Annotated in this window: 51 protein-coding genes (1 of these 51 running past the window's edge); 26 read left to right on the plus strand and 25 right to left on the minus strand. The window is 55.7% G+C overall.

Annotated features, from left to right (window positions below):
• On the plus strand, positions 1 to 249 hold a 249-nt coding region (locus tag ACN0UH_RS17700; protein WP_417663294.1), incomplete at its 5' end, for an integrase core domain-containing protein.
• Between the two features lie 155 nt (positions 250 to 404).
• Entirely contained in the window at positions 405 to 1,709 is a 1,305-nt protein-coding gene (locus tag ACN0UH_RS17705; RefSeq protein WP_417663295.1) for an MFS transporter, read from the plus strand.
• Here ACN0UH_RS17705 and ACN0UH_RS17710 read toward each other — a convergent pair.
• Positions 1,702 to 1,911 carry a hypothetical protein gene (locus ACN0UH_RS17710; RefSeq protein WP_417663296.1) on the minus strand — a complete coding sequence of 70 codons (210 nt, stop codon included), beginning with the start codon at positions 1,909 to 1,911 and terminating at the stop codon, positions 1,702 to 1,704. The genes ACN0UH_RS17705 and ACN0UH_RS17710 overlap by 8 nt on opposite strands.
• A 473-nt stretch (positions 1,912 to 2,384) precedes the next feature.
• Between ACN0UH_RS17710 and ACN0UH_RS17715 the strand changes: the two genes are divergently transcribed.
• From ACN0UH_RS17715 to ACN0UH_RS17730, 4 genes are all read left to right on the plus strand, one after another.
• Positions 2,385 to 3,425, plus strand: a complete 1,041-nt coding sequence (locus ACN0UH_RS17715; protein WP_417663297.1) for a GlxA family transcriptional regulator — start codon at positions 2,385 to 2,387, stop codon at positions 3,423 to 3,425.
• A gap of 501 nt (positions 3,426 to 3,926) precedes the next feature.
• Positions 3,927 to 4,490: a (2Fe-2S)-binding protein gene (locus tag ACN0UH_RS17720; protein ID WP_417663344.1), complete on the plus strand. Its 564-nt coding sequence runs from the start codon at positions 3,927 to 3,929 to the stop codon at positions 4,488 to 4,490.
• The gene (locus ACN0UH_RS17725) at positions 4,490 to 5,485 is read left to right on the plus strand and encodes an FAD binding domain-containing protein (protein WP_417663298.1); all 996 of its coding nucleotides are present in this window, start codon (positions 4,490 to 4,492) and stop codon (positions 5,483 to 5,485) included. The genes ACN0UH_RS17720 and ACN0UH_RS17725 overlap by 1 nt, the downstream gene beginning before the upstream one ends.
• Positions 5,482 to 7,722: a xanthine dehydrogenase family protein molybdopterin-binding subunit gene (locus tag ACN0UH_RS17730; RefSeq protein ID WP_417663299.1), complete on the plus strand. Its 2,241-nt coding sequence runs from the start codon at positions 5,482 to 5,484 to the stop codon at positions 7,720 to 7,722. Before ACN0UH_RS17725 ends, ACN0UH_RS17730 begins: the two co-directional genes overlap by 4 nt.
• Before the next feature lie 90 nt (positions 7,723 to 7,812).
• Here ACN0UH_RS17730 and ACN0UH_RS17735 read toward each other — a convergent pair whose 3' ends face one another.
• Positions 7,813 to 8,556 carry a MauE/DoxX family redox-associated membrane protein gene (locus ACN0UH_RS17735; RefSeq protein ID WP_417663300.1) on the minus strand — a complete coding sequence of 248 codons (744 nt, stop codon included), beginning with the start codon at positions 8,554 to 8,556 and terminating at the stop codon, positions 7,813 to 7,815.
• A gap of 192 nt (positions 8,557 to 8,748) precedes the next feature.
• On the minus strand, positions 8,749 to 9,663 hold the full coding sequence (locus ACN0UH_RS17740) for a LysR family transcriptional regulator (protein ID WP_417663301.1): 915 nt from the start codon (positions 9,661 to 9,663) through the stop codon (positions 8,749 to 8,751).
• Between the two features lie 169 nt (positions 9,664 to 9,832).
• Here ACN0UH_RS17740 and ACN0UH_RS17745 point away from each other — a divergent pair, with 169 nt between their 5' ends.
• Positions 9,833 to 11,191: a solute carrier family 23 protein gene (locus tag ACN0UH_RS17745; protein ID WP_417663302.1), complete on the plus strand. Its 1,359-nt coding sequence runs from the start codon at positions 9,833 to 9,835 to the stop codon at positions 11,189 to 11,191.
• The gene (locus ACN0UH_RS17750) at positions 11,166 to 11,855 is read left to right on the plus strand and encodes a response regulator (protein ID WP_339515233.1); all 690 of its coding nucleotides are present in this window, start codon (positions 11,166 to 11,168) and stop codon (positions 11,853 to 11,855) included. Before ACN0UH_RS17745 ends, ACN0UH_RS17750 begins: the two co-directional genes overlap by 26 nt.
• 28 nt (positions 11,856 to 11,883) lie before the next feature.
• Here the strand turns inward: ACN0UH_RS17750 and ACN0UH_RS17755 are convergent, their stop codons facing one another.
• From ACN0UH_RS17755 to ACN0UH_RS17765, 3 genes are all read right to left on the minus strand, one after another.
• Positions 11,884 to 13,065, minus strand: coding sequence for a M20 aminoacylase family protein (locus tag ACN0UH_RS17755; protein WP_417663303.1), 1,182 nt, complete (start codon positions 13,063 to 13,065; stop codon positions 11,884 to 11,886).
• A complete protein-coding gene (locus tag ACN0UH_RS17760) occupies positions 13,065 to 14,357 on the minus strand; it encodes an MFS transporter (RefSeq protein WP_417663304.1) in 1,293 nt (430 codons plus the stop codon). Before ACN0UH_RS17760 ends, ACN0UH_RS17755 begins: the two co-directional genes overlap by 1 nt.
• A gap of 320 nt (positions 14,358 to 14,677) precedes the next feature.
• Positions 14,678 to 15,583 (minus strand): LysR family transcriptional regulator, encoded by a 906-nt coding sequence (locus tag ACN0UH_RS17765; protein ID WP_339515227.1) that lies wholly within the window; start codon positions 15,581 to 15,583, stop codon positions 14,678 to 14,680.
• Positions 15,584 to 15,977: 394 nt separating this feature from the next.
• On the opposite strand from ACN0UH_RS17765, the gene ACN0UH_RS17770 reads away from it, so the two are divergent.
• The 8 genes from ACN0UH_RS17770 to ACN0UH_RS17805 all read left to right on the plus strand — a co-directional run bounded on the left by ACN0UH_RS17770 (position 15,978) and on the right by ACN0UH_RS17805 (position 23,679).
• Positions 15,978 to 16,874, plus strand: a complete 897-nt coding sequence (locus ACN0UH_RS17770) for a LysR family transcriptional regulator (protein ID WP_417663305.1) — start codon at positions 15,978 to 15,980, stop codon at positions 16,872 to 16,874.
• A gap of 3 nt (positions 16,875 to 16,877) precedes the next feature.
• Complete coding sequence (locus tag ACN0UH_RS17775) at positions 16,878 to 17,780, plus strand: LysR family transcriptional regulator (RefSeq protein ID WP_417663306.1); 903 nt, start codon at positions 16,878 to 16,880, stop codon at positions 17,778 to 17,780.
• Between the two features lie 163 nt (positions 17,781 to 17,943).
• Positions 17,944 to 18,573 (plus strand): glutathione S-transferase, encoded by a 630-nt coding sequence (locus tag ACN0UH_RS17780; RefSeq protein ID WP_339515221.1) that lies wholly within the window; start codon positions 17,944 to 17,946, stop codon positions 18,571 to 18,573.
• A 51-nt stretch (positions 18,574 to 18,624) separates the two neighbouring features.
• On the plus strand, positions 18,625 to 20,679 hold the full coding sequence (locus tag ACN0UH_RS17785; protein WP_417663307.1) for a pyridoxamine 5'-phosphate oxidase family protein: 2,055 nt from the start codon (positions 18,625 to 18,627) through the stop codon (positions 20,677 to 20,679).
• Positions 20,680 to 20,730: 51 nt separating this feature from the next.
• Complete coding sequence (locus ACN0UH_RS17790; RefSeq protein ID WP_417663308.1) at positions 20,731 to 21,207, plus strand: DUF1348 family protein; 477 nt, start codon at positions 20,731 to 20,733, stop codon at positions 21,205 to 21,207.
• Between the two features lie 150 nt (positions 21,208 to 21,357).
• On the plus strand, positions 21,358 to 21,936 hold the full coding sequence (locus tag ACN0UH_RS17795; protein WP_339515216.1) for a lecithin retinol acyltransferase family protein: 579 nt from the start codon (positions 21,358 to 21,360) through the stop codon (positions 21,934 to 21,936).
• Between the two features lie 160 nt (positions 21,937 to 22,096).
• A complete protein-coding gene (locus ACN0UH_RS17800) occupies positions 22,097 to 23,083 on the plus strand; it encodes an alpha/beta hydrolase (protein WP_417663345.1) in 987 nt (328 codons plus the stop codon).
• A gap of 212 nt (positions 23,084 to 23,295) precedes the next feature.
• Positions 23,296 to 23,679: a hypothetical protein gene (locus ACN0UH_RS17805; RefSeq protein WP_417663309.1), complete on the plus strand. Its 384-nt coding sequence runs from the start codon at positions 23,296 to 23,298 to the stop codon at positions 23,677 to 23,679.
• Positions 23,680 to 23,727: 48 nt separating this feature from the next.
• Here ACN0UH_RS17805 and ACN0UH_RS17810 read toward each other — a convergent pair whose 3' ends face one another.
• The 4 genes from ACN0UH_RS17810 to ACN0UH_RS17825 form a co-directional block, all read right to left on the minus strand.
• Positions 23,728 to 24,477, minus strand: coding sequence for an SDR family NAD(P)-dependent oxidoreductase (locus ACN0UH_RS17810; protein WP_417663310.1), 750 nt, complete (start codon positions 24,475 to 24,477; stop codon positions 23,728 to 23,730).
• A complete protein-coding gene (locus ACN0UH_RS17815) occupies positions 24,431 to 24,904 on the minus strand; it encodes a MerR family transcriptional regulator (RefSeq protein WP_417663311.1) in 474 nt (157 codons plus the stop codon). The genes ACN0UH_RS17810 and ACN0UH_RS17815 overlap by 47 nt, the downstream gene beginning before the upstream one ends.
• A gap of 97 nt (positions 24,905 to 25,001) precedes the next feature.
• A complete protein-coding gene (locus ACN0UH_RS17820; protein WP_417663346.1) occupies positions 25,002 to 30,506 on the minus strand; it encodes an AAA family ATPase in 5,505 nt (1,834 codons plus the stop codon).
• 158 nt (positions 30,507 to 30,664) lie between these two features.
• Entirely contained in the window at positions 30,665 to 31,339 is a 675-nt protein-coding gene (locus ACN0UH_RS17825) for a response regulator transcription factor (protein ID WP_417663312.1), read from the minus strand.
• 423 nt (positions 31,340 to 31,762) lie between these two features.
• Between ACN0UH_RS17825 and ACN0UH_RS17830 the strand changes: the two genes are divergently transcribed.
• Positions 31,763 to 33,520, plus strand: a complete 1,758-nt coding sequence (locus ACN0UH_RS17830; protein ID WP_339515204.1) for a PAS domain S-box protein — start codon at positions 31,763 to 31,765, stop codon at positions 33,518 to 33,520.
• An 11-nt stretch (positions 33,521 to 33,531) separates the two neighbouring features.
• On the opposite strand, the gene ACN0UH_RS17835 is transcribed toward ACN0UH_RS17830, so the two are convergent.
• Complete coding sequence (locus ACN0UH_RS17835) at positions 33,532 to 34,467, minus strand: LysR substrate-binding domain-containing protein (protein ID WP_417663313.1); 936 nt, start codon at positions 34,465 to 34,467, stop codon at positions 33,532 to 33,534.
• A gap of 385 nt (positions 34,468 to 34,852) precedes the next feature.
• On the opposite strand from ACN0UH_RS17835, the gene ACN0UH_RS17840 reads away from it, so the two are divergent.
• The 5 genes from ACN0UH_RS17840 to ACN0UH_RS17860 all read left to right on the plus strand — a co-directional run bounded on the left by ACN0UH_RS17840 (position 34,853) and on the right by ACN0UH_RS17860 (position 39,011).
• A complete protein-coding gene (locus tag ACN0UH_RS17840; protein WP_417663314.1) occupies positions 34,853 to 35,242 on the plus strand; it encodes a response regulator transcription factor in 390 nt (129 codons plus the stop codon).
• A gap of 230 nt (positions 35,243 to 35,472) precedes the next feature.
• Positions 35,473 to 36,675 (plus strand): NAD(P)/FAD-dependent oxidoreductase, encoded by a 1,203-nt coding sequence (locus tag ACN0UH_RS17845; protein ID WP_417663315.1) that lies wholly within the window; start codon positions 35,473 to 35,475, stop codon positions 36,673 to 36,675.
• 63 nt (positions 36,676 to 36,738) lie between these two features.
• Positions 36,739 to 37,005, plus strand: a complete 267-nt coding sequence (locus ACN0UH_RS17850; protein ID WP_417663316.1) for a transmembrane sensor/regulator PpyR — start codon at positions 36,739 to 36,741, stop codon at positions 37,003 to 37,005.
• A gap of 152 nt (positions 37,006 to 37,157) precedes the next feature.
• The gene (locus ACN0UH_RS17855; RefSeq protein ID WP_417663347.1) at positions 37,158 to 37,994 is read left to right on the plus strand and encodes an alpha/beta fold hydrolase; all 837 of its coding nucleotides are present in this window, start codon (positions 37,158 to 37,160) and stop codon (positions 37,992 to 37,994) included.
• Positions 37,995 to 38,087: 93 nt separating this feature from the next.
• Positions 38,088 to 39,011, plus strand: a complete 924-nt coding sequence (locus tag ACN0UH_RS17860; protein WP_417663317.1) for an MBL fold metallo-hydrolase — start codon at positions 38,088 to 38,090, stop codon at positions 39,009 to 39,011.
• A 120-nt stretch (positions 39,012 to 39,131) separates the two neighbouring features.
• On the opposite strand, the gene ACN0UH_RS17865 is transcribed toward ACN0UH_RS17860, so the two are convergent.
• The 5 genes from ACN0UH_RS17865 to ACN0UH_RS17885 form a co-directional block, all read right to left on the minus strand.
• Positions 39,132 to 39,938 carry an energy transducer TonB gene (locus tag ACN0UH_RS17865; protein ID WP_417663318.1) on the minus strand — a complete coding sequence of 269 codons (807 nt, stop codon included), beginning with the start codon at positions 39,936 to 39,938 and terminating at the stop codon, positions 39,132 to 39,134.
• An 8-nt stretch (positions 39,939 to 39,946) separates the two neighbouring features.
• Complete coding sequence (gene tolR, locus ACN0UH_RS17870) at positions 39,947 to 40,390, minus strand: protein TolR (protein ID WP_087515083.1); 444 nt, start codon at positions 40,388 to 40,390, stop codon at positions 39,947 to 39,949.
• Positions 40,391 to 40,400: 10 nt separating this feature from the next.
• Positions 40,401 to 41,108: a protein TolQ gene (tolQ, locus tag ACN0UH_RS17875; RefSeq protein WP_417663319.1), complete on the minus strand. Its 708-nt coding sequence runs from the start codon at positions 41,106 to 41,108 to the stop codon at positions 40,401 to 40,403.
• Positions 41,109 to 41,241: 133 nt separating this feature from the next.
• Positions 41,242 to 43,167, minus strand: coding sequence for a phytase (locus ACN0UH_RS17880; RefSeq protein ID WP_417663320.1), 1,926 nt, complete (start codon positions 43,165 to 43,167; stop codon positions 41,242 to 41,244).
• Positions 43,168 to 43,273: 106 nt separating this feature from the next.
• Positions 43,274 to 45,799 carry a TonB-dependent receptor gene (locus ACN0UH_RS17885; protein WP_417663321.1) on the minus strand — a complete coding sequence of 842 codons (2,526 nt, stop codon included), beginning with the start codon at positions 45,797 to 45,799 and terminating at the stop codon, positions 43,274 to 43,276.
• On the opposite strand from ACN0UH_RS17885, the gene ACN0UH_RS17890 reads away from it, so the two are divergent.
• From ACN0UH_RS17890 to ACN0UH_RS17900, 3 genes are all read left to right on the plus strand, one after another.
• Positions 45,794 to 45,943 carry a hypothetical protein gene (locus ACN0UH_RS17890; RefSeq protein ID WP_417663322.1) on the plus strand — a complete coding sequence of 50 codons (150 nt, stop codon included), beginning with the start codon at positions 45,794 to 45,796 and terminating at the stop codon, positions 45,941 to 45,943. The genes ACN0UH_RS17885 and ACN0UH_RS17890 overlap by 6 nt on opposite strands.
• Positions 45,944 to 46,125: 182 nt before the next feature.
• A complete protein-coding gene (locus tag ACN0UH_RS17895; protein ID WP_417663323.1) occupies positions 46,126 to 47,043 on the plus strand; it encodes a GGDEF domain-containing protein in 918 nt (305 codons plus the stop codon).
• A gap of 9 nt (positions 47,044 to 47,052) precedes the next feature.
• The gene (locus tag ACN0UH_RS17900; RefSeq protein ID WP_417663324.1) at positions 47,053 to 48,090 is read left to right on the plus strand and encodes an AraC family transcriptional regulator ligand-binding domain-containing protein; all 1,038 of its coding nucleotides are present in this window, start codon (positions 47,053 to 47,055) and stop codon (positions 48,088 to 48,090) included.
• Positions 48,091 to 48,178: 88 nt separating this feature from the next.
• Here ACN0UH_RS17900 and ACN0UH_RS17905 read toward each other — a convergent pair whose 3' ends face one another.
• The 9 genes from ACN0UH_RS17905 to ACN0UH_RS17945 form a co-directional block, all read right to left on the minus strand.
• Positions 48,179 to 48,925: a fumarylacetoacetate hydrolase family protein gene (locus ACN0UH_RS17905; protein ID WP_417663325.1), complete on the minus strand. Its 747-nt coding sequence runs from the start codon at positions 48,923 to 48,925 to the stop codon at positions 48,179 to 48,181.
• Positions 48,922 to 50,358 (minus strand): dihydropyrimidinase, encoded by a 1,437-nt coding sequence (gene hydA / locus ACN0UH_RS17910; RefSeq protein ID WP_417663326.1) that lies wholly within the window; start codon positions 50,356 to 50,358, stop codon positions 48,922 to 48,924. The genes ACN0UH_RS17905 and hydA overlap by 4 nt, the downstream gene beginning before the upstream one ends.
• A 115-nt stretch (positions 50,359 to 50,473) precedes the next feature.
• On the minus strand, positions 50,474 to 51,385 hold the full coding sequence (locus ACN0UH_RS17915; protein WP_417663327.1) for an allantoinase PuuE: 912 nt from the start codon (positions 51,383 to 51,385) through the stop codon (positions 50,474 to 50,476).
• Positions 51,386 to 51,431: 46 nt separating this feature from the next.
• Positions 51,432 to 52,292, minus strand: coding sequence for a MurR/RpiR family transcriptional regulator (locus ACN0UH_RS17920; RefSeq protein ID WP_417663328.1), 861 nt, complete (start codon positions 52,290 to 52,292; stop codon positions 51,432 to 51,434).
• Positions 52,293 to 52,313: 21 nt separating this feature from the next.
• Positions 52,314 to 53,561: a cysteine desulfurase-like protein gene (locus ACN0UH_RS17925; protein ID WP_417663329.1), complete on the minus strand. Its 1,248-nt coding sequence runs from the start codon at positions 53,559 to 53,561 to the stop codon at positions 52,314 to 52,316.
• Between the two features lie 19 nt (positions 53,562 to 53,580).
• Complete coding sequence (locus tag ACN0UH_RS17930) at positions 53,581 to 54,315, minus strand: amino acid ABC transporter ATP-binding protein (protein WP_417663330.1); 735 nt, start codon at positions 54,313 to 54,315, stop codon at positions 53,581 to 53,583.
• Positions 54,312 to 54,989: an amino acid ABC transporter permease gene (locus tag ACN0UH_RS17935; protein ID WP_417663331.1), complete on the minus strand. Its 678-nt coding sequence runs from the start codon at positions 54,987 to 54,989 to the stop codon at positions 54,312 to 54,314. Before ACN0UH_RS17935 ends, ACN0UH_RS17930 begins: the two co-directional genes overlap by 4 nt.
• A 33-nt stretch (positions 54,990 to 55,022) precedes the next feature.
• On the minus strand, positions 55,023 to 55,799 hold the full coding sequence (locus tag ACN0UH_RS17940; RefSeq protein ID WP_417663332.1) for a transporter substrate-binding domain-containing protein: 777 nt from the start codon (positions 55,797 to 55,799) through the stop codon (positions 55,023 to 55,025).
• Positions 55,800 to 56,066: 267 nt separating this feature from the next.
• On the minus strand, positions 56,067 to 57,017 hold the full coding sequence (locus tag ACN0UH_RS17945) for a LysR substrate-binding domain-containing protein (RefSeq protein ID WP_417663333.1): 951 nt from the start codon (positions 57,015 to 57,017) through the stop codon (positions 56,067 to 56,069).
• A gap of 125 nt (positions 57,018 to 57,142) precedes the next feature.
• Between ACN0UH_RS17945 and araD1 the strand changes: the two genes are divergently transcribed.
• Positions 57,143 to 57,671 carry the 5' portion of an AraD1 family protein gene (gene araD1 / locus ACN0UH_RS17950; RefSeq protein WP_417663334.1) on the plus strand. 467 nt of this gene lie beyond the right edge of the window, so the window shows 529 of its 996 coding nt (coding positions 1–529); its start codon is at positions 57,143 to 57,145; its stop codon lies off the right edge, out of view.

Consider the following 57,671-nt stretch of genomic DNA (forward strand, 5'->3'; position numbering starts at 1 on the left):
TACCGCATCAGCCAGAGCATGAGTCGCCGGGGCAATTGCTACGATAACTCGCCGATGGAGCGTGTATTTCGAAGCTTGAAAACCGAGTGGATACCTTCAGTGGGTTATATGTCGGTTCAGCAGGCGCAACGGGACATCAGCCATTACTTGATGCATCGCTACAACTGGATACGGCCTCATTTATTCAATGGCGGGCTAGCGCCCGCTCAGGCTGAGCAGAAACTTAACGTCGTGTCCGGGATTAGTTGACCACTACAGGTTGCCCCTGTTCAGGCCCTAAAGCTTTAGCTTAAGCGTCGTGTATGGATAGTTTTTTGGCGAAAGGAGTACCCCTGTTCAAAAGATGCGATGGGTATTTTGAAAATTGACCTTCATAACCTAACAACAAGCAAAAAAGGGAATCCATGACCAGCCACGAGCAGATAACAGACGCACGATCTGTAGATATCGCGACCTTAAAGAAGGTAATCGCAGCCTCTGCAATCGGGAACTTTGTCGAGTGGTTTGACTTCGCGGTCTATGGCTTTCTCGCTGTCACCATAGCCAGTTTGTTCTTTCCTGAAGGCAACGCAGCATTAGCATTACTGCAAACATTTGCTGTTTTTGCGGTGTCCTTTGCGTTACGTCCACTCGGAGGCATTTTCTTCGGAACCTTGGGTGACAAAATAGGCAGAAAGCGTGTTTTAGCAATTACAGTTCTTATGATGGCTGGCGCGACAGCGATGATTGGCCTATTGCCGACTTATGCAGCCATAGGCATATATGCGCCACTGCTTTTAGCACTCGCAAGGTGTGCGCAAGGTTTTTCCGCAGGTGGGGAGTATGCGGGTGCATGCGCTTACGTTATTGAACATGCGCCGGTAGAGCAAAAGGCTCGGTACGGGAGTTTTATTCCAGTTTCCACCTTCATAGCGTTCGCCTTGGCTGCAGCATTGGTTTACGGCCTTAATTTTTTCGTCTCAGAGCCTGATATGAACCAGTGGGGATGGCGTATCCCGTTCTTGATCGCAGCGCCATTAGGGTTAATTGGTTTATACATGCGCTTGCATCTGGATGAGTCACCCGCGTTTGTAGCATTAAAAGCACAGCCTGTAGCAGAGCATTCACCCCTCAAAAACACCTTTAAGAATCATTGGCGGACTATTACTTGCCTCATGGCTTTTATTTCCGCTACAGCGCTTTCTTTCTATATGTTCACTACCTACTTAAGCACTTACATGCAAGTCGTAGGGGGAGCCAGTCGTCCCACCGCGTTGCTGGCTGTATTTTCTGCTCTCATCTTTGCCGCTTGCCTGTGCCCATTTGTTGGTCGCTACTCAGATTATGTCGGGCGCAGAAAAACGATCATGACCGCCTGCGGGTGTCTTATCGCCGCTGTGTATCCAGCGTTTGTGATGGCGGCTTCCGGACAGTTGATTTACTTAATCCTAGGCGCCTCACTGCTTGCAGTCGGGGCGGTGATATGCGGCGTGGTAACAGCAGTTCTTTTGTCCGAGCAATTTCCAACCCAAGTCAGATATACCGCATCAGCCTTCACATACAACATGGCCTACACGGTGTTCGGTGGAACGGCGCCCCTGGTTGCGACATGGCTGATTGCAGAGACGGGCAACCAAATGTCACCTGCCTATTATTTAATCGTTATTGCCCTGCTGGCCCTTATCGGAGGCCTCGCACTGCCTGAGACCTCAAAAAAACCACTCAATTAATAGTCCGGCACAGGTTGCGCAGGTGTGTATGAGTCTCACTGACGCCAGGATTTAAGCCGTGCGCCTTGGCGTGATGGTCTACTGAAACCGCGAACGCGTTGAAGACATGCGCAAAGCTGGCCTCACTACGGCCAATTGCACCCTGAAGACGACTGTTGTGGCCAGTCTTCAGGTTTTCCTGGGGCAAAGTACTCGCTGCCATCAGCCACAACGCCTCCCTCACACATATCGTTTCCTGCCTTAAGGCAACCTCTTGAAAACGCAGGAATGCCAAAGCAAGCTCTTTTCTACGCGACGGATCGCCATGCGCAGCTGATTACAAACGCCCCCGAGCCTGGGTAGGCAAAGAGCACCAGCGCCACGGTTTATTCCCAAAACTGGGCAAGCCAAGATTTGTCGAGCATCTGGCGCTCTCTGTGCAGCGAAAAATGTCCGTTACAAAGCGAAAAAGTGGGGATAAGGTGCACTCTCAGTGCCCCGTTGCATTGTCTCTGGGTAAGGTGCGTAGGTAGTCGGAGCGGGTCTACACCTCAGGGCGACTCAAACCTCGCCACTGCAGGTCGATCTGGGCAGTGGTTGCACCGCTATTTTCACCCGAGCTACAGATCAATATGGTTATCCGCACCATGAATATCGCTCCGGCCAAGCTATACGCAATTAATGAGTAGCAAAATAATGAGATCGTCGTTCGAGAGCGTCCTGAAAGATAAAAACCGTTTGCACCTCAATCGCTTGATATATGACGAGCGAGAGAAGGCTGTGCAGCACGTTGCATTTTTGTTGCTCGACAATTTCTCGATGATGGCGTTCACCGGCGCAGTCGATGCGCTTGTCACGGCGAATTTGATGAGCACGGCGCCACTTTATGAAATATTGGTGGTTGGGACTCAAGACCTGATTGTCAGCGACCTGGGCATCTCAATTTCAGTCGATTGCAACCTAGCTGATTTAGATGAACGCCAACAAAGTCTCATCTTGGTTTGCGGTGGTTTCCGTGTGGCATTAAAGGCGCAACAGATTATCAGAACCAAATTACGCTCAGCCGACTCGGCCGGGGCAACCCTTGGCGGCTTGTGGAATGGTTCGTATTTTATTGCTGAGGCAGGTCTCTTGGATGGATACGACTGCGCCTTCCACCCCGACAGCAGGGCCATGATGGCTGAGCTGTTCCCTAAAGTTCAGCTTTCAAAACACTCATTTGTATTAGATCGCAACCGAATAGGCTGCGCAGGCGCTAACAGCTCGTTAGACATGATGCTCGAGTTCGTCAAGCTTGGGCATGGTGACAGCTTGGTTCATGCCGTAGAGGAAGTACTCAGCTGCGATAAAACCAAAGAAACCCTGGATATTTCGGCGCTAACGCTAGACAACAACCTGACCTTGCCACAGCCGCTCAAACTGGCTCTGGAGTTGATGCACAATAATATAGAGGAACCCCTGACGATTGATGAAATCGTCGCTCATGTAAGCATGTCCAGGCGTCAACTTGAGCGCCTGTTCTGTCGCCATGTCAATGTTACACCACCCCGTTATTACCTTGAGCTGCGCTTAACCCATGCTCGTCAGCTGCTCCAACAGACCAACAGGTCGCTAGCTGATATCGCTGTGGCCAGCGGATTTATCAGCATTTCCCATTTCCGCCGGTGCTTCCGTGAGTTTTTTGATATTTCCCCAGGACGTTTTCGTACCGAGGTGCCCAAAACACGGGGTCTATAAGGGTTACTGCCGATAAATTCTCGGATAACCCCAGGGCTACAACCCCATTATCCTGGCGGCCTTCATAGCCTTGCGACCCGCGCGTATCAACGCACCCTATGTTTGGGTACCCTATAAACGGTTAATTGAACCCTTCCCCCTTACCCCCCCGGTATGCATCCAGAGCCATTTTGCCGAAATAGGCAATAACTCGCTCTGATTGAGCAAGTGTGAACACTCGTCGATAGATAAGCTCATATAAAGACGTGGAGCAGCTTTGTGCGCGGTTCAAGCGTGAATAAATAAAAACAAGCGCGATGCAGTGAGGGCTGAACGGTCCCGATCCAACTGCTCGTATGCCATGCCGCTCCGTGATGTGCAGCGTTACAACCGATGAGGACCGAAGTAATGACTGATCCGACTGAAAGCAATATTCACGACTCAGACAGCACCGGCCAATTGTTCAAGGAACTGACGACGCCCTCGCGGCGTAACTTTCTGCGTACTATCGGTATTTCCGGCATGGCCGTTGCCACCGCACCTATGTGGGCGCAGGCCGCACAGCTTGAAGCACCCGTCGACGACAGTGATAAGCCATTGGCAAAGGGCGAGTTGCGTATCTCGCTTAAAGTGAATGGGCAGTTACATGCCCTCAACATTCCTGGCAACGCGGTGCTGCTGGACGTATTGCGCGATCGGCTGCAATTGACCGGCACCAAAAAGGGTTGTGATCACGGCCAGTGCGGGGCTTGTACTTTGCACGTTAACGGGCAGCCCATGAACAGTTGTCTTTCCTTGGCCGCGATGCATGAGGGTGATGAAATCACCACCATCGAGGGGCTGGAGCAAAACGGACAACTGCACCCCATTCAAGAAGCCTTTTGGGCACACGACGCGTTTCAGTGCGGCTACTGCACTTCAGGCCAGATGATGACCGCTGCGGCGATCATCAAAGACCCGAACATTGGAGCCGACGACGCCAGCGTCCGCGAAGCCATGAGTGGCAATATCTGCCGCTGCGGCGCTTACAAGAACATTCTGGCAGCGGTGCAAGATGCCCGCGGCAAACTGCAAGGAGCCAGCTGATGAGAACCTTGGAGTATATCCGCGCGAGCAGTACCGAGCAGGCCATTGCCACTCACTCACGCAGCGACGCTACGGCCTTTCTTGCGGGCGGCACCACACTGCTGGACCTGGTCAAACTCGACATCATGCAGCCTGACCAAGTGGTTGATGTACATAATTTGGCGCTGAACCAGATCGAAACCTTGAGCGATGGCCGCACCCGGATTGGCGCCATGGTCAGTAATACGCAACTGGCCAATCACCCGCGAATCAAAAGTGAATACGCGGTGTTGTCGCAGGCACTACTTTCCGGGGCAACCACCCAACTGCGCAACAAGGCAACCACTGCCGGTAATGTGATGCAGCGGGTGCGCTGCAATTATTTTCGCGATGGTGTCTCTGCCTGCAATAAACGTAATCCCGGTTCGGGCTGTGCGGCCATCGAGGGCCACAACCGCAGCGTGCATGCAGTGTTGGGCACCAGCGATCAATGCATTGCCACACATCCCTCGGACATGTGTGTGGCCATGGCTGCAATTGGCGCCAGTGTTGAAGTGCAAGGCCCGTCCGGCAAGCGCGAAATCAATTTCCTGGATTTCCATCTATTGCCCGCAAGCACGCCGTGGAAGGAGCATGCACTCAAGCCGGATGAGCTGATCACGCATGTCACCTTGGACGCACCGCTGACGAATAATCAGTCCGCTTATCTAAAGCTGCGTGACCGCAGCTCATACCAGTTCGCTCTGGCATCCAGCGCGGTGATTTTGGTCATGGATGGCAAGATTATCCGCGAAGCGCGTATTGCCATGGGTGGCCTGGGTACAAAACCATGGCGGGCGCTCGAAGCAGAACGCGCGTTGCAAGGTGTGACAGCGAGCCCGGAAGCCTTCGCCAAGGCCGCCGCTATTGCCCTGCAAGATGCAGTGCCTTATTCGCACAACGCCTACAAGATCCCACTGGGACGGCAGGCCATTGTGCGCAACCTCATGACACTTGGCACAGGAGCGTTGGCATGAGCGAATCAATCATGGGTGCATCGCCACGACGCGTCGAGGGGCGCTTGAAGGTCACCGGCCAGGCCATGTATACCGCGGACCAGCATCCGCAAGGAATGGTCTTCGCATATGGCGTGTTCAGTAGCGTTGCCAGCGGCTCGATCAAATCACTCGATATCGAGACCGCACGGCGCTCTGCCGGGGTGATCGAAATTCTTCACCATGGCAACTTTCCCCAAGCGTTCCACTCGCCGCCAGCGCAGTTCTCCCTCGAAAAAGTACTGACTTCCACACGTATTGACGAGAAGCGTTTGCCGTTCGAAGACGAGGTCATTCGTTACGCAGGGCAATTCGTTGCTCTGATTATTGCTGACACCTTCGAACATGCCCGCGAGGCCGCTTACAAAGTTAAGGTCAGCTACACCGACAGCCGCGCATTGGCCAATCTCAAACAAGGCTTGCAGCAAGGCTCGCCTGATGACAGCGGCCGAGGACATAAGCGCGGCAATCCCGCCGAAGCGTTCGACGCAGGTGTACAAACGATTGATGCGACATACACCACGCCAGTTGAAACCCATAACCCAATGGAAATGCACGCCACCGTCGCGCTATGGAAGAACAACAAGCTGGTGGTGTATGAATCCACCCAGTCGGTGGTTGTGCACCGCAATACCCTTGCCCAGATTTTTGGTTTGCCGACCGAACGCGTGGAGGTTAGAGCGCCTTTTATTGGCTCAGGCTTTGGCGCAAAGCTTTGGGTTTGGCCCCACTCGGTGGCTGCATGTGCCGCTGCAAAGGTGGTTGGCCGCCCCGTACAGTTGGTTGTGCCGCGGGCTCAAATGTTCACTGCCGTCGGGCATCGCCCCGAAACCCAGCAACGCATGCGCTTGGCGGCCGATGCCCAAGGCAAGCTGGTTTCACTGCGACATGAGTCGGTGAACACTCGGGGGATGGGCGATCCGTATGTTGAGAATTGCGCTGGTATGAGTGCCAGCCTTTACTCATGTGCCAATGTCGAAACCAGCCACGCCACAGTGCCGGTCAACCGTGGGGCGCCGACGTCGATGCGCGCACCGGGGGCGGCGCCGGGCTTGTTTGCCTTGGAGTCTGCGATTGATGAGTTGGCCGAAAAATGTCAGTTGGACCCTCTCGCGTTCCGCCAACTCAATTGGGCTGAGCACAATGAGGAGGAAAAGCTGCCTTGGTCCGGTAATCATTTGCGCGAAGCCTTGGCCGAAGGAGCCAAGCGGTTTGGCTGGGATAAGCGCAATCCAAAAACTGGCAGCATGCGTGAAGGTCATGAAGTCATAGGTTACGGCATGGCGCAGTGTAATTGGGAGGCATTGCGAACACCTTCCAAGGCGCGTGTATCCTTGAAGTCCGACGGCAGCGCCGAAGCCTTTTGCGGCGTCCAGGATATCGGTACTGGAACCTATACCGTAATCGCGCAATGTGTCAGCGACCTCACGGGCTTGCCATTGAACAAAATCGTCGTGCACTTGGGCGATTCGACTTTTCCTCCGGGCCCTGTTTCTGGCGGCTCCTGGGTTACAGCCAGCGTATTGCCCGCGGTGGCTGAGGCTACCCGCGCAGCGCTTACGCAACTTAAAGACTTTGCCGTATCTAGCGATGGCGGGTTTGCCGACGTCAAGCCGGATGCAATCAAAGTCAGTAACGGCAAATTGGAAAGTGGCACCACAAGCATCGCCTTTGCTGATGTTCTCAAGCGTTTGAAATTCGCCAGTGCCGAGGGCGAAGGTCACACGGGAATGGCTGATACCGAGAAGCACGCGTTCGGCTCCTTTGGCGCGCACTTCGTTGAGGTGCGTTGGGATCCGGGTATTTCGCGGTTGCGGGTTTCGCGGGTGGTCAGCGCAATCGATGTCGGCAAAGTCATTAATGCCAAGACCTCGCTCAATCAGGTCGAGGGGGCAATTGTCATGGCCATCGGTATGGCGCTGTTCGAAAGCACCGATTACGACGAGCGCAACGCCATGCCAGTGAACAATAACTACGCCGAATATGTGGTGCCGGTGCATGCCGACCAACCGGAGATCGAGGTAGTTCTGCTCGACTATCCTGACTACAACCTCAATGAGTTTGGCGCTCGCGGAATCGGTGAAATCGGAATAACCGGACTTGCCGCAGCGGTGGCGAACGCTGTCTACCATGCGACCGGTAAACGAGTGCGCGACCTGCCCATCAGTCTTGAGAAACTGATGAGTGACGAAACGCTCCAAGGCACAGCCATTTCCTGACGGCGTGGCTCAAGCGAAGATGCCCTGGCTACAGGGCATCTTCGCGCCAAGGATAAAATAATCGAGGTGTGTTTCCGGTTCAGATCCTGGCTAGTGGACGATCAACATCCATAGCCCCATGCCGACCATCATCAGGTTCTCCGTCAAGGATACAAACCCCAGCGGAACGTTGCTGTCGCCGCCTACACAGGCACATTTCAGCTCGCGTTTTTCAACATACACCGCCTTGAACACCGAATAGGCGCCGATACTGCCGATAAAGATTGCCAGCGGAGCGGATAGCCAAATCAGTGAGCCGGAGATCATCAGCACGCCTGCGATCAGCTCACCGAAGGGATATGCATAGGCATACCGAACCACCCGGCGCGCCAATAAGTCATAGCCCAGAAACATAGTGGAAAAGCTCTCAAGGTCGCGCAGCTTGAGCGAAGCCAGCATGCACATACTGAACGCCACGAACCACTCGACCGCTTGTACTCTGAGCACGTTATCAAACGCCAACCAACTGGCTGCCAAGGCCATCAAGGCAGCGGTGGCGAACACCGCGATCACTGGTTGGTAGGTTACTTTTTCCGGGTCTTTTACCGGTTTACCGAGATGCTTTTTTAAATCATCAAAACCGCCAATTCGGTGGCCGTTGATAAATATCTGCGGTGTGGTCTTTACCGAGTATTTATCCATAAATGCATCGGTTTGTTCTCGCGTGCGAAGCCAGTTGTCTTCAACCTCGAAACCTTCTCTTTTGAGAAGATCGAGCGCTTTGAGCCCAAATGGACAGACGTGCTGCTCCATGACCATTCGATAAATCGTTGCGTGCTTATGAGTGTTACTCATGCGCGAACCTCTTGCCGCCTGGAAGCTTGTCGCATGCATCGCGGCTGGTGGATGAGCAAACACCAGCACGCGCATGATGCTAAAAAGCCGGTGGGTGTACAAAAATGTGAGAGTTATGACATGGCAAAGTTCAGTGTTTAGCCGAAGACTGGCCACAGAGCTGGCAGCGGTTGCCCTCTCATCATCAGCGCACTACAGCGTCGTTGACTGGCCGTTGCGATCCAGCTCGAACACTTTGCTTTGCATCAGGCGCTGTTTAAGCCAGCGCTCGGCTTTACCGCGACGTAGCTGACGCGGCCATACCAGATCGACACCCACCAACCAGTCAGTGTGCGGGTAAGCGCTCAGTTGTAACTCGACCAACTCGCCATTATTCAATTCACGCAAGATAAGCTGGCGCGGCAAGGTGGCCCAACCCAATCCGGCGCGCACCATTTCCATCACCGCCATGTAGCTTTCGGCCTGCCACATCTGTGTGGAGCGCAGGTATTCCGTGCTCGGTAGTTTGTCAACGTGGGCACTGAATGCCAGCCGACGATGGGCATGCAGCTCGGCAAAACTGACTTGCTTGTGCTGGGCCAACGGGTGATCCCGGTGGGTGACATGCACCATGATCAATTTGCCCAACTGCATAAACTCAAGTTCACGGGGATAGTCAGGCTGCGAGAATGCCACGCCCAGCGCGGCCTCGCCCTTGAGCAATATCTGGCGAGCATCGCCATCCACAGGATGACGGACGATCAGGTCGACCGAGGGAAACTGCTGCTCGAATTCAACGAGAACCGGCATTAGCGTGTTGTACGGCACCTCAATGGCCAGCGTCAGGCAGGGCTCAACATCTTCGGCCATACCGTCGGCGTGGCTTTCCAGCGCCAGGCAACGCTCGATCACCGCTTCAGCCTGCAGCAGCAGTTTCTGGCCGGCGGGCGTCAGGCTCGGAATGCGGCTTGAACGATCAAACAAGGCGACACCCAGATCGGTTTCCAGATTGGCTATCGCCGCGCTGATCGTCGACTGTGTTCGCCCCATTTTGCGCGCCGCAGCAGAGAATGAACCCGCTTGCACGACGAGGCTGAAAACCTGTAGCTGGTCCAGTGAAAAACGCATCGTATTGCCTAACTCATCCATCGGTTTTAACGATGGTTATTCATTTGTTCCATCGAGATCAAGCGAGGAATACTCAACTTCGCCAGCACAGAGTCACTAATTGGTCGAAGAACCAGTAGCGTGCCCGGCCCTTATAAAAATAAAGCTGCCCTCTTCAGGAGACACGCTAATGAAACCCACACAAGTCCATCCGGTTGATGAGGTTCTGCCCATCCGCCAATTATTCACCTTTGGTTTGCAACATGTTCTGGTTATGTATGCAGGCGCCGTGGCCGTTCCATTGATTCTGGGTAGCGCATTGGGGCTTACCTCGGCGCAAGTCATATTGCTGATCAACGCCAACTTGCTGACTTCAGGTGTGGCGACTTTGATCCAGACTATTGGCTTCTGGAAATTTGGTGCCCGCTTACCGTTGATCCAAGGTTGCTCATTTATTGCGCTGGCCCCGATGATCATGATTGGCAAGGAGTTCGGTCTTAGTCAGATATTCGGTGCCGTCATCGCCGCTGGCGCGATCACCATTGCCCTCGCACCAATTTTCAGCCGCCTGCTGCGCTTTTTTCCGCCGGTTGTCATTGGCAGCCTGATCACCATCATAGGTATCTCTCTGATGCCCGCTGCAGCTATCTGGTTGGGCGGTGGTAATCCAGGAGCCGATGACTTTGGCTCGCCTGCCAACCTGTTGCTTGGGCTGGTCACGGTCTCAATCACACTGGTGGTTTACGCTAAGTTTTCCGGGTTTATCGGCAATCTCAGCGTGCTCATCGGTCTTATTTTGGGCAGCTTGGTCGCAGCGGCCTTCGGCATGACCAACTTCAGCCGAATAGGCGAGGCGGCATGGTTCGAGCTGAGCCCGCCGATGGCTTTTGGCGCACCGGAATTCTCGCTGATGCCTATTCTGATCATGACTCTGGCAATGCTGGTGATCATGGCTGAAACCACCGGTAACTGCCTGGCCATCGGCAAGCTGACTGGCAAACCGACCACCCAACAGACGCTGGCCGGTGCCTTCCGCGCCGACGGTTTGCTACATCCGGACCTGATTTTCATGGACCTGTCGATGCCGCAGATGGATGGCTGGGAAACCAGCCGCCTGATCCGCCGCAATGCGCTGTCGCAGGCGCCGATCATCGTACTTTCAGCCAACGCGTTTGCCGACGACCGCGAGCGCAGCGTGACCAGTGTCTGTAACGATTATCTGGCCAAGCCGGTGCATACGCCGCAGCTACTTGAGCGAATCCAGAAACAACTGGATCTGCAGTGGCTTCATCGCGCCAGCAGCCCGGTTGCCCCCCTAATCAAGCCGCCGCGCTTACCGGCAGCCTGCGATCTGGAGGCATTGCATGAGCTGGCAGCACTCGGCTATATCCGCGGCCTGCAGGAAAAATTCGACGATATTGACCGCCAGTCACCTGACTTCATCGGGTTCACCGCGCCCTTGCGGCTGTTGGTGAAAAACTTCCGGCTCGACGAACTTACCCGCCAACTCAAGGAGGCCGACCATGAACGCGCTGACATCACCCCATGAACCTATGGCCGCCACACGCGGTGTAATCCTGATTGTTGATGACACCCCAGATAATCTGGCCCTGCTTTCTGATGCGCTGGATGACGCAGGCTACATGGTGCTGGTGGCGCTCGATGGCCTCAGCGCGCTGTCGCGTATTCAACGCCGCCGCCCGGACCTGATTCTGCTCGATGCCATGATGCCCGGCCTCGATGGATTCGAAACCTGCCGGCGGATAAAAGCCGAAGCACAGACAGCGGATATCCCGGTGCTGTTCATGACCGCGCTGACCGATAGCGAGCATGTGATCGAGGGGTTTGCAGCAGGCGGGATCGACTACGTCACCAAACCGATTCACCCCGAACAAGTTATCGCCCGCGTCGCCTCACACCTGCGTACTGCGCAAATCCTCAAGTCTGCCCGGGAGGCGGCGGCGCCGCGCGATATCAGCCTGAGCAATGAGACCGCTTATGAAACCCTGTCTGCGCGGTTTTCCCTGACCGAGCGCGAAGTCGAGGTACTCAGTTGGGTCGCCTGCGGCAAGACCAACCGTGACATCGGCGATATTCTTGGACTGTCGCCGCGCACGGTGAACAAACATCTGGAACACGTCTACGTCAAACTTGGTGTAGAAACGCGCACGGCGGCGGCCGCAGTGGCGATTTCAGCCAATGTGGGACGCTAGACAGTCCAAAGCTCAGGTTCCCAAATAGCTACGCCAGATAGTGCTCGGCTAGCTTGACCCAGCACTGCGCACCAAGCTCGATCAGCTCATCGTTAAAATCATAATGCGGGTTGTGTACCGAGCAGCCATGGAACTCGCCGGTGCCGTTACCCAGCATGAAGTAACAGCCCGGACGCTCTTCCAGCATGTAGGCAAAGTCTTCGGTGCCCATGACTTTCTTCGGCATCTTCGATAGCAGTTGCCCTTGCGCGAAAAGCGGGCTGAGGCTCTGGCGCAGGATTTCGGTTTCCCGCTCATGGTTAACCAGTGCAGGCGCCAGTTGGACCATGCTCAGGTCAATCTTTACGCCAAAGGTCTGCTCATGGCCTTTGACGATTTCAGTCAGGCGATTATTGATTTTCTGCTGGGTTTCAGTGGTGTCCGTGCGCACGCTGATCAGCATCGAGGCTTCGTCTGGAATGATGTTGTAGACCGTACCCGCCTGCACCGAACCGACGCTGATCACCGCATATTCTTCAACTGCCAGCACCCGCGACTTGATGGTCTGGATGGCATTAATCAAACTCGCCAATACCGGCACGGGGTCGACAGTCAGTTCAGGCATCGCCCCATGACCACCCTTGCCGGTGATTTTGATCTTGACCCGCTCGGACGAAGCCATGGTCGGCCCGGCCTGCACCACGCAGGTTCCTACAGGGATACCGGGCATATTGTGCAAGGCAAATACGGCATCGCACGGAAAACGCTCGAACAGGCCATCGTCGATCATGGCTTTGGCCCCTGCAAGGCCTTCTTCGTCGGGCTGAAAGATCAGGTTAAGAGTGCCGTTGAACTGGCGCGTTTGCGCGATTTGAGCAGCGGCGGCTAGCAGGATTGCAGTATGCCCATCATGACCGCAGGCATGCATGCGCCCCGGCACACGACTAGCGTGGGCGAACTGGTTTTTCTCATCCATGGGCAATGCATCCATGTCGGCACGAATGCCCAGCGTGCGACTGCTATCACCGTTACGCAGCACGCCAACCAAACCATGGCCGCCGACATCCCGATGCACTTCGTAGCCCCAGCCCTCAAGCATCTCAGCAACCATCGCAGCGGTGTGAGGCGTGTCGCCACCGAGTTCAGGGGCGGCGTGGATTTGGCGGCGGATATCGACAAAAGATGCAATGTCTGGCGTCGCAGACGTCTTGTGCAGGGCATGCATATTCATTACTCGCGTCCTTTATGTTCTGGGTAGTATTTGAGGCAAATCAGGCTGATGACACCACCAACTACAAGGTAGAACGCCGGTGCCATTGGGCTGTCAAAAGCAGCCGTCAGGGATGCAGCAATCAGTGGTGAGAAACCACCGAACAAGGTCACCCCAAAGCTGTAGCTGACCGAGGTGCCAAGGGCTCGATTCACCTTGGAAAACCCCTCCATAATCAGCGAGAAAAATGCGCCAGCACCCACACAACTAGGTAATACCAAAGCGGCAACCACCAGCATGGCCACATAAAGTTGGGTGGTATGACCAAGCACATAAAAAGCCGGAACCACCAACACCACGGGCAGCGCAACTGTCCAGCCCAGCAGCGATTTACGCAGTTGATAACGATCGGCGAAGCGCCCGGCCAGCGGCGTGATAATCGCCATGCAGCCGCCTGCCAAGCAGCCGATAGCCATGGCACTGCTCTGCGGATAGTTCAAGGCAGTGATCAAGTAGGTCGGCATATAGAATACGAACAAGTACATGCCAATTGTTGCGCTGGCCATCAGGCCGATACCCAAGGCTATACGCCGCCACAAGGATGCGAAACTATCAGCCGCTTTCGCCGGGGCCTGATCATCATGTGTCTCAGGTAACCGGGTGCGGATGTACCAGCCGACCGGACCGATCAACAAGCCAAAGATAAAGGGAATGCGCCAGCCCCAGCTCTCCAACGCCGAAGGCTCCAATAGTTGGCTCAGGGTAAAACCGAAACCTGCGCCGACCAAAGCAGCATAGCCTTGGCTGGCCGCTTGCCAACTGACCATGTGACAACGTCGAGAGGTGTGGGCAGACTCCATCAGAAATACCGACGCGGTGCCGATTTCACCCCCAGCCGATATGCCCTGAATCAAACGCCCGCAGACCAGAATCACGGTGGCAAAAATCCCAATCTGTTGGTAGGTCGGCGAAAAAGCGATCATCGCCGTGCCTAGGGTCATCAGGCCGATGGTCAGGCTCAAGGCCGACTTGCGTCCTCTGCGATCAGCAAACCTGCCAATCAACACCGCACCGACCGGGCGCATCAGAAACCCAACACCAAATGTTGTAAGCGACAACAATAATGAAGCGACTGCCGACTCGGACGGAAAGAAGTGCTTGCCGATTAATACCGCAAAGAAGCTGTAGATCGTGAAGTCATACATCTCCAGCGCGTTACCGAGCGAGCATGCAATCACTGCTTTGCGCTCGCGCTGGCGTGCCGGAGCTGCCGTGCTGTCGCCCCCCGTGACTGATAGTGTTTGCGCTTGCATAAGTGCCTATCCCCATCACCGTAGTTGTTGTGAAACCACTATCTGGCAAACGGAAAAACAATACACATGCACATTCAGCAAGGGATTAGCTGTTGGTTAACTTGCTCAGCCTGAAAGGCTCTAGCTTGCTGCATTGCGGCGCACAATAGACGCGAGATGAGGCCGGCGCCCCAAGTTGGCTCAAGGTTCAACAGGCTCACGCCGCTAAATCAGTTTCCATCCTTCACATTACCCAACTGCCAATGGGTCATAAAAACCCAGCCCACGGGTGCCCGGCACAATTCAATTAACTGTTCGGCATAACATAAGCAAATAAACAATTACGTCGTGGCGAACAATCGCGCATTCAACTCATTGAATAACTCTTCAGCGGGTGCGGTGAGGCTATGACGGTCAATGCACACCAGATTGATTGGGTAGTCCGGAATCAGTTCCTGAATCTCCACCAGCGCCAAGTCTTCGCCCTGTGGATAACGCTTGAAATCTCTGACTGCCACTTCGCTGATGGTCATCAGCGAGTCAGTCTGCTTGAGCAGGTTCAGCGCCAGCATGATCGATGTGCACTCAATTGCGCTTTGCGGACGACGCACATCGTTGATTTCGAACAATTGGTGAAACTGCGAAGCGGGCTCGTCCAGTTCGTCCAGGCTGATCCAGTTGGCGTACTGCAAAGAGCGCAAAGAACGCGAGAATTTGTGCTCATTACTTTTATGGCAAACCACCAGCCCCTTGATGCTACCCAAGGCCTCCCAGTCCAGATTCAGGCGACTGAGCGGTTGCTGTGAGGTGATGGCGAAATCCAGCGATCCATCGCGCAAGCGCTGCAAAATCTGATTGGGCCGCAGGTCAGTGATACTGATGGTCAAGCGCGGAAATTTACGGCGTATCGCCAGAATGGCTTCATCCATACCGTCGAGCATCGCGGTCAGGGAGGTCACCCCGATCGCAACCTGTCCCACCGTCGAATCTTGAATATGCGCAGCATCGATTTGAAGCCGCCGAATACTCTCCACCACCAGATTGGCGTGTCGAATAACCCGCCGCCCTTCTTCGGTCAGCGACATCCCCTTGTAGGAACGTTGCAACAGGTTGAAACCCAGCTCGCGCTCCAGCTCTTTGATCGAGCGGCTCAGGGCGGGCTGGGTGATATGCATGACCTTGGACGCCTCCTGGATACTGCCAGACTGATGAATCGCGACCAGCGCCCTGAGTTGATGCAGCTTCATCCTGTCCAACCCCCCACCTAAACCAGCGCAGGAATTAACCATAGGCGCAGTCCAAAAGTAAACGACTATAAGTACAGGTCTTTTATCATCCAACTATTACCTTTGGATATTTGAATAGCCTGCTTGAATATTTAAAAGTGATTAGATTGCTTACACGCAAATCGGCAGGCCTTACTCTGAAGTGTTTTAACTTCTGCTTGCTATATACAAGCAGGGCCACTCAAAAAGAGCAGCCCTGCTTGGTCATGACCTGGATTTTATGAATACCCGCGCTGCCGAAGGACTGATCAAACACCTAGCTTGCGGCGAGTCAGATCGATCCTGCCGTCAAGAGCTAGTCTGAGAGCTTAACTTAACTTATAGATGGCGGTGATTGTTGGACAGGTTTCAGGAGATGAAGGTGCTGCTGGCCGTGGCTGAGGCAGAAAGCTTTGCCGGTGCAGCCAAGCTGATAGGAATATCGCCGCCGAGCGTCACCCGAGTGATTGCCGGGCTAGAAACTCGTCTCGGCACGCTGTTATTGGCGCGAAGCACACGGAGCCTGCGCTTAACCGAAGCCGGGCGACGCTATGTCGACGATTGCAAACGCATCCTGCTCGAACTGGAGGAAGCGGAGGAATTGGCGGCAGGCAGCAGTAATCGAGCACGGGGCGACTTGGCCGTGACCGCATCAGTAATGTTCGGCGAACTGTATCTGATCCCACTGATCACCGCGTATCTGCAGCAGCATCCACAGGTAACCATCAATGCCCTATTGGTGGATCGTCTGGTAAATGTGGTTGAGGAAGGCATGGATGTCGCCATCCGTATCGGCCAATTACCGGATACCAGCCTTCAGGTGGTGAAGGTGGGACAGATCCGTCCCGTGGTCTGCGCGGCTCCTAGCTTTTTAAATCGCATCGGCAGACCGACGGAGCCCAAAGAGGTGCTAAGGATGCCAGTTGTCATGTCTTCCGCAAGTAACCTGCTGACCAATTGGCATTTCAAGGTTGGAAAAAGCGTTGTCACCTTGCACCCCCATGCACGTTTGGTTGTCAGCTCTAACCAGGCGGCGATCAATGCCGCACGCATGGGCTGGGGCCTGACGCGGGTACTGTCTTACCAAGTTGCCGAGTTGGTAGCAAAAGGTGAACTGGAAATTGTTCTCGATGAGTTCGAAACAACTGCACTGCCAGTACACATTGTTTATCAAGGCGGTGGCCGGGTACCGGCCAAAGTACGCACGTTCGTTGACTATTGCGCGAGCCAGTTTCTCGCCGATCCAACGCTGCAACCCGTGACGCAGGGATAGTAAATGAGCCGCTATCGCGAACTGCAGGCGTTTGATGCCGTAGTGAAAACTGGCAGTCTTGCTGGCGCTGCACGGCAGCTGCAATTGTCACCCGCAACCATCATGCGTGCGATCACCGCGCTAGAGACACGCCTGAGTAACACCCTGCTGATCCGCGGCGCCCGGGGCGTCAACCTGAGCCCGGCAGCAGAGCAGTTCGCAATTAGTTGCCAGCACATATTGCAGCAGACCGATGCGGCCGAGCATTCTGCTGCGGGTTTGCACGCCCGTCCTGCCGGGCAATTGACGGTTGCGCTTCCGCTGCTGATGGCGCCGCATATATTCACCCCGATTGCCCTCGCCTACTTAGACGAGTTTACCGACATGCAGCTAGTCACCCTGTCCCGCGAAGATGTACCCAAACTCCTTGAGGAAGGTATTGATATCGCCTTGGTCGTTGGTCAACTGCCGGACTCTTCCAGCTTCGCCATGCCAGTGGGCAAGGTGAAACCAATGGTTTGCGGCTCACCCGGCTACCTTGCAAAGTGGGGACAACCGCAAACGCCCGCCGATCTCAAAAGCCACCGGACCATTGTAACGACCGCCCTCGGCTACGAGTCAGAATGGCGCTTTTGCTGTGAAGGGGCCAACCGGCAAGTGAAACTTGCGCCAGTGCTTAGATGCACGACCCAGCACGCTGCCATTCAAGCCGCAACGCTTGGTCTCGGGCTGGTCCGCTGCATGAGTTATGAAGTCCATGATGAATTGCAGAAAGGCCTGTTAGTCCCGCTACTGACGGGCTTCGCCGTCGACGCGGTACCTGTGCAGTTGATCTACCGAAATGGCCGTCGCGCCGAGGCTCGCGTCCGTACTTTTATCGATTTTGCAACGCCGCGGCTTCGTGCACATCACGCACTGCTTGAGTGAAATACTGGGCAGCCCATTCTTTCAAAAAACAAAATTATGCATTGCTTCTGATGGGGCTTCTGCTTCGCCAAACATGGGCGCAGTATCACCCCTCCAGCGCATTTACCACTGTCTTGGTTTGTCTCAGCGCTGATTTAAACAAATCAACTGCGGAGTCGAAACCATGTCCACTGACGCCATAAAACTCTATCGTCATCCATTATCCGGCCACGCCCATCGCGTTGAGCTGCTGCTCTCCTTGCTGAAACTTCCAACTGAGTTGGTCTTCGTTGACCTTGCCAACGGCGCGCACAAAAAAGCCGAGTTCCTGGCCATCAACCCCTTCGGTCAAGTTCCAGTTATTGATGACAACGGCACGGTTATCAGTGACTCCAACTCGATCCTGATCTATCTCGCGCAAAAATACGGCAGCGGCAGCTGGAAAACCGAAACCCCACTGGCAGCTGCGCATATTCAGCGTTGGCTTTCTGTGGCCGCCGGCCAAGTTGCCTTTGGCCCTGCTGCCGCACGCCTGATCACAGTATTCGGCGCGGCATTCAATGCAGATGAAGTCATCGGCCGCTCACATGCCTTGCTCAAACTGATGGACAGTGAGCTAAGTGACCGTTCGTTCTTGGTCGGCGACCAACCCACCATTGCCGATGTTGCCAACTACAGTTACATCGCCCATGCACCTGAAGGCAACGTGTCGCTGGAGGCTTACCCGAATGTACGGGCTTGGCTTGCGCGGGTTGAGGCGCTTCCGGGATTCGTGCCGATGCAGCGTACCGCTGTAGGCCTACAGGCAAGCTGAGTTCGGATCAGGCTGCGGGCATTGCCGCAGCCATTTCAAGGAGTGCTCTGCATGGAACATCTTCCCAAGCACCGTCGATCACCTTGGCATGCCGGTGAGAAAATACTCCAGAATCTGTTCAACGCTTCTGATCGGATGGAGGCAGTTGGGCAAAAGGTTATTCGCCCCTATATGCCCGACCAGCATCGGGAGTTCTTCCAACAACTGCCCTTTATGGTGGTCGGTAGCATAGACGCACAGATGCGCCCTTGGGCGACCTTTCTGGAAGGGGCTGAAGGTTTCGTCAACTCACCGGACCCGGAACATCTGGTACTGGATGCACTGCTCGACAGCCAGGATCCCGCCACAGCCGGCATGCAAGCGGGTCAGGCCATCGGCATGCTGGGTATCGAGCTGCACACTCGGCGGCGCAACCGCATCAATGGAGTTATCCAGCAGGCCTCGACAAATCGGCTTGAGGTCGCGGTCGAGCACTCCTTCGGCAACTGTCCAAAGTATATTCAGCAGAGATCCTACACTCGCTTGTCTGAGCCACCAGGCAAGGGCCCGCGTCTCGACGCTTCGGCGCTGGACGAACAGACCAGCAAAATGATCCGCGACGCCGACACTTTTTTCATTGCCAGTTACTTCACCCATGACGACCAGAGCTGCTCCGTTGACGTCTCCCACCGTGGTGGCCGCGCCGGTTTCGTCAAGGTCGAAGGCAACCGGCTGAGCATCCCTGACTACGCTGGCAACCTGCACTTCAACACTCTTGGCAACTTGCAGGCCAACGGTTTGGCCGGACTGCTGTTCGTCGATTTCACAACCGGTGACATGCTGCAACTTACCGGGCGTACAGAACTGATACTCGACAGTCCGACAATCAAGGCATTCGAGGGCGCCGAGCGGATCTGGACATTTGATGTTGAGCAGGTGGTGATGCGCCCCAAAGCCTTGTCGATTCGCTGGGCATTTAATGACTATGCCCCGACCAGCCTGATGACTGGAACCTGGGAGCAGGCTGATGAGCGCGTGCGTCAGAACGAACAGCGTCGACAATGGCATCAATGGCGAGTGACAGGGATACACCAAGAGAGCAAAGACATTCGCTCGCTCTACCTTGAACCACTGGACGGTGCGCAGGTTGCCTTCTCCCCGGGCCAGCACTTGCCGATGCGTATTCCTGGCGCAGGCCAGGATGCACTTGTGCGTACCTATAGCCTTTCCAGTGCACCATCAGACGGACAGCTGCGCATTAGCGTCAAGCTGCAAGGCAAAGCCTCGCAGCATCTTCACCACCGGGTAAAGGTTGGCGACCTGCTCGAAGCACGCAAACCACTGGGCAACTTTACCCTCTGCGACGAAACAACAAGACCCGTTGTCTTGATTGGGGCGGGAGTGGGCATCACACCGCTGATTTCCATGGCCAGAGAGCTGGTGGCGCAAAATCACTTGCAGCAAAACGTGCGCCCTGTTCACCTGTTCCAAAGTGCCAGGAGCCTTGAGGACCTGCCATTTCAGGCAGAACTCAAAGACCTGCATCAACGCTCAGCCGGACAACTGCATATCCACCGGACATTGAGTAATCCCGGCCCAGACACAGTGCTAGACCACCATTACCAAGTGGCCGGCCGTCTCGGGTTTGCTCAGATCAAGGCACGGTTACCGCTGGATGACTATGATTTTTATCTGTGCGGCCCAGCAGGTTTTATCCAAGACATTTACGATGGTCTGCGTGGCGTCAATATCCCAGACCGGCGCATTCACGCCGAAGCCTTTGGCCCCTCGGCCCTGCGCCGGTTTGAGCTGGAACAATCATCGGCGCTGGAACAACCACCTGCAGCAAGCGGTCCGGTACCGGTCTATTTTTCATCATCCGCCACCCAGGCACGCTGGAAGCCAGACAGCGGTAGTCTTTTGGAGTTAGCGGAAAGCCGTGGGCTCAACCCTGAATTCAGCTGTCGTGGCGGCTCTTGCGGCACCTGCAGCACGCGCTTGATCAGTGGTCAGGTGCATTACCCAAATCCGCCAGCGCAATTGCCAGAGGACAATACCGTGCTGATCTGCTGCGCCATACCTGCACAAGCAGCAGAAGGGACTATGCCCTTGGTTCTTGACCTCTGAGCAACGAATCACAACCCGCCACCCTGCATCAACCAAACAGGAGCAATCGTTATGTCTACCTCAGAAGTTCGCCAGCCTGTGCCGCCCTTTACTCGGGAAACAGCCATCCTCAAAGTGCGACTAGCAGAAGACGGATGGAACAGCCGCGATGCAGCAAAAGTCGCCCTCGCCTACACACCGGATACCAAGTGGCGAAACCGTGCTGAATTTGCCAACAGCCGCGCCGAAGCTGAAGCTTTTCTGCAACGCAAATGGAGCAAGGAGCTGGACTACCGCTTGATCAAGGAACTGTGGGCATTTACCGAGAACCGAATCGCCGTACGCTATGCCTACGAGTGGCATGACGACTCCGGCAACTGGTTCCGCTCCTACGGCAATGAGAACTGGGAGTTTGCTGAAAACGGCCTTATGGCGCATCGTTTTGCGTGCATCAACGACCTGCCCATTAAAGAGTCAGATAGAAAATTTCGCTGGCCATTAGGCCGCCGCCCAGATGACCACCCCGGCCTCTCCGATCTCGGTTTATAAGCTCAGAGCCAGTCGAGGCATCTACAACTGGCTCGATACCTAGGTATAAAAACCGCATATTAATGAGTGAGCTGAACTAAGCCTGAGTGCAAATGAAACCCCACAGCCCCGGCGATAGATTGATCGCCAAGGGTTGTGGAGGATTTCATCGTGGGCAAGCTTGGCGCTGATCTGCTGGACACCATGACAGAGCTTCGCTCGACGATGCTTGTCTGCTTAAGGCTAAGCACTGCAAGCGTCGTCAGCCAGTTCAACCGCGTGAAACCCAAGGCTCAATCAACCAACGAGTTAGCCAGTCTGCAGTTCGATTTTGTCAGCATTGGCCAGGATATAAGCGGCCTGCCTTTAGGCGCGCACTTAATCAGTCCGCGTCGTTTTTATATGCATCACGGGATATATATGGGTGACGGCGAAGTTGCTCACTATTCCGGCTTTAGCCGCTCGTTCAAAGCGGGCCCAATTGAAACCACAGACCTGCAACACTTTGCGCACGGCAAGCCTGTCTGGCGACTTAAAGAGCCGCGTAAATTTTCCAGTGACGAAGTCGTCAATCGCGCCCGGTCAAGAATCGGCGAGAACCAATACAGATTGCTCTCCAATAACTGTGAGCACTTTTGCAGTTGGTGCATCAGCGGCAAAAACCACAGCGCACAAATCAATGCCTATCTGCATTGTCCACGCTACTTGCTGTGTTTGATTTCAGCGCTTGACCCTTGCCTTACAGCTTAGAGGTTGGAAAGGCAGGTGTTTTTGACCCATCAACAAATATGCTTCCGGACACGTTGGTGGAAAATATTGTCGCGCGACCATTTTTTTCACATCACTGAACGTCATCACTTTAGTATTGCCCGCATGGCATTTGCTCATGCATGACGCATCAGGACAAATGATGGATCTCAATCAAACAAGCAAAACACCTTGGCCAACGGACGACAAGTCATTGGCGCAAGTGCGTGCTTTCAACAAAAAACTCGCTTGGCTACCACGCTTTAAAATCCGCAACCGTCTAACGCCTAGGCTGATTCAGGCGCTGTTGCGCACCAGCCAAATACTGGCGCGCGACAAGCTGCGCAAGCATGGGCTTAGCGCGCAAACCAAGACGCTCGGAGTGGGAGGCGTTTCGGTACCTGTTCGAATCATCAGGCCACAGGGTCAGGCGCAAGGGGTTGTGCTGGATATCCATGGCGGCGGATGGGTAATCGGCAATGCACAAATGAACGATGCCTTCAACGCTGCCATGGTCAAGGAGTGCCAGGTTGCGGTGGTATCTGTCGATTATCGACTGGCGTTATCAACACCAATTGAGGGTTTGATCGAAGACTGCCTGAGTGCTGCGCGCTGGTTACTTGATGACGACTGTGCAGAGTTCGCCAACCTGCCCGTCATTTTGGTCGGTGAGTCGGCCGGAGGCCATCTTGCAGCTGCTACCTTGCTGGCGTTAAAGCAATGGCCCGAACTGCTTCAACGGGTCAGCGGGGCACTGCTGTATTACGGTGTCTACGACTTAACCGGGACCACGAGCGTGCGCTCAGCGCCTCGTGAAACATTGCTTCTGCATGGCCCCGGCATGGTTGAGGCGTTGCGCATGTTGACGCCTGGCTTGAGTGACTTGCAACGCCGCCAGCCACCCTTGTCACCGCTGTATGGCGACTTTACCGACTTCCCACCAGCACTGATGTTTGCAGGCGAACTCGACCCTCTTCGAGATGACACACTGTGCTTAGCCGAACGCTGGAAACAAGCGGCGCCGGTTGAAGTACAGATGCTGCCTGAATCGCCCCATGGGTTTATCCACTTTCCGACTGCATTTGCTAATAGCGTACTCGCCTACAGCCATGATTGGATAAAAGCGCGAATCAAAGCGACGGCTCGCTAACCCCTGTCCGCAGCGACGCTGCAAGCGATTTCCAAAGTCTGACCAAGAACAGTAAACGGCCAATAACGCCTGTATTAACACCCAAGTCATGAGCATTTTTTCCAATAACAGTTATTGATCATATCGACTGGCCAGGGCATCTGCCCCGTTCGAGAATCTGTCCTAAGGCAGCAATGCCCCCCGTCAGTAAACAGGGTACGAGGACAGCTAAAATGACAAAGTCAAACTCTGTGGCAAAACTCCAGATAACACAGCGCGCCGCAGCCTTGGTGCTAGCTGCAGTGGCTAGCTTGAGCGGTTGCGCACAAAACGCCGATACCCGGCTCAGTTGGGAGCGGCGTAATACGCTGCAAGACTTGAATCGTTTCGCCTACCTGGATTGTGTAAGCAAACGGGTAAATTCAAGCACCAGCACAATCAGGTTCGACCAGTCCTCTGGACAGTTGCTTATCGGCAGCAGTGATCCACAGCAGGCAAGCGGAATAGTCAATGTCAGCGAGCACGATGGCAACATGCAGTTCAGCGTCTACCAAGCTCACGCCTGGCAGACCAAAGGGGATCTGGTCAACGCAGCAACTGTCTGCGCCCATGGTTAGCACGAGATAAAGCGCCCACGGCTCGGTGGGCGCTCGGCTGTTGACTGTCTAGACCTGGCCCAGACCACCGTCCGCACAGAGATCAATACCAGTGACGAAACTGCTTTCGTCACTGGCCAGAAATAACGCAGCAGCAGCCAACTCCTCGGGCCGTCCCAGGCGACCCAGCGGAATCATCGCGCCTACACTATCCTCGAAAGCCTCCAGGTTCTCTGGCGCGATGCCCATCTTGCCAATGATCGGCGTCTTGACCGGCCCTGGACTCAGACAGTTGACTCGGATGCCCCGGTGCTTAAGGTCATACGCCCAACTACGGGCGAAAGAACGCACTGCAGCCTTGGCCGCCGCATACACACAATGGCCTTCGAGCGCCTTGAAATGCGCGATTGAAGACACCAACACAATGGCTCCACCGTCGCTCAGCAGCGGCAAGGCTTTTTGCGTGGTCAGAAATACACCACGCACATTGATATCGAATTGGCTGTCGAATTGCTCCAGAGTCACCGCCTCAAAAGGCGCGGGATGAATGACACCGGCATTGGCCACCAATACATCGATGCGGCCATGCAGTTGACCAACTTGCTGGTAGAGACGCTCAACATCATCAGGGGAGCTGACGTCCGCACACACTGCCGTGGCCTGCGCGCCTATGAGCGCCACAGCATCATTGAGTGCCAACTCACGGCGCCCGGTGATCACCACCTTGGCACCTTCCTCGGCGAACCTTTGGGCGATGGCTAAACCAATGCCGCTACTGCCGCCGGTTATTACTGCTACTTTGTTGTTCAACTTGCCCATCGCTAACTCCATTAATACCTTGGTATTCGAGATCAAGCCCATCACTGGCTTGCTCATCGGTGTGCGTGGAAGTATCGGAATCGGCGTAACGTTGAAGTCGGTCGAACAAGCGCTGGCGACGCTCGGACAGCTGTGCAATCAGGCTGTCCAAGGCGCCCAGCTTCTCCATGTGCTGTTGCAGGCACTGGCGAAAATGTTCTGAACCTGGCTCGCTATCCTCAAGGTAAGTGAGCAGTCCCTGTATTTGCCGCGTGCCGAAGCCGCAATCGATTAGCTCGCGAACCCACAAAACCCGCTCTACGGTCGCCTGACCATATTCACGGTAACCATTGTCTTGTCTGGTCGACTCAATCAGCGCCTGCGCTTCATAGTGACGCAAGGCCCGGTGGCTCACACCGGTCCGCTTTGCCAGTTGTCCAATTCGCATGATGTCCTCCACCAAGACACTCTAAAACCCTGACACTAGTGTTAGGGTCAAGCACTAAACTCTGGAAAAATATCAAGCCTGTGGCTCAGGCTCGGTGCTAATACGCAGGCACACTTGAGGCCATTGGCAAGGTGAATTGAACAACAGCCCCGCGCGGCAAATTGGCACCCGCCCACAAACGCCCGCCATGGGCATCAATGATCGAGCGACAGATCGATAACCCCATCCCCAGGCCAGTCGGCTTGGTGGTGTAGAAGGGTGCGAAAACATGCTCGGCGTTTTCCTCGGCAAAGCCGGGGCCAGAGTCACGGACGATCACCAGCAGATTGCCACTATCATCCTGGCCGGTACTGATGTTCAGCTCTTTGACCTCATCAGCGACGTCACTCATTGCCTCAAGCGCATTAATAATCAGGTTGAGCAGTACTTGCTGAAGCTCGACCAAGTCGCCATCGATCAGTGGCAGTCCGCGAGTGAGTTGCGCCTGTACCAAGGCACCACTTTTGTTGGCCTGGCCACGGGTGAACTCGATCATTTCATGAACCGCGACATTGATATCGACCAAGGTCTTCTGCGGCGCCTCTTTCTTGATCAACCCGCGAATCCGGCTGAGCACTTCAGCAGCCCTGTTGGCATCGTTGATAATGCGCCCCAACACCTGCTCGACCTCACCCAGTTCGGGCGGTTCGAAACGCAACCAGCGCAATGCCGTCTCGGCGTTGGTGACCGTTGCCGCTATCGGTTGATTGACCTCATGCGCAATCGAGGCTGCAAGCTGGCCCATGGTTGCCACACGATTGGCGTGTGCCAGCTCGGCCTGAACTTCACGATAACGGTGCTCGCCTTCGCTGGCTTTTTGCTCCGCCAGCTTGCGCTCGGTCAGATCAAGTACAAACGCAACACCCTCATTGTGACTGGCCTCAAACGAAGCCAAACCGAGAATAACCGACAACAGGCTGCCGTCCTTTCGAATGTACTGTTTCTCGAAGGGCTGGACATGTCCGGTCTGTATGGCTTTTGCCAGGGCGTTTTCACTTTCTGCTCGTGACTCAGGCGGAGTCAGGTCGCGCCAGCCTATGTGGCCTGACACAAGTTCTTGGCGCTCATAGCCCACCATGCGCAGAAAAGCATCATTGGCCTCAATGATCTCGCCATCAGTGTTCCACACGATAATACCGATGATATTGGCGTCCACCAGCCGCCGGATCTTGGCTTCACGTTGTTCGACACCACGATACAGCCGTGCGTTATCCAGTGAGATCGCCGCTTGGGATGCCAGTAGTTTGAGTACCGCGATACGTGCTGGACTAAATACCTCGGCGGCGAGGTTATTTTCCAGATAGAGCGCACCAATTAACTTGGCCTGGTTCATCAACGGCAGGCAGAGAATCGAGCGGGCACGGTGCTCGCGAATATAAGTGTCACCTGCAAACTGCAACTCAGCGACTGCATCATTGAGACACAGGTATTGGCCAGTTCGCAGTACCTGATTAAGGATCGAGCCTGGCAAAAGTGATGCGCTAATCGGCACATCGCGCAGCATCATCTGCGTGGCGTCCTGGCTGGTTGTCGCTTCCGCGGCGACCCGCAGCTCATCATCGCTCGACAGGATCAGCACACCGCGTTCTGCGCCAGCTTGCTCAATCGCTGTGCGCATGACCATGTCGATCAGCTTTTCCAGCACCAACTCACTGGATGCCGCCTGCGCAACCTTGAGTACAGTCGCCAGATCCAGGTGTTCAACCGCTGCGGCAATGGTGGTGGTTGGACCGGGCGCGGGTATATCTGAACGCAGAAAGGTGTATTTCGCTTCAAGCTGGCGGACCTTGCCATCGGCCCCCCAGCGCAAATAGGCATAGCGCGCGTCTTGCATATATACGCGGGCGACTTTGAGCAACCCGCGCCCGGCATAAAATCGCGCAGCAAGCTCGTTAGCCATCGCCTCGATGTGGACAAACGAAGCTTTCTGCGCCAGGTCTATGGCGTACTCATAGAGTTGTTCAGCATCGACCACACGCTCCTGGCAGCGGGCGATTTCAGCAGCCACCAAGGCAACCCGACTGGCGAAGTTCTCAGGGCATTGCTGCGCCCAGGTCTGCAACTGCAAATGATGCTCGGCCATGTCAGCCAAGTACTGTGCTCTGACATCGCGAGGCGCATGCGCATGCGCAAAAGCTGAAGCCATCGCCAACGCCGCATAGAAATAGTACTCAGCCTCTTCATAGAAGGAGGAAGCGACCCAGAGCAGTGGCTGTGCCTTCGCTGCCGATGCAAGGGCTGCGACGTTGTCTTCAGCCAAATAAAGTGCCTGTAGTTTGCGTATCCAGTACCAGCAGGTTGCAAGCGCTAGATCCGGGTTGGCACACAGATGGGCCTCGATTTCACGCTCACTGAATTGCGCACTGTCGAAATAACCAAAGGTCGGCGTCAAGCCACGGAGCATCCGCACCAGCGCTAGTTGAGTGTTGATAAAGTCTGTGACGAGGCCAAATCTGACCTTCTTGGCGTAAGCAAGGCCGCGCTCAGCCTCGCTTTGCACATCACACAAGCGCTCGCCAGAAAAAATAAGGTCGGAGTTCAGAGCATTACCGGCGTAAGCTCCATAAGCCAGATCACCGACGCGATTGGCTGCAACAAACGCACGCTGCAACAGTTCACGACACTCCCGCACCGGTTTCATCCAACGCGCGACAAAGATCGAAAAACACAAATAGGTGCTGGCCTCGAAGCGCTTTAGCCCGCGCTTCTCGACCAATTCGCAGCCCAGTTCGCCGAAGCGCAGACCCGCTTGGTAATCACCGAAACGCCGTCCAGCCACCCGGCCTACATTGGCGTAGAGCACGCATGAGGCGTCACAGTTGCCACGTTCCAGGCTAAGACTGACCGCCTTGCAGATCATCAGGCTGGCCAGGTTGGCGTCACTCTGCAATGCTGGTGCAAACAACTTGCCCAATGCATCCAGGGTCACCAAAGACGCAGCGTCTTCCATCAGCGGTAGATCAATCAGCGACGCTATGCTCCGGTCGCCAAGGCGCAGCCAGATCTGATCGTATTCGCGGCGCACCTCGTCATCATTTGGGTGAGCCGACCAGTCAATGTCAACATGACGCAAGTAATCGAGACAGACCGCAACTGCATAGTCGCTGCGATCTAGCAGTAGGTAGACATCCATGTGCAGACAGGTGATTTGCCCACGCTCCACCGTTGTACGAGCCTGCTCCATCAGCGCCGCCAAGCGATGATCTGCCGCAACCAATTGCCCGGTTAAAAATTCGCATTCGGCGCGATTGAGCTCAAGGGCAAAGCTCAGTTCATGCTGGCGTGTCCAGCAGTCAGCCGCCAGCAATTCGACACCAGCAGCAAAATACGCGAGTGCCGACGCATAGGCGGTCGATGCCTTGGCACGCAGACCGGCGAGCAGGTTGAAAGCCGCCAGTTGTTCTCGCTCGGATTGCTCATTGATCAATGCGGCGCCGCGATTGAGCTGCCCGACAATCTCAAAGATTGCTTCCTCTTGCTGGCCCGGCAGCGTCTGAGCTGCGAGCAACCTACCAATTCGCAAGTGCGCCGCGGCACGCTGGGGGGCGGAAATCAATGAATAAGCGGCTTCATGAATCCGGTCGTGAGCAAAGTTGTAGCCCTCAGCCGAACGCTCGACCATTTCTTGGCGCACCGCTTCCCACAACACCAACTGAACCTGTTCTGGCGAGAGTTTCAGAACCATCGCCAGAACAGGTGTCTCGGCCACGTTACCGAGACAGGCCAGTTGTTGCAGCGCCTGCTGTGTTGCCAGCGGCAGACGCGTCAATTTGTTAACCATCAGATCGACAACATTGTCGGTGTAGCCCTTGGCATGGATGTGCTCAGGCTCCCACTGCCAAGCGCCTAGGCGATAGTTGAAAGTGAGCAACTCACCCTCGACCAATGCCTGCATAAACTGAATCACAAAAAACGGATTGCCGGCAGTTTTCTCGTATACCAACTGGGCCAATGTATCGATCTGTTCTGGCTGGCAATGCAAAGCGTCAGAAACCAATTGCTTAACGTGCCCGGGCGTCAATGGCATCAGCCTGATTTCATCAATCCTGACACCGGCATTGCGGATTGCCTGCAACTTGGAGGTCAGCGGATGGATGACATCAATTTCGTTATCCCGATAGGCACCGATCAGCAGCAAGTGGCGCAGATCCGATTGCACCAGAAGGCTTTCGAGCAAATCAAGTGTGGCTATATCCAGCCACTGCAAATCATCAAGGAACAGGGCCAGCGGATGCTCGGGCTGGGCAAACACGCCGATAAAGCGTTGAAACACCAACATAAACCGGCGCTGTGCCTGCTGCGGCTCAAGTTCGGGAACCGCTGCCGGTTCACCAATAATCAGTTTCAACTCAGGGATCAGGTCGGTCATAAGCCGCGCATTGGGTTCCAGCGCCCCCAGCAGCCTGACGCGCCAACTGGCCAAGTCGGCTTCGGACTTACCCAACAGAGCGCGCACTAGGCTCTGGAATGCCTGCACCAAGGTGGAGTAAGGAATATCGCGCTTGTACTGGTCAAACTTACCAGAGGCAAAAAGCCCACGCGGCGGCACCAGCACCTTATGCAACTCATTGACGACAGATGACTTGCCGATTCCCGAATATCCGGAAACCAGTACCAGTTCAGGCACACCCTTGGTAACAACTCGGGAAAACGCACTCACCAGAGTGTCGACTTCTTGCTCGCGCCCGTAGAGTTTTTCAGCAATCAGCAAGCGGTCAGAGGTGCCGTGTTCGTCGAGGACAAATTCGTTGATGCTCTGCTGGTTCTGCCATTCGGACAAACAGCGACGCAGATCCTGCTCGACACCGGCGACGGTTTGATAGCGATCTTCCGCTGTCTTGGCCAACAGCTTCATGACGATCAAGGAGAGCGCAGCCGGGACGGTTTCGACTCGCACGTTGGGCGCCAAGGGCTTCTTGGCAATGTGGCAGTGCACCCACTCCATGGCATCGACTGCGGTAAAGGGCAGCGAACCGGTTAGCATCTGATAGAGGATAACGCCGAATGCGTAAAGATCGCTGCGTGAGTCTATCGAGCGGTTCATCCGTCCGGTTTGCTCAGGCGCCATATAGGCGAGGGTACCGGCGATGGTTTCAAGCGGTTCCGGGGCCTGCTTTTCCCGGGGTATTCGCGACGCAAGGCCAAACCCGGTAAGACGCGCCTGGCCGTCGTCGCAGTTAACCAGTATGTGCGCTGGCTTGAGGTCCTTGTGCACCAGTGTGCGCTGATGCAACCTGCCAAGTACCTCTGCGATGGTAATGGAAAGGCGCAAGAACTCGCCTATTTCCATGGGTGCGACCAGCAACCGCGAGAGCGGCTCGCCGCCGGGATCATGCAGTATCAGTGTGATCTGGCCGCCATCGCGAACCAGTTCTACTGGTTTGAGCGCCCAGGCCTCGTCCAATTCATCCTTGAGGCTGAACTCATGAATGAGCCGATCAAGGCAGGCAGGAGCTGGCTGTTCGGCAGTGGGGCGCATCGTCAGAATGCCGTAACGCCCAAGCGGTCCCGCGCGCCACTCGCGACAGAGTGCGCGCTCGCCGTCGTTAAACAATACTTGCAGTCTGTTATCCATCAACATCGGACCATTGGTAGACGTTTATCTGCCGCAAGCGGCTGACATGCTGTTCGTGATACGCCCATATCATCCTGAACAGGGTAGACCGCAAAACCACTGGCAACGCCAGCTCGTATCAATCTGACAATAGCCTCAAGGCATATTCAGGGTGACGCTTGAGCCTGCGGTTTGACGCCCAGGGTTTCAGCCTTTCTGACCAAGTCAGCCACCGAGCGCACCGCCAGCTTTCTCATCACCTGCCCGCGATGAACCTTCACGGTAACCTCGCTGAGATTGAGCTCATAGGCAATCTGTTTGTTCATCAACCCAGCCACAACGAAACCCATGACTTCTCGTTCACGGGCCGTCAACGAGGCATAGGCAGCCTGCAATGTGGCGATCGACTGTTGTGATGCAAGCCGTTGACCATCTTTCACTAGAGCAGCAGAAACAGCATCCAGCATGTCCTGATCACGAAACGGCTTGGCAAGAAAATCTACAGCCCCAGCCTTCATTGCTTTTACTGTCATGGCGATGTCGCCATGCCCCGTCATGAATACGATGGGCATCTGTACCCCGTTCCGCTCAATCTGCTCCTGAAAGTTAAGGCCGCTTTCGCCCCGCAGCCTGACATCAAGCACCAAACAACTCGGTACATTGCCCTTGGGGAAATCCAGAAACTCTTGCGACGATTCAAAGGTTTCCACCTGCAGGCCGATGGAGCGCAATAGACCGTCAAGAGCCATTCGCATCGAGGCGTCGTCGTCGACCACGTAGACCACGGGTCCTTTTTGCTCGGCAGAACCTTGGGTCGATTTTGAATGGGACCACGAACTCATCTTGCCTCCTGTCTCTCGGCCAGCAACACGCGGGGCATTCATACCCAAGAACTTATCCCAAGGCATTGCACCCGGCAATTAAGCGGGATACCCGCAAAACCCGCTATAAATAAAGCACAACACCTGCGCTTGAACTCAGGCCAGCCGCGGCCTGAAGCACTCATGAAGATTCCCGCTATTGGCAGTTTGCCGCTTTTCCCTCGACAGCGCGATGCCCACACGACCTAAGTATGAATCAGGCACACCTAAGTATAGTTACGTCACTGTTTGCTGGAACTTATGCTGCTGGCTAATTTGCGGTTTATATCCCGTACATGCCCTTTGCGTTGCGCTCGAAACGCTCTTGCGTAAACGCGCACGTGCCATGCCACAGCTGTTGGATCAGACTTCACAGGCGCCATGCACACGACACGAGAAAACTTTTTGCGCCGCGGTTCAATCGTCTTGGCGGGTGCCATATTTATTATTGATACGGCAACCTCCCTGACCATTGCCGTGGCAGTGCTATATGTCACGGTAATTCTGATGTCAGTCGCCGCCTTCAGCTACCGGGGTGTGATGGGTATCACCATGGGTTGTATGTCGCTGACCGTCGCCTCCTTCTGGATTTCCCATCCAATATCACCGGCCAGCCAAGCCTTCACGCGTTGTTTGGTCAGTTTAATTGCGATTAGTGTCACGGCCCTGTTCGCACTCCGGAACAAAGCCGCCAACGACGAATTGCATGTTCAGCTCAGCCAGTTATCGCAAACCCACGACGCCATCATGATCCGCACCCTGGAGGGCGCGGTGACTCACTGGAACCGTGGCGCGGAAACGCTTTATGGCTGGAGCCAAAGCGAGGCCATCGGCAAGAACCTGGTTGAACTGATAAGGCTCAAACCGCCGCAGCCGCTGGAGGAAATAATAGCCACGGTGCTGCAGACAGGTAGTTGGGAGAGCGAATCCGATACCTTCAGGCGTAATGGAGAGCGGATTACCGTCGCCAGCCGCTGCACCTTGCTGCGTGACAAACGTGGCAAGCCGGTAGGCATTCTGGCGACACACAACGATGTCACTGAACGCAACCAAGCCCTAAAAGCACTGCGCCGTAGCGAGGCATTCCTGGCAGGTGCGCAACGCATCAGCCGTACCAGCAGTATCGGGATTAAAGTGCCGGGAGGGGAAATCTATGGCTCAGAAGAAGCGCGACGGATTCTTGAGTTTGCCGAAGGTGAACGGCCCTCGCTACTGAGCTTGGTGGACAAGACCCACCCGGAAGACAGAACGATCATTGAGCAAGCGATTCGGGATGTACTGCGAGACGAGCCCAAAATCGACCTTGAGTATCGCTTGCAGATGGCCGACGGGCGTATCAAGTATGTGCATATGCTCACTCACCCAGTACGCGACTGTAGCGGCAACCGCGAGTACGTCGGCGCATTGATGGATGTAACCACCAGCAAGCTTGCCGAAGAAGCACTGCATCGCTCACAGATTGAGTTGGCGCACATCACACGAATCACAACACTGGGCGAGTTGGTCGCCTCCATCGCTCATGAAGTCAACCAGCCACTTGCCGCGATGGCGGCCAATGGTGAAGCAGGTCTGCGCTGGCTGGAACGCGATTATCCAGATCTCAGTGAAGCAGGCATTTGTATTCAACGCATGTTGACCGAAGCCCGTCGTGCCAGTGAAGTGATACTGAGAATTCGCGCACTGGCCAAGAAAGACGACCCGCAATACAGGACACTGGATTTGCGGGAGGTGGTGGAAGAGTCACTGGCGCTGATGCGTGCCGAAGCCAAGCACCATAATGTGCGGCTGTCAGCAGTACTGCCAAACACCTGCTTTCTGGTGCTTGGCGACCGGGTTCAGCTGCAACAAGTCATCATCAACTTGATAATGAACGCGATGCAGGCCATGGCAGGCCAGGATAAAAAGCGCCGCCTTGGTGTGCAGCTGCGTTGCTCTGCTCAGGGAGAACCTTTATTGGCCGTAGTTGACAGCGGGCCGGGTATCGACCCTTTGTTGCTGCCTGATATTTTTGAACCCTTCTTTACCACCAAGCCACAAGGTATGGGGATGGGCTTACCCATCTGTCGCGCTATCATCGAAAAACACGGCGGCAGGATCTGGGCCGACTCGCATGCCACGCAAGGCGCAACCATTTGTGTGTCCTTGCCACCCGCCACGACCTGAAGCCCCAGAATTCAGGCTACCGCCAAGGCAACGCAAGAGGCTTGCTGTTGGCTGAAGTAACGATGAACGCAAGCCCGTAACCAGCATTCACGTGGATCGTTATGGGTTGCCCCACGCCACGCCATGGACAGCTCCGGTGTTGGCAATTTCAAGGGTGGCAACTCAGCCCGGATTCCATCGACACGGACCATGGCAGCCGCTACATAATCCGGCACAAGTGCAAGCATGTCGCTGCCCGCGAGCAAGGCCGGCAATGCGCTGAACTGTGGTACGGCTAGCACCACCTTGCGCTGGCGACCTACTCCGCTCAGGGCATGATCGACATCGTCAATAACACTGCCCATCGAGGACACAACCACGTGTGGACGTGTGCAGAAATCATCCAATGTCAGCGCGCTTTCGGATAAGTCTGCACGCAGCAACATCGGTTGCATCGAGCGCAGTCTCTTGCAATGAGCGCTGGCCGGTAAGTCCTGAACAAAGCTGGTACCCACGGATATTTCGCCCGAGGTCAGCAGTTGAGGCAATTGCCGATGATCCACCCGACGTACCACCAGAGTGATGTTGGGCGCCTCAAGACGTATGTAACGCATCAAGCTTGGCAGCAATGCGTACTCAACATCGTCGGAAAGCCCGATATGAAAGGTGTCCTGACTGGTCGAGGGATCGAAGGTCTGGGCACAGCTCAAGGCTACGGCGATACCGTCCAGGGCAGGCGCCAGGCGTGCGTGAATCTCCTCGGCACGAGCTGTCGGCTCCATGACCCCGCCGGTGCGGATAAACAACGGATCATTGAACATCGAACGCAGTCGGCCCAGCGAGCTACTGATGGTGCCCTGACAGAGGAACAATTTCTCTCCAGCACGGGTGACATTACGTTCATGCATAACCGTCTCGAAGACAACTAGCAGATTGATGTCGGCACGTCGCAGATCATTTCTGTTCATTATTTTCGCCGCCTGGGCTGGGTTAGTGGATTGGTACCCTGATCGCTGCGTACTGCGCGTAAGCGCAGCCTAGCGATGTGGTTCAAGCCTATCCAGGCTGCCGCAAAAGGTCTGTTGTACCTCGGTTTAACAAGAGTATCCATTGAGTGCGCGCGCCTGTACCTGGGTATGGCTGGCGCCATCAAAAGCACCCGCTACGCCTCAGGACAGAGCGCTGGGCAGGCATATCAGCCAAGTTCGCAGCCGCCCAACACAGCAGACAGCGTGGCCTGCATGGAAGGTTCTAGACGTTGATCTGCATGCGGTATACCTAGGTATACTTCTCCGTCCTATGAGACGGCGTATCTTGCAATCTCAACAGGCGCCGTCACGAGCGACCCACATAATGCAAACTACTCAAACTCGCTGTACGGCCCTTATTGCGGTTGTCGATGACGACGAGCCCATCCGAGTCGCGCTGGAGAGCTTATTGCGCTCCAGCGGTTATCAGGTCAAAAGCTATTGCAGTGCCTTGGACTTTATAAATTCAAATGGTCCGCGGGAAACACACTGCCTGATTTCCGATATTCAAATGCCCGGGATGAGCGGTGTTGAAATGCTCGAACATCTTAACGCCCAAGGCTTCACCATTCCGGTGATTTTTATTACGGGTTATCCAGGTGCAGCACCTTGCATCACGGCAGATACACCCCAGCTGGTGGCGTGCCTGCCCAAACCTTTTGCTGCTGACAAACTACTCGGCCATATCGAAGCTACCCTTCAGGCAAAGCGCTGAGCGATCAGCCGCGCACGCGACAGATACCTTCGTATAACTCCCTACCACTGACGCATACCCCTGATACCCCTATGTAGAAGTGTGTTCGCCAGGCCCCGCCAATACGATAAATCCAGAGCAGACGATTCGCCGTAGCGAGCATGGGCTCCTGTATTTCGGCGCCAACACGTCGTCCTGCCGGCCCTGAAAAAACTTCAGGGCCATTGGCCACTTCTACTGAGGAACAAATCATGAAACAGCAAATATTGGTCATTGGTGCGGGGTTTGGTGGTGTATGGAGTGCATTGAGCGCCGCTCGACTATTGGATATGCACGGCCGTAACGATGTAGAGATCACTCTGCTGGCGCCTCAAGCGGAGTTACGTATTCGTCCACGCTTCTACGAAACTGATGTCCACACCATGTTCGCGCCGCTTGATGCGCTGTTCGACACCGTGGGCGTGCGTTTTGTCAAAGGCACAGCCGAGCATATCGATGAACTCAGCAGAACGGTTGGCTACCGTGATGAGCACGGCGGCCAAGATGCGTTGAGTTATGACCGCCTGGTGCTTGCAGCTGGCAGCCAATTGTCGCGTCCGCCGGTGCCTGGCCTGGAAGCCTTTGCGTTTGATGTGGATGAAATTGAATCGGCCGCACGCCTGGAAGCACATCTTAAATCCCTGAAGGACCAGCCTGAAAGCATTGCCCGCAACACGGTGGTGATCGCCGGTGGTGGATTTACCGGCATCGAAACCGCAACAGAAATGCCGGCTCGCCTACGTGAGATTCTCGGGGAAAGCGCCGCGATTCGCGTGATCATCGTCGACCGTGGCCCACAGATCGCGGCTGCCATGGGTGATGAGATTCGTCCATCCATCGTAGAAGCCTCGGACCACCTCGGTATCGAATGGGTACTCAACGCCACAGTTGCAGCGGTAGACGCCAACGGCGTAACCCTTGCTGATGGTCGTCACATCGAGAGTCATACCGCGATCTGGACTGTGGGTTTCCGCGCCAGCAAGCTGACTGAACAGATGACCAGCGTGCGCGATGCCCAAGGCCGCCTGCATGTTGACGAAAACCTCAAGGTAAGAGGCCAGCAGCATATCTACGCTGCAGGTGACGTTGCTTATGCCGCCACCGATGACATGGGCAACTTCGCCGCCATGTCCTGCCAGCATGCAATCGCTCTGGGCCGCCATGCAGGCAATAACGTTGCGGCAGACCTGCTCGGTGTAGCGCCAACCCCTTACCAGCAACCCAAGTACGTCACCTGCCTTGATCTAGGCGCTTGGGGCGCGGTGTACACCGAAGGCTGGGATCGCCAGGTCAAGCTGATCAAGCACGAGGCCAAGGAGCTCAAGAGCCAGATCAATAGCATCTGGATCTACCCGCCAGCTGCAGATCGCGCCACGGCGTTGGCAGCTGCAGACCCGATGATTCCTGTCGCCTGAACACACTCTCAACAGAGCGTCCTTTGGGGCGCCCGCCGAGCAACCCTTTGAGGGGCATTGGCTATGTTCGCTTTCTTCGAGTCTCCCCGGCGCGCACTCAGGCTGTCCAGTTACTTGCTGTTTTGCGGCATGACCATGCTGGTGGTTGGCGTGCTGCTGGCCTACGGACTGAGTGCATACCTATCGATCACCATTTTGGTCGTGGCTCATCTCATGACCATCCTTGGGCCAACGCTGCTCAAGCTCGGCTATGTATTGCGCCTGCAAACACATTACCGCTTGAAGCTGCGGCTGCATCAGCGAAGCAGCCTCGCAAGGAGTACCCCATGAGTCATTCCAAGGGTTTCGCACCCAGCAACCCAGAGCGGCGCGACTTTCTGCTACTCGGTTTGAGTACCGCAACGCTGGCCACCTTTGCCTCGGTGCCCTTCGCCGCACTCGCCACAACACTCGCTTCAGAGCCCAACCAAGGAGTCATGACCATGAACACTGTGACCACCCAAGACGGTGTTGAAATTTTCTACAAGGACTGGGGCCCCAAGCACGCCCAGCCCATCATGTTTCATCATGGCTGGCCGCTTAGCAGTGATGATTGGGATAACCAGGCCTTGTACTTCGTAAACCTTGGCTATCGGGTCATTGCCCATGATCGCCGAGGCCACGGCCGATCCTCCCAGGTCAGCGACGGCCACGACATGAACCACTACGCGGCAGATGCTGCAGCCGTGGTGGATCATCTGGATCTGCGCAACGTTGTGCATATAGGTCACTCAACCGGCGGCGGTGAAGCATTGCGCTATGTCGCCATGTATGGGCAAAAACAACGGCGCGTGGCCAAGCTGATCCTGATCGGCGCAGTTCCCCCGCTCATGCTCAAAACACCAGCCAATCCCGGGGGGCTTGGTATTGAGGTTTTTGACGGTTTCCGCCAGCAACTGGCCGCCAACCGCTCGCAGTTCTATCTGGATGTTGCCAGTGGCCCCTTCTACGGCTTTAACCGCCCAGGCGCCAGCGTTTCGCAAGGCATGATTCAAAACTGGTGGCGACAAGGCATGAACGGTTCGGCCAAGGCTCACTATGACGGCATCAAGGCATTTTCCGAGACTGACTTTACCGAGGACCTTGGAATGGTCGACGTCCCGACCCTGGTCATGCACGGAGACGACGACCAGATAGTGCCCATTGCCGACTCTGCACTCTTGTCGAGCAAGCTGCTGAAAAACGCTTCACTCAAGGTCTTTGAAAAGTATCCGCATGGCATGTGTACCACCCACGCCGATGCAATAAATCCCGAGCTGCTGAAGTTTATTCGCAGCTAGCCAAGATGCTGTGCTCAACCTCTGTCTACAGCCTGCTGTAGGCCGGGCGGATTTTTCACTTTTGATTCTGCACCCATGCAATGGAGAACAACCATGACAATGCATCAGATCCAAACCCCAGCGGTCACCGGTGAAGCAGGCTTTGAAGAGCTTGTGCCTTCGCGCTACGCCCTACGGGTTGGCGATATTGACGTGCTGGTGGTGAGCGACGGAGTCCTGCCCCTGCCGACCGAGACGATGTCCACCAATGCTGACCCAGCTGCACGCGCGGCCTGGTTTAAAAACATGTTTCTAGGCCCGGAAGCATTTGACTGGGCGCTGAACGTACTGGTGGTGCGCAGCGGCGAACAAACCATATTGGTTGACGCTGGTCTGGGCGGCCAATTTCCTGGATTCCCGCGCGCCGGGCAATTCCCCAAACGCCTGGAAGCGGCTGGTATTGATCTTGGCTCCGTGACCGACATTATCATCACCCACATGCATATGGATCATATTGGCGGACTGCTGGTCGACGAGGTGAAGAACCGCTTACGTTCAGATGTACGCATCCACGTTGCAGCTACCGAAGTCGAATTCTGGAAGTCCCCGGACTTCTCTTTGACCTCGATGCCGGAACCAGTGCCTGAGGTGCTGCGCTCAACAGCCGCTGAATTCATCAAGCAGTACCAAAGCAATGTGCGCACCTTCGACGATGAATACGAGGTCGCACCCGGGGTGCTGGCAAAACTCACAGGTGGCCACACGCCCGGGCACAGCGTGGTCTACGTCAACTCCGGCGGCCAACGCTTGACCTTCGCCGGTGATGCCCTGTTCCCCGTCGCCTTCGAACACCCTGATTGGCACAATGGTTTTGAACATGACCCTGAAGAGTCAGTCCGCGTTCGCGTGCGTCTGATGCAAGAAGCCGCAGCCAGCGGCGAGCTGTTCGTGGCGACGCATTTGCCATTCCCATCTGTAGGGCGGGTGGCTGTCGAGGGCAATGGCTTCCGTTGGATTGCAGCCTTCTGGGATTACTGATGGTCTTGGCCTCTGCCTTACCGCTCTCCCACATCAGCAAGGCAGAGGCTGCACAAGGATCGGTAAGACCTCCAGCGAATGTGTACTTGAACGCCACATGCAAATGCGCCCGAAAAAAGGTCACTCAATCCGGTAATGAAAGGTGTTTTTCACCCCGTCCACTGCAACCGCTTTGCCGTTTTCCAGACGAGGTTGGTAACGGAAGGTTTTAGCGGCAGAGAGTGAGGGCCGCACAAACAGCGGATGACAATCGCCGATAACTTGTGGGTTCTCAACCCTGCCTTGGGGATTGACTCGGTAACTGACGGTGCAGTCGCCTTCGATGTTTTTGTCCAGGGCGCGATCAGGGTAATCAGGCGCGGCCTTGGCAATTGGCAGGTACTGGCGGCTGGCAGCCGCAGCCGCTTCAGCCTGACGTGCACGCTCAGCGGCGGCCGCCGCCTGACGCTGACGCGCTTGCTCTTGGGCCAAACGTTGCTGCGCTTCAGCTTCGCGACGCGCCAATGCTTGCTGCTCGGCAATGCGTTGTTGTTCACGTTGTTGCGCACGTTGCAGTTCGCGCTGACGTTCTTGCTCAGCCACTCGTTTACGCGCCAACGCAGCTTGCTCCAGCTTCTGTTGCTGAATGCGTGGATCCGGTTTCGGTGCTTCGACTGGTTCAATCGGTTTAGCTGGCTGCACCGGCGGCACAATCATCGGCTCGGGAGGAGTAATAATGTCCGGCACAACAGGCGCAGGCAGGGTAATCAGTTGAGTGGTCAAGGTGCGCACCTTTGGCGCATCGGGTGTATCACTGGGCCATTGCGCCAGCAGCAGTGCCAAGACCAGCGCGTGCATACCCACAGCAACACCGGCCGCCATAAAATTCCGCCAACCGCTCGCATTGGATAAGCGCGACAAGCTAAAACTCTGGGTCGCAAACATCATAGCGGCACTCACTGCGGCGCCTCGGTGATCAACCCAAGGTTTGTGACCCCGCCCTGCTGCAACGCGGCCATACCGGCTACAACCCGTGAATAGTCGACAGCGCCGTCGGCACGGATGTACACCTGTGTGTCGCCTCGCGCGGCGAGCAGTTCACCGACTTTGGCCGTCATCTCCTGCAGATCAACCGCGCTGTCGCCACGGCTGTCGATATCCAGCTCTGGGCCAAGATTCCAGTAGTAACCTCCGTCGGCCTGCACCGAAAGCGTCAGAACCTGCTGCTGGCTATCGCTAGGTAATGCCTCTGCAGCGACCTTGGGCAATTCGACCTTAACCCCTTGCGTAAGCATCGGCGCGGTCACCATGAAGATCACCAGCAGCACCAGCATCACATCGATGTAAGGCACCACATTCATCTCCGCCTTGGCGGCGTATTTGCTTTGAGGTTTACGCATGACGCTCTCCTCAAGCAGCCTGAGACAGGTTCGGCGCAGACTGCAGCTTGCGTTGTAAACGACTCTGCAACTCGTTGCCAAAGGCGTAGAAACGCGAGCTAAGCGTGGCAACTCGGGCGGCGAAACGATTGTACGCAACCACTGCCGGAATCGCAGCGAAGAGGCCAATGGCCGTGGCGATTAGCGCTTCGGCAATCCCCGGCGCAACGGTTGAAAGTGTTGCCTGCTGGACCTGAGACAAACCGATGAATGAATTCATGATTCCCCACACAGTGCCAAACAAGCCGATATAAGGGCTGACCGAGCCAACAGTGGCCAGGAACGGCAAGCCTTTTTCCAGACGCTCTTCCTGTTCGGAAATCGCCACCAACATGCCGCGTTCAACGCCATCGATGAGTGCATCCGGGCTAGCGCCAGGCTGGCGTTGCAACTGAGTGAATTCTCCGTAACCTGCGCGGAATATATGCTCAAACGCAGCATCAGCATCGGCGTGTTCAGCCCCGTCACGGTATAGCTGAGTCAGGTCGCTTTGCTGGCGAAAACGCTTGATAAAGTCTTTCTGCAACCGCTCGCAACGCCCCAGCAACAGGCTGCGCTGAATTATCAGATACCAACTGGCCAACGAGGCAACCAAGAGGATCAGCATGACCAGCTTCACCAAAACGCTGGCATCGCCGATCAGGCTCCATACCGTCATTTGTTCGAGAGTGTTATGCATGATGATGCTCCTGTTCTTGCGTACCGCCCAATGCATGGCGGCTGTCTGCCCTTGACCTCTGCTGCCAGCAACTGAGGCCAAGGCCGTGAAATATTGGCTATTTGATTACGCGGCGATTACCGGCTGATGACAGTCACTGCAATTGCAGCGCCTTGGCCACTTCGCTCCAGGGCACAAACTTGAAGTTCTGGGTCGTCTCAGGCATGCGCTTGCGGCCGTCTTGCACCACCAGCATGCCTTTACTCCAAGGGCCACCAAGGTTAGCGGAGGTGACTTCCAAACCATCAGTTTCAGAGGCACCATCAATGCCCAGCGCACCGTTGAGGCCAACCCGCATGGCGCCACGAATCGCGTACGGTGGTGCGGAATCGAGCACCACATAGCTGTCATTGCCTTGGCTGGAAATCACCAGATAGCCTTGGTCGTCTGCCTGATAAAGCGCGACACCCTCGACATCGGCCTTGAGTACATCACCCACCGCCAGCACGGATGTCAGCTCCGTAGCACCGTCTGCGCGCGCATCCACCGCCCACACCCCGACATCTTCCTCACCGAGGAACAAGCTCTGCTGGCGATCATCGGCGACGCAACCTTCTGGCTGGCTGGCAACGGCAAAGCGCCGAACCAGATCACCTTCTATTTTGCCGCTGGCATCTTTAAGGCGGTATTGCAGGAAGCTACCGTCCTTGTCATTGGCGAAGGCATACAACTCACCGGTATCTGGCTTGAATAAACAGATGCCGTAGATTTCGTTAAGCGGGGTCGGTATCTCGCCCGCCTCAGTAATCTTCCCGCTGGCGCGATCAATAGCGAACAAACTGATGCTGTTGTTATCGCGGTTGCTGGCCACGGCCAAGTCGATCATTCGTCCGGCCAGATTGAAGTTGGCGCGTACATCGACATTGTTCAGCTGCCCGACTGGCAGCTCTTGCAGCAACTTGCCGTTAAGGTCGTAAGCCAGCAGCCCCTGCTTCTTGTTGGTACCCAGAACACGCGACAAACTCGGCTGGGTTGGATGCACCCAAATTGCCGGATCATCCGCCGCATCCCCGTGTCGCCCAACAGGTTCGGTCTGACGCAGGGCAGCAACATTCGCCAGCACAGGCGCGGTGTTTACCGGATCGGGTCGCCAGTTCAGTAGCCCTTGATAAACGCGACCACTGGCGTCGTCCTGCACCAGCACCTGCAAGCCATCTGCGTTGGGTTTGGCAGCTAAACGTTCTGGCGCCTGCACATCGGCTAACGCCATGCTGGCCACCGATAACCAACGCTCATCCTGTTGCTGATAGAGGTGCAACTCGCGCGCTTCGTGATCCAGCGCCAGCAGACCTCCGGGAACGCTGGCCATCGCGCCAGCGGATGCTTTAAGGCTGCCAAAAGGTTCGCGCATATCCACCGGCAAGCGACTGACATCGGCTTCTGGGTGTGCGGGATAAGCCCACAACCCAACGTTCTCTTCATTGACGTACAGCAGGTTGGCGCCGTCATCAGCCTGACAATATTCTGCCTGCGGCGGCAACGGTAAGCGACGGACTCGCTCAGCGCTGGCATTCAAGCGACTGCCTGTACCCACCAGCCACTGCTCACCTCGGCCGTCCTCGCCCAGTAGAAACAGGAACAGGTTGCTCGCTTCGTCGCGGTACAGGCATAAGCCATCCACGGCATAGTCTTGAGCAGGCAGTAATAACGGACGTCCCCACTCACGACCCGCAACGTCGAGTCCGACCAACGTGGCTTGCTGGGTGGCGTTATTGATACTGGCGACTATCAATTTCTCGCCAGCCGTACGGCTGTCCAAGGTTGAATAATTACCCGGCAATCGTGCCAGCTCATCGCCTTTATCGTTGAACAACAGCAGGCCGCGGGTTTCGCTCGCTGCAATACGTAAATCAGCGGCGGCGGGAACGAAACGTACATCCTCAGCCTCGACTTGAAACACCGCATCCCAAGGGCCCAGCGCTACGTCTGGATCAAGGCTAGCAGCCTGAGTTGGTATGCGTTCGCACCCTGTCATAGCGAGGGCTGTGAGCAACAGGGAACAGCTAAACAGCGAATTCATCGATCGGTTTGTCCTTGTAATAAAGCGTGGCCGCGTCTCAGGGCGAGCCGCTCTCGTCCACACGAAGAGAGCGCCATCGATGGAGAGCGACACAGCACGTCGTGCATCAGAAATTGGTGTAGGTCAGGCCGAGCTTGTAGGTTGGGCCGTACTCTTCGTACTGCGCGTTGTAGGAGCGGCTGCCGGTATAGACGTAATAGTTTTCGTCAGTGATGTTCTGCGCTTCGAAGCGCAGTTGCAGGCCTTTGGTCAGAAAGTAACCGGCGCTAAAATCGACGAACACTTGGTCATCAACGTGCTGGTCATGCGCCTTGTCGTCAATGCTCGCCACCTCGAACAAATAGTCGGATTTGTAGTTGGCCGACAGGCGCAGGCTGAGCTTGTCATCTTCCCAACCGAGCATCAGGTTGCCGATGGTGTCGGACTGAAACGGCAAGTCGATGTCACGCGAACGGTTACCGCCAGTTGCAGCATCATTGCCGCTGATCGTCGCCTCAGAGCGACTGAATGTGGCGTTGGCGCCCAGCAACAGACCGTTCCAAGGAGCTGGCAACCAGTCGAATTTTTGTGAGTAGGCTAACTCCAAGCCGTAGAGATCTGCGCTGTCGCCGTTGGCGAAGGTATTGGCCTCGGCAAAATCGACCCAGGCACCGGTGCCGGACAGGTCGGCGTTGTACACAAAGTTGTCGATGTCTTTGTAAAACAGAAAAGCCGACACCACCCCAGCCCGCCCAAGATAGTGCTCGATGCCGAGATCAAAGTTACGCGACTCCAGTGGGTCAAGCTCTGGATTGCCGAAGCTGGCTTCGTCGCCATCAATTACGAAGCCCGGAGCCAACTGGCCAAAGGTCGGCCGCACCACCGAATGGGTTACGGCACCACGCAGTTGGGTGTTTTTATCCAGCTGATAGCGCAGGTGCAGACCCGGCAACCAGTTGTGGTACTCGTTCTTCGAATTGATGGCTTCATAGTCGCCATCACGCAGGCCCGTGCCTTTGGCATCGAACTTGGTGCCCTCATAACGAACGCCGACAATCATGCTCAAGTCATCAATATCGAGGGTATGCATCAGGTACGCCGAATCAATGTCTTCGCTCATTTCAAAGTCATTAACCCGCGACTCTTCCTCGTTATAGAAAGTGTTGCGATCAAGGCCAGAGATCAGATCCTCAATCCTGTCGGCAGACAATCCCGGCCCGAAGTGGTCAAGGCTGTAGTCAACATTGCCCTTGCTGAACTGGTCCATGTTCAGTTGATCGTCACTTAAGCCGAAGTCAGCGAAGTCTTCATAGGTCCAGATATTGGTGTCGTTATCCTTGTCGCGACGGCTGATCTTGCCGCCGAATTTAACTTGCGCGGCGTTACCTGCCAGGTCGTAGTCGCGCGCAATGTCGAGCTTGATATTCTTTTCGGTGTCCTCGGTGTTTTCCTCGGCCCACTCCACCTCATCAAGCGTGAAGTTGCTGGGGTCATAGAAGCCATCAGCAATATTCAGGTGCGGCTTTTTTGTACCACTAAAACCAGCACCGCCAAAGTCATCAAGGCCCTCAAATACTGCGCCACCGATGTGCCCTGGCGTGTCTTGATTAGCTTTGCTGTAGCCAGCCTGGCCCTGCAGCGTCCACTGGCCAATCAAGCGCTCACCACCAAACACATACGACTGGATTTCCTGGGTTTCTTCGCGGTCTTTCAACTCGCGCCAACCCTCGGCATCACCGCTTTCGCCTGCAAGCTGGGCGTCTGCAAACTCAACCCCGGCGGCGTTGCGGGTTTCGGTGTCTTTGAAGCGGCTGTAAAGCGTGCGCAGGTAATAGCTTGAGTAGTCGTCTGGGCGGTAGTCGAAATTCAAACCCAGGCCACTGCGTTCGCGGCGGATATCGTAGTCACGCTGCTCGAACTGCTGCAACCGATCGCCATCGGAGAAATCCCAGTCGCCGCCGGTTTCAACGTTGTCCGAGCCAAAATCACGTTGCTGCCAACTGAACGCTGCGGCAACACCGAAGTTATCCACACCATCGCCCAAGCTGAACAGGTCACTGATTGCACCCGAGAATTTGGGGCTGGTTTGATCGGTGTTGTCGTCATAGCTGGCTTCACTGGTGCCGGTATAAAACAGCCCTTTGTGATCGAACGCAGATAAGCTCTCAACCTCAATTGTGCCGCCCAAGGAGTTGGCGTCCATATCAGGCGTCAGGGTCTTGACCACTGACAGCGACTGCACCAGCTCAGCCGGTAATACATCAAGCGCCACTGCGCGACGATCACTGTCTGGCGAAGGCACCAGCGTGCCGTTGATGGTCACGCTGTTAAGGTCCGGCCCCAAGCCACGCACGCTTACAAAGCGCCCCTCGCCCTGATCGCGTTCAACAGACACGCCAGGCAAGCGCTGCACGGCCTCGGCGGCGTTCTGGTCTGGCAACTGCGCGACACCATCAGCATGCACAACGCTCTCAATCTGATCCGCACGACGCTGCTCTTTCAGTGCTTGATCCAGGCTGGCCGCCTGACCCACAACATTGACATGCTCAGTGCCAGTCTCCGCATTTGCCCACAATGGTGTAAAGGCCACGGCCAGCGCTAAGGCGCTGACATGAAAACCCACACGACGGGCATTGAGTTGGTGCTTATGCATACTGCTCTCCCAGATAAGCCTGCTGGCCGGGTATTGCCCGGCGACCTGCAGCGCAAGCTAGGAGTGCGGCGTGACAGTTACATGACAAACAATCAGCACAAGGCGCTAAATACCTGGCTTGGCTGGCGTTTTGAGCTGAAATGACCTGACTTAAGCGAGCTGAACCGACCTCCTTCAAAGCGCAGACCCGCCACGCTGCAGAGGCGCGATCACAACGGACTAAAAAAATCGCAAGCCTTGCTGAGCTGATCAGACCTCCCTCATTGCAATAACTCGGTAACAAGACTCTGTTGTGCTGCGCGCTACTTCTCCCGGAGCCTTGGGCCATGAACTCTCTGCTTAGACTGCACCGCCTGAAACTGGCCGTACTGTTAGTCGCCACCAATCTCGCGCTGTTGCTGCACCTTGCGGCCGGGCATATCAAGCCGATGAGCGAATGGGTGTGGCTGGATATCCTTGGCGAAGGCGGCTCGACATTGCTGTGTCTGGTCTGGCTTGGGCTGGTGCTGAAGAGTCGTCCAGCCGGGCGGGTGACAAGCTTTCTGATGGTCGGACTTGGGCTGGTGTTTTTTTCCTGGTGGGTCGACACCCTCGACGAATTTATCCGCCTGCCGGACAGCATTGTCTGGGATCACTGGATGGAGTCCGCACCAATGCCGCTTGGCCTGCTGGTGCTGACGCTGGGCATCTATCACTGGCACCGCGAACAACTGGCTATCAGCGCGCAAATGGAAAAACGTGAATTGCTGTTCCGCGAGCATCGCCTGTTCGATTCATTGACCGCACTGAATACCGCCGAGTATCTGCGCCAGCAATTAGATCAAGCGCTGAACCAAACTCGTGCCGCGCAACAACCGCTGTCGTTGGTGATGATTGATCTGGACAGTTTCAGTCGCATCAATCACCTGCACGGGCATGCCGAAGGCGACCGCGTGTTGCAGGCCCTGAGCCAATTATTAGTGCTCAACTTGCGTCATCAGGATTTGCTTTGTCGCCTTGCCGGGGACCGTTTCGTGGTGCTTTTGCCGAACACCGGCGAGCGCCAGGCACAGCAGTTAGCCGATGACCTGCGCTTGAGTGTTGAACACTTTGCATACAAGGCCCGCGCTCACGGTGAACGCCTGCAATTGCGCGCCAGCGTGGCATGCGTGATGGCGCTGCAAGATGATGCACAAAGCTTGCTGCAACGCCTCAATCTAGCGCTGGCTCAGGCCAAGCCAGCCATTTACGCGCGCAGCGCTTGAGGCCATGCAATGACTCTCAAGACAACCTGGTATGAGAACGACAGCCGCTTTATCCCCGGTCACTGGCAACCTGCGGTACTGGTCGACTTAGCATTGTCACGCGGTATCGATAGCCATCGCCTGTTACGCGGAACGGGGCTGTTCCACGAAGACCTACAAGCAGGCCGTGCTCGTCTGAGTGCCCAACAATTCTTACAACTGATCGACAACAGTGAACGTCTACTGGCCGCCGCAGACACCCGTTTTCTATTTGGTCAGCGGCTGTTGCCCGGTTATTACGGCGCAGCCAGCCATGCCCTGCAACATGCAACCGATCTGAGCCAGGCACTGGATGTGCTATGCCAGCTCCGGGCCTTGCTTAGCCCACTGCTAAGCCCGCGCGTGGTGCTGGATGAACACAATGTCTACATATACTGGCTGGACAGTTGCGGGGCCGGAACACAGCAGCGTTTTTTAATCGAGTCAGCAATGACCGCGCTAATTGCCATGAGCCGCTGGCTGGCTGGCGCACCACTGCCCTGGAAAGTCAGCATTGCTCAGGCGAGGCCACGCCAGGTCGAACAGTATTGGGTCAATCTTGGGGAAGACGTACGCTTCGATGCACCATTGGATCTGCTCAGCTTGCCGCGAGAATATCTGCATCAGCCATGGCCAAGCGCGGCACCAACGGCCGGACTTGCGGCTCAGCAACAGAGCATGCAGCAGCTGCAAGAACTGGGTTTTGAAGCCAGTTTGCTCGATTACCTTTACCGTCACTTGCTGGCCAACCTGCGCTGTCAGCCACAGTTGGAAAACGTCGCCATGGCTCTGGGCATGAGCCCCTCGACCCTGAAGCGCAAACTGCAAAGACACGGTACGCATTTTCAGGAGCAACTCGACCTGGCGCGCAAACATATGGCGCTGTACCTGTACCAGATCAAGGGCCAGAGCAATGACGAAGTGGCGGCCTACCTGCAATTTCACGACTCCACCAACTTACGGCGCTCATTCAAGCGCTGGACCGGGCTAGCGCCAAGCGCATTGCGCCAACTGTGGCAGACCGATTAGGCATCCATTCCAGGCGTTGTAACTGTGTTGATCAGAAAACCCTAAATAACTGCCGAGGCCGTTACAGTTGATAAAGTGCCGAAAGATACTAAGTCGATAAAGTAACTACTCCCAAACCGGCAAACTCCACTTCAACCTCTACCCCAAGCGGCGCCCAATAAATCCCTGTCCAACTGCCAGTCGCGATCAGATCTCCGGCACGCAATGGATCACCCTGTGCGGCGGCATGTCTTGCCAGCCAAGGTAATGAGTTAAGCGGCTCCACGAATGGATGGCTGCCTGTGTTATGTATTTGCGAAACACCATTGACCCGCAACTGCGCGGTTTGCGTTGACCAATCAGGCATTTGCGCCAACAAGTGCGGCTCGCCGATTATCAGTGCGCGATTCAGTTGTTGATCTGCGAGGCGCAGCATTGGCGCGGCTTGATCTGCGTTTAGCCAGCGCGTATCGCAAAGCTCAATACCGGGTAGCCATGCGTCAATTGCTGAGCAGGCTGTGGCCAAGTCGGTATGCTCATCGAGATCACAACCCAGCCGCACGACTAACTCAGCCTCAATGCCAAACCCCTGACAATAGCCGGGCGGCACCTGCCAGCCCGATCCATGAATGGCGTCTGTTGGCACCCTTGCCGCACTGATAAAACTATATGGTGCGCCGCCAAGCTTCCAAGCCCGAGCAGGCGCCCCGGCAAACCAGCCGAGTGCATCCGCTACGCGCTGCTGCACGGCATAGGCTTGAGCTTCGCTCTCAAGTATCAAACCTTCATGCGACTGACGTTCGTCACTGCGCCAGCCGCGAATCAAATGTTCAGCAACTTGTTCAACCATGCTCATAAAGGCAACTCCGTCTTGCGTCGGCGCAATTGCGCGGGGGCTGGTCGATCGCAGCGCATAAATTGGCCTCGTCCCGCTTCGCCACGGGGTTCGCCATCCCAAACTATCTCACCGCGCGACAGCGTCATGGCCGGCCAGGCACTCAATTGCATGCCTGCATAAGGTGTGTAATCGACGTTGTGATGCAAGAGCTCATTGCGCAAATCAACTGTCTGGCCTTCATTCCAGATGACCAAATCAGCATCAGCGCCGATGGCGATGCTGCCTTTGCGCGGGTACAGGCCATACATTTTCGCCGCATTGGTTGAGGTCAGTGCGACAAAGCTCTGTGGGGTGATTCGTCCGCTGCGCACTCCTTCCGACCAGAGCAGCGCCATGCGCGTTTCTACACCGGGAATACCATTGGCAACCTGGTCAAAAGAAATGTTTTCGCCGTGCGCTTTCTTGCCGTCTGGGCCGTCGAAGCGAAAGGGGGCGTGATCGGATGAGAAAATCTCAAAGGCGCCATTTTCCAGCCCATCCCAGATGACTTGCTGATTGGCAGCATCCCGAGGCGGAGGGCTACAAATGCATTTGGCCCCCTCAAAACTGTCATCACAGCCCAGAGAGTCAGCCGTCAGAAACAGATACTGCGGGCAGGTTTCTGCATACACCTTCAACCCTTGGCTTTGCGCCCAGCGGATTTGCTCGACCGCCTCGCGACCCGAGACGTGAACGATCAGAATCGGCACATCAACCAGTTCGGCCAAGGCAATCGCACGGTGCGTAGCCTCACGCTCGACCAACATTGGCCGGGATGTCGCGTGATACTTCGGCGCGCTCAGACCAGCGGCCAACAAGCGCTCGGTCAGCCAGGCGATACAATCACTGTTCTCGGCATGCAGCATGACCATTGCACCTTCGCGCCGCGCTACCGACAAAGTTTCTAGAATCTCGCGATCACCCAGCTTGAGGGCGTCATAGGTCATGTAAATTTTGAACGAGGTGTAGCCTTCGGCAATCAGCGCAGGCAGCTCTTCACGCAGAACCTCAGGCGTTGGATCGGTCACTATCAAGTGGAAGGCGTAATCAATCACCGGCTTGTTACCAGCACGGCGATGGTAGTCATCCACCGCCGCGCGCAACGATTCACCCTTTTGCTGGCAGGCGAACGGAATCAACGTCGTGGTGCCACCGCAAGCGGCTGAAATGGTGCCGCTGAGAAAATCATCAGCCATCACCGAACCATCTCCGGTCGGTTGATCCAGATGCACGTGGCTGTCGACACCACCGGGTGTGACGTGGCGACCAGCAGCATCTATTTCATGTTGCCCTTGCGGAAGGTCCAGCGCCAGCGCAGCAATGCGTCCATCGCGAATACCGATGTCACTGGTAAAGATGTCCGCAGCGGTAACCACGCGAGCATTGCGAATGACGGTATCGAAAGCTTGCATATCAGGCCTCATATAAAGGCGCCGCCCAGCGGACAGGCAGTCGGTAGTGCCGCGAGTGACGTAATCCAGATGCGAGGTGACTGTGCCGACACCCCGCATAGCGACAGAACGCGATTTACCGCACCGTTGCAGCGTCGCGTTGCAGCCAGGCTTGGGCGATTTGTTCGCGGGTAGCGAACCAGACACCTTCGTGGCCTTGGGCGTACTCAATAAATTTTCTTATTGCGCGCACCCGGCCCGGGCGGCCAACCATGCGCGGATGTAGACCAATGGACATCATGCGCAAGCCATCGACCGACTCTTCGTGCAGTACGTCAAAACTTTCTTTCATGTACTCAAGAAAGTCTGAGGCTTGCGACAGGCCGGGAGAGTTCCAGTAGCGGAAGTCATTCACGTCACTGGTGTAAGGCACCACCAAATGTCGCTTGCCTTCGACCTCGACAAAGTACGGCACATCATCATTGTAGGCGTCGGAGTCATACAAAAAACCGCCCTCTTCAGCGACCAATCGACGCGTACGCACACTGGCGCCGTAGCGGCAATACCAGCCCACTGGACGCTTACCGCAAGTACGCTCGAAGGACTCGACAGCCAGCCGAATATGCTCGCGCTCCTGCTCTTCGCTCAGGCGAAACACTTCTTCCCAGCGATAGCCATGGCTGCAAATCTCATGGCCGAGGTTAACCGCTGCCTTGGCCACATCCGGGTTTTGCTCGAACGCCACGGCGCAGGCATGAAAGGTGGCCGGTACATCGGTCTGTTGCAGAATGTCAAGAATCCGCCAGATGCCCACGCGCGAGCCATACTCGTACATCGACTCCATGGCCAGATTGCGCACGCCATCGGGGAACTGATAACTGCCCCACTCGGTCATGCTCTCTTGGTCAGAGTCGCCCATCGCCAGCGAGCGCTCGGAGCCTTCTTCGTAGTTGATTACGATACTGATCGCCAACCGCGCACCATTGGGCCAAGTGCCTTGCGGGCGTTGCTGGCCATAGCCAACCAGATCTCGAAGCGGTAACGCCATGGGTAAACTCTCCTACAGGTTTGGCAAATCGCTCAGCCGCCGAGGCTCAGCAATCAATATATTTCAAGGCTTCATGGTCGGTTTGGCCATCGCCAAACGCCAAGCCCATGGCCAATGTCTGAGCGATACAAAATGCGGCGGTCAGTGAACGGAAACCGAGCAATTCTGCATCGTCAACTTCGATCATCACCGAAGCACATTGGCCGATTGGGCTGAGAATACTGTCGGTGATTGCCACGATCGGCGTGCCGGCAGCCAATGCCTGCTCGCAGGCATCAATAGTCTCTTGCGCATATGGCGGGAAGCTCACAGCTACCAATACATCATCGCCGTGCAGCGCACCGACCTGCTCGCGCAGGCTGCCGCCCAAACCACTGATATGCACAGCACGTCGGCCTACGCGGCTCAAGGCGTAGCTCAAGTACGCCGCCATCGGAAACGAGCGACGCATGCCAACAACAAAAGTCGTGCGCGCCTTCTGCAAGAGAGCGATCGACTGCTCCAATGCCTGCACTTGTTCGCCTTCGGCCAAGTGCTCGAGCGAAACAATATTGGCCTGACTAAACGCAGCGAGCATGGCGCCGATATCGGTCGGGTCATCCAGCAACTGTTCACCGCGATAATGACGGATTCGCTCTTTAAAGCTGCCTTGTCCAGCTTTCTCCAGCGGCGCTTTGAACACCCGCTGCAAGTCGCTAAAGCCGCCGTAGCCCAATGCTTGCGCCAGGCGGATAAACGCCGAAGCGGGAATACCTGAACGCTTGGCCAGCGCCGCTAAGGTATTGAGCGCGACATCATGCGGATGCTCAATCAGGTAATGCGCGGCGTCACGCATTCGGCTGGTGAGTTTGTCCTGTCCTAGCGCGATTGCAGAACGCAGTTCATCCATGGTTTGTGGCAGTGACATAGGCAGATCGCTCGGTGGGAATCAGGTGTGACGCAGCTCGGCAATAGCCTCGGCCAAACAGGCCACTAACCGCGTCATTTCATCAACGGTGTTGTAGTGTGCAATCGACACGCGCACCACCCCGCCTTGTTGCGCCAGACCCAGCTCGTTGATCAAATGGCGTGCATAGAAATCGCCAAAACGAATGCCAATGCGCGCCTTATCAATGCGGCGCACGATGGCTTCGGACTGCACGCCTTCGACGACAAAACTGATGGTCGGCACTCGGTCACCATCGGTAACCCGGGGCTTACCGATGATACGCACTCCCGGCGCCTCACGCAGATAAGCCAGTAGTGTTTCAGCCAACAGGTTTTCTTGCACCTCAAAGGCATCGAAAGCCGCTTGCATAAGCTCGCGCTCGCTGCCTTCAGCGCCGATACGACGGCCAATATCAATCAAGTAATCACTGATGCCAATGCAACCGTACGACAGCTCATAGTTGAGGTTGCCCGGCTGCAACTTGTAGGGCACAACCTCAGGACCAATAAAGAAATGGTTAAGGCTGGGTAATTCCAGAAGTAACTCACGCTTGCCCCAAAGCACGGCAAAGTGAGGACCGAATACTTTGTAAAAGCTGAACACGTAGTAATCAGCGCCACTGGCTTGCACGTCGACCAGCCGATGCGGCGCGTACGCCACCGCGTCGACACATAATTTAGCGCCAACCTGATGCACGCGGCGTGCAACCTCAGCCACTGGGTTGACGCTGCCCAGAATGTTCGAGGCGTGGGTCATGGCCACGTAGCGGGTTTTCGGGTTGAGCAATGCATCCAGGTCAGCCAGTTCCAGCTCCAGGGTTTGCGTATCGACATGCCATACGCGCAACACCGCATCACGCTCTTCACACAAGCGCTGCCATGGGCCAATGTTGGCTTCATGGTCGCTGTGGGTCACGATGATTTCATCGCCGGGCTTGATCGATGGCGCAATTGCGCGCGTGAGAATTTGCAGCAAATGGGTGGTCGAGCCGCCCATTACACATTCTTCTGGATGGTAAGCATTGATCAGCTGCGCAACTGACTCACGCGCCTCCATGACTTTAGCGCCAGCCTGTACTGAAGGCTCATACGAGGCGCCAAGTTGTACGGCATGGTTGAGCAAATATTGGCTGATGCGCTCGGCAACCGGCTTGAGTACAGCTGAACCACCGGCGTTATCGAGATAGGCATAGCCATCAGCCAAAGCGGGGAACTGGCTGCGAACGTAATTGATATCGAGCAAAGTCAAAATAAGTCTCCCGAAAGTATCAGTGGTGCAGAATCGCCTGCAGAAAAGCCTGGGTCCTCGGCTCTTGCGGGGCGGTGAAAAATTCCTGCGGCTTGTTCTGTTCGATGATTCGCCCGCTCTCCATGAAGATCACCCGATCGGCGACTTTACGTGCGAAGCCCATTTCGTGAGTGACCACGATCATGGTCACGCCAGAACGCGCCAGGTTTTGCATGACGTCGAGCACTTCGCCAACCATTTCGGGGTCAAGCGCAGAGGTGGGTTCGTCAAACAGGATCACGCGTGGCTCCATGGCCATGGTCCGCGCGATGGCTACACGCTGTTGTTGGCCGCCGGACAGCTGGCTTGGATACTTGTCAGCGTGAGCAGCCATGCCGACTTTCTCCAGCAGCGCCCGTGCGCGTTCATTAGAACTGCTGCGCGACATACCGCGAACCCGTACCGGTGCCAGTGCAACATTGGCCAACACAGTGAGATGCGGATAGAGATTGAAGTTCTGAAAAACCATGCCGACTTCGCAGCGGATTCCGGCAAGTTTGGGACCGTTTTCCACACGCTGGTCAGCAACACGAATGTCCCCGTCCTGATAGGCCTCCAGCAGGTTGATACACCGAATTAGCGTGGACTTTCCTGAGCCGGATGGCCCCAGAATGACCACCACTTCACCCTGCTCGACCGTCATATTGATATCGCTCAGCGCTTGGAACTGGCCATAGAACTTGTTCATGTGTTCGATTTCGATCACGTTGCTCATGCGACTTTACCTCCAGCAGCATTGCGCCGTTCGACCCAACCAACCAACTGCACCAGAGGCAATAAAAGCAGCAGGTACATCACCGCAGCCCCAACCAACGGTGTCGGGTTAGCGGCCAGCGCCTGCGCCTGAGTCGCCTGCTTGAGCAAATCAGGCATGGCTACCACTGATGCCAATGCAGTGTCTTTCATTACGTTAATGCAGTTACTGGTCATCGGCGGCATGACGATGCGCATGGCCTGCGGCAGGATCACGTCACGCATGGTGTTGAAAAAACTCATGCCTTGCGCCGCTGAAGCTTCAAACTGGCCGCGTGGAATGGCTTCAATACCGGATCGGAAAATCTCTGCCGAATAGGCGCACGACACCAGCGACAACGCCGCTGCCGCTGCCGCAAATGACGACAGGCGAATCCCTACAAATGGCAATGCGTAGTAGATCAACACCAGCAACACCAACAACGGGATCGATCGCATCACGTCGATATAGGCCCGTGACAACCAGCGAATCGGCGCGAAGGCATAGAGCCTAAGCATGGCCAGCACTAAACCGCCGACCAAACCGAGAATGATGCTGACGACGCCCAACAGCACGGTCACGCCAAGGCCGCGAAGCATCAGTGGCAGCGCATCTACAAATACGCCCCAATTGAAGAATGTATGTAGCAGCTCCATGGAATACACCTTGCTCGTGAACAGTGGGTCGGATTACTTCGGTGCGTCAGTGACCTGAACGGTGCTTGAGTCAGCTGCCGCATCAGCGCCGAACCACTTTTTGTGCAAATCAGCGATCACGCCTTCCTTCTTCATGGCGGTGATAATGTCGTTGACCTTGGCGCTCTCGGCCCAGTTTTTCGCGTGCATCAGCGAGTACTTCTCCCCAGTCGGAATGCGCGCGACCACGGCGTATTGCGGCTTGTCCTTGATGTAATAGAGCACAGCGGGAATATCGCTGATGTAACCATCTAGACGGCCCGAAGCCAGATCGAGCATGGCTGGCGATAAACCTTCATAGCGTGATACGTCCTTGAACTTGTATTCGCCCTTGTGCTCGCCAACCCACATGTCGCCGGTGGAACCGGTATCAACGCCAACCACTTTGTCGGCCATGCCATCCAAGCCTTTGATTCCCGATTTAGTCAGCACCGAAAGTGACTGGTCGCTGTCGTAATAGGGCTGGGCAAAACCGACCGATTCAAGGCGTTTTGGCGTAATGGTGATGGATGAAATAGCAATATCGGCGCGCTTGGATTGCACGGCGCTGAACAAGCCATTGAATGGGATATTGATGAACTCGACGCTTTTGCCAGCGCGCTTGGCGACTTCTTTCACCACGTCAACTTCGAAGCCAACGATCTCGCCTTTTGCGTCCTGAAACTCCCATGGGACGTTGCCCACGTTAGCGCCAACCGTCCAGTCGGCGGCCAGAGTCGATGCTGAAAACACAGTGGCGATGGCCATGCCCAAGAGTAATTTCACGTTCATGTCTAGCTCCTCGATTCAAGTCAGTTCAGCAGGCCGCCTGTTTACGTGAACAGGCGTATCGAGATTGAGCATAGGCATATGAATTAAATAATTCAACACTTTAATTTATTGAATTAAATGCTCCAACAGGGTGCAATTCAGACCCTGTTTGGTGCGCCCCGCGCAGAGCGTGTGCGGCCAGTATTCAACCGATTTATACGATATGCCGGATGCACAAGCGCACTGCGGCGGGGCAGAGAGTCAAAAGGATTGAGACGCGATCAAGGGTTAACCGCGATGCTCATCGGGCGCCAGTGTGACCTCACGCTGCAGCTCTTCAAGCAGCAATTGCGCGGGGTAAGAGAGCTGGCTGTTGTGGCGAACAATCACACCGTAGGGCTCACGCCGTGATTGCAGTTGCAGGTGCAGACGGCGAATCATACCGAAGCCTTCACTGAATTCAGCGACTTCACGTGGCATCACCGCCACCGACATTGAGTTTTGCTGCAACAGGCTGAGCATGGTGAAGGTAGAAGCGGTCTCCAGCGGGTAACGCGGGAACTCAAGGCCTGCCTGACTGAATTCGTGCTCAAGCAGCAAGCGCATGGGCATATTGGCCGGATAGATGACCCAGCGACAATCACTGAGTTGCGCCAGTTGCAGCCCTTCAACACCCACCAGCGGATGCTCGGGGTGAGCCACCAGCACCAGTTGCTCCTCGAACAGGCTCAGGCAATCGTAGGCATCCGGTCTGCGACTGACACTGGTGCGGCAGATGGCCAGGTCCAGACGCCCTTGATCGATCAAGCTAAGCAACCGTTCGCTCGTGTCTTCGACTATCTCCACCGACAGCTCGGGCTGCGTCTCGCGTAGGCGGGTTAAAGCGCGCATCAGTTGTGGTACCGCACCCATGATCACCCCAACCGACAAGCGCCCGCCATGGCCCTGAATGATGCCAATCATCTCTTCGCGCAAATGCGCCAGGTCGCTGTGGATAAGTCGCGCATAGCGAATGACACAGCGGCCTAGATCATTCGCCGCCAAACCCTGACTGGTGCGGGTAAACAGGCTGGCGCCGAAGGTCGTCTCTATCTCGTGCAGCGCTTTGGTTGCGCCGGGCTGACTAATCGCCACCTGCTCGGCCGCACGATGCAGCGAGCCTTGCTCATCGAGGGCAATCAGCAAACGCATTTGCTTGAGGCGCAGGCGCGAAACAATTGAAGGCAAGGACGAGATCATGGTGATGACTAAAAGTTATCGCTCAATCAGAAGCTTTCATTAGGCAGCATCGCCAGGGATTTTTAAAGTGGTGGTTATCAATTACCGCTGCACAAGCGATTACTGCAACTACCGGAGCTTCGGCTATGCGCTTGATTCAATTCGAAAACGAACAGGGCCAACGCCACGTCGGCGTGGTTAACGGCGAACGTATTGATATCGTACGTGATACCAGTAGCACCCGTGAGTTGGCGCTCACCGCTATTCGTAACCAGCGCAACTTGCAGGCGCAGATAGATACTCAAGGGCTCGACGCTGGGCCGCTCTACCGCGAAGTGCTCGACGCTGGTCGTGTGCTCGCACCGCTGGACCATGAAGACCCTGCGCATTGCCTCGTCAGCGGTACTGGCTTGACTCACCTCGGCAGCGCCTCGACCCGTGACAAAATGCACCAGCAGAGCGAGCAAGAAGAAACCAAGCTGACCGACACCATGCAGATGTTCCGCTGGGGCATGCAAGGTGGCCGTCCAAAGTCTGGCACCGCTGGCGCTCAACCTGAATGGTTTTACAAAGGCGATGGCAGCATAGTGGTTCGCCCCGGAGCCAACTTTCCTGCCCCGCACTTTGCTGAAGACTTTGGTGAAGAGCCTGAACTCACCGGACTCTATGTGATTG

It is taken from the genome of Pseudomonas sp. (genome assembly GCF_048265905.1).
Lineage (GTDB): Bacteria > Pseudomonadota > Gammaproteobacteria > Pseudomonadales > Pseudomonadaceae > Aquipseudomonas.

Excerpts from the sequence above, each read along its gene's own strand:
- ACN0UH_RS17705 (WP_417663295.1), top strand. The coding sequence starts at position 405 with ATGACCAGCCACGAGCAGATAACAGACGCACGATCTGTAGATATCGCG.
- ACN0UH_RS17710 (WP_417663296.1), bottom strand. The coding sequence starts at position 1,911 with ATGGCAGCGAGTACTTTGCCCCAGGAAAACCTGAAGACTGGCCACAAC.
- ACN0UH_RS17715 (WP_417663297.1), top strand. The coding sequence starts at position 2,385 with ATGAGATCGTCGTTCGAGAGCGTCCTGAAAGATAAAAACCGTTTGCAC.
- ACN0UH_RS17720 (WP_417663344.1), top strand. The coding sequence starts at position 3,927 with ATGGCCGTTGCCACCGCACCTATGTGGGCGCAGGCCGCACAGCTTGAA.
- ACN0UH_RS17725 (WP_417663298.1), top strand. The coding sequence starts at position 4,490 with ATGAGAACCTTGGAGTATATCCGCGCGAGCAGTACCGAGCAGGCCATT.
- ACN0UH_RS17730 (WP_417663299.1), top strand. The coding sequence starts at position 5,482 with ATGAGCGAATCAATCATGGGTGCATCGCCACGACGCGTCGAGGGGCGC.
- ACN0UH_RS17735 (WP_417663300.1), bottom strand. The coding sequence starts at position 8,556 with ATGAGTAACACTCATAAGCACGCAACGATTTATCGAATGGTCATGGAG.
- ACN0UH_RS17740 (WP_417663301.1), bottom strand. The coding sequence starts at position 9,663 with ATGCGTTTTTCACTGGACCAGCTACAGGTTTTCAGCCTCGTCGTGCAA.
- ACN0UH_RS17745 (WP_417663302.1), top strand. The coding sequence starts at position 9,833 with ATGAAACCCACACAAGTCCATCCGGTTGATGAGGTTCTGCCCATCCGC.
- ACN0UH_RS17750 (WP_339515233.1), top strand. The coding sequence starts at position 11,166 with ATGAACGCGCTGACATCACCCCATGAACCTATGGCCGCCACACGCGGT.
- ACN0UH_RS17755 (WP_417663303.1), bottom strand. The coding sequence starts at position 13,065 with ATGAATATGCATGCCCTGCACAAGACGTCTGCGACGCCAGACATTGCA.
- ACN0UH_RS17760 (WP_417663304.1), bottom strand. The coding sequence starts at position 14,357 with ATGCAAGCGCAAACACTATCAGTCACGGGGGGCGACAGCACGGCAGCT.
- ACN0UH_RS17765 (WP_339515227.1), bottom strand. The coding sequence starts at position 15,583 with ATGAAGCTGCATCAACTCAGGGCGCTGGTCGCGATTCATCAGTCTGGC.
- ACN0UH_RS17770 (WP_417663305.1), top strand. The coding sequence starts at position 15,978 with ATGAAGGTGCTGCTGGCCGTGGCTGAGGCAGAAAGCTTTGCCGGTGCA.
- ACN0UH_RS17775 (WP_417663306.1), top strand. The coding sequence starts at position 16,878 with ATGAGCCGCTATCGCGAACTGCAGGCGTTTGATGCCGTAGTGAAAACT.
- ACN0UH_RS17780 (WP_339515221.1), top strand. The coding sequence starts at position 17,944 with ATGTCCACTGACGCCATAAAACTCTATCGTCATCCATTATCCGGCCAC.
- ACN0UH_RS17785 (WP_417663307.1), top strand. The coding sequence starts at position 18,625 with ATGGAACATCTTCCCAAGCACCGTCGATCACCTTGGCATGCCGGTGAG.
- ACN0UH_RS17790 (WP_417663308.1), top strand. The coding sequence starts at position 20,731 with ATGTCTACCTCAGAAGTTCGCCAGCCTGTGCCGCCCTTTACTCGGGAA.
- ACN0UH_RS17800 (WP_417663345.1), top strand. The coding sequence starts at position 22,097 with ATGGATCTCAATCAAACAAGCAAAACACCTTGGCCAACGGACGACAAG.
- ACN0UH_RS17805 (WP_417663309.1), top strand. The coding sequence starts at position 23,296 with ATGACAAAGTCAAACTCTGTGGCAAAACTCCAGATAACACAGCGCGCC.
- ACN0UH_RS17810 (WP_417663310.1), bottom strand. The coding sequence starts at position 24,477 with ATGGGCAAGTTGAACAACAAAGTAGCAGTAATAACCGGCGGCAGTAGC.
- ACN0UH_RS17815 (WP_417663311.1), bottom strand. The coding sequence starts at position 24,904 with ATGCGAATTGGACAACTGGCAAAGCGGACCGGTGTGAGCCACCGGGCC.
- ACN0UH_RS17825 (WP_417663312.1), bottom strand. The coding sequence starts at position 31,339 with ATGAGTTCGTGGTCCCATTCAAAATCGACCCAAGGTTCTGCCGAGCAA.
- ACN0UH_RS17835 (WP_417663313.1), bottom strand. The coding sequence starts at position 34,467 with ATGAACAGAAATGATCTGCGACGTGCCGACATCAATCTGCTAGTTGTC.
- ACN0UH_RS17840 (WP_417663314.1), top strand. The coding sequence starts at position 34,853 with ATGCAAACTACTCAAACTCGCTGTACGGCCCTTATTGCGGTTGTCGAT.
- ACN0UH_RS17845 (WP_417663315.1), top strand. The coding sequence starts at position 35,473 with ATGAAACAGCAAATATTGGTCATTGGTGCGGGGTTTGGTGGTGTATGG.
- ACN0UH_RS17850 (WP_417663316.1), top strand. The coding sequence starts at position 36,739 with ATGTTCGCTTTCTTCGAGTCTCCCCGGCGCGCACTCAGGCTGTCCAGT.
- ACN0UH_RS17855 (WP_417663347.1), top strand. The coding sequence starts at position 37,158 with ATGAACACTGTGACCACCCAAGACGGTGTTGAAATTTTCTACAAGGAC.
- ACN0UH_RS17860 (WP_417663317.1), top strand. The coding sequence starts at position 38,088 with ATGACAATGCATCAGATCCAAACCCCAGCGGTCACCGGTGAAGCAGGC.
- ACN0UH_RS17865 (WP_417663318.1), bottom strand. The coding sequence starts at position 39,938 with ATGATGTTTGCGACCCAGAGTTTTAGCTTGTCGCGCTTATCCAATGCG.
- tolR (WP_087515083.1), bottom strand. The coding sequence starts at position 40,390 with ATGCGTAAACCTCAAAGCAAATACGCCGCCAAGGCGGAGATGAATGTG.
- tolQ (WP_417663319.1), bottom strand. The coding sequence starts at position 41,108 with ATGCATAACACTCTCGAACAAATGACGGTATGGAGCCTGATCGGCGAT.
- ACN0UH_RS17880 (WP_417663320.1), bottom strand. The coding sequence starts at position 43,167 with ATGAATTCGCTGTTTAGCTGTTCCCTGTTGCTCACAGCCCTCGCTATG.
- ACN0UH_RS17890 (WP_417663322.1), top strand. The coding sequence starts at position 45,794 with ATGCATACTGCTCTCCCAGATAAGCCTGCTGGCCGGGTATTGCCCGGC.
- ACN0UH_RS17885 (WP_417663321.1), bottom strand. The coding sequence starts at position 45,799 with ATGCATAAGCACCAACTCAATGCCCGTCGTGTGGGTTTTCATGTCAGC.
- ACN0UH_RS17895 (WP_417663323.1), top strand. The coding sequence starts at position 46,126 with ATGAACTCTCTGCTTAGACTGCACCGCCTGAAACTGGCCGTACTGTTA.
- ACN0UH_RS17900 (WP_417663324.1), top strand. The coding sequence starts at position 47,053 with ATGACTCTCAAGACAACCTGGTATGAGAACGACAGCCGCTTTATCCCC.
- ACN0UH_RS17905 (WP_417663325.1), bottom strand. The coding sequence starts at position 48,925 with ATGAGCATGGTTGAACAAGTTGCTGAACATTTGATTCGCGGCTGGCGC.
- hydA (WP_417663326.1), bottom strand. The coding sequence starts at position 50,358 with ATGCAAGCTTTCGATACCGTCATTCGCAATGCTCGCGTGGTTACCGCT.
- ACN0UH_RS17915 (WP_417663327.1), bottom strand. The coding sequence starts at position 51,385 with ATGGCGTTACCGCTTCGAGATCTGGTTGGCTATGGCCAGCAACGCCCG.
- ACN0UH_RS17920 (WP_417663328.1), bottom strand. The coding sequence starts at position 52,292 with ATGTCACTGCCACAAACCATGGATGAACTGCGTTCTGCAATCGCGCTA.
- ACN0UH_RS17930 (WP_417663330.1), bottom strand. The coding sequence starts at position 54,315 with ATGAGCAACGTGATCGAAATCGAACACATGAACAAGTTCTATGGCCAG.
- ACN0UH_RS17935 (WP_417663331.1), bottom strand. The coding sequence starts at position 54,989 with ATGGAGCTGCTACATACATTCTTCAATTGGGGCGTATTTGTAGATGCG.
- ACN0UH_RS17940 (WP_417663332.1), bottom strand. The coding sequence starts at position 55,799 with ATGAACGTGAAATTACTCTTGGGCATGGCCATCGCCACTGTGTTTTCA.
- ACN0UH_RS17945 (WP_417663333.1), bottom strand. The coding sequence starts at position 57,017 with ATGATCTCGTCCTTGCCTTCAATTGTTTCGCGCCTGCGCCTCAAGCAA.